Below are 55240 nucleotides of genomic sequence, written 5' to 3' on the forward strand. Positions count from 1 at the left end.
CACCATGGTGAACACCAGCTTCGGTTCGAACACGATCAGGCCCACGCCGCGCAGCGGCTTGAACTTGATCAGGTTGAGGTTGGTCGGCACGTACAGCGAATGCAGGTAGTCGCCGAACTTGATGGTCTCGATGCCGCGCACCGACAGTTCCGCCGAGCGGCGCAGCAGGTTGAACAGGCCGATGCGCCACGTGCGGACGAAACGCTCGTTGATCATCTCCAGCGTCGGCAACCGGCCGCGCACGATGCGGTCCTGGCTGGCGAAATCGTAGGTGCGCGCGACCGTGGGGTCGTGCAGCGGTTCCTCGGTCTCGATCGCGCCGGAGTCGACGCCGTTGAGCAGGGCGTCGATCTCGTCTTGCGACAGCAGGTCACTGGTCATGGCGGCGGGTTCCGGTCACTGCATCACGAAGCTGGTGAACAACAGCGATTCGGCGGAGGGCTTGCCGGTCTCGGCGACCAGCAGCGCCTTCACCTCACCGAGTGCGGCGTTCTGCAGGCGTTCCTTGCCCTCGCGCGACATCAGCCCGGCGGCGTCCTGCTGGGCGAACAGCATCAGCAGGCGCGCGCGGATGGCGGGGGCGTGCAGCTCGATGGCCTTCAGCGACTCGGGGTCGCGCGTCATCAGCTGGACTTCGACCTGCAGGTAGCGCGCGCCGCCGCTCTCGCCGACAAGGTTGACCACGAACGGCGGTTCCAGCGCGAAGTACTGCGCGGGCGCGGGCACGGTGCCGGGGCTGGCGGCCTTCGGGCCTTCCGGCTTCTCTTCCTTCGCACCGTGGCTGGTGAAGTACCAGGCACCGCCGCCGGCCGCACCGGCCGCAATGAGCGCGACCAGGCCGATGGTCAGCAACGACTTGCCGCCCTTCGGCTTGTCGGCCTTGTCGGTCTTGGATTTGCTGGCGTTCTTGTCTGCGGCTGCCACGGCGGTGGATCTCCTGAGGGGTCAGCCCAGGTGATGCAAGCGGCGTGCCGTGGCGTGGAGGCGGGTCCGACGGGGTTTTGACGGGACGGCTTTCTGTAGGAGCGACGTCAGTCGCGACCGCTGAAATCCGGCGCACGCATCCTTTGACGGTCAAGCGCCCCTTGCTTGAACGGTCGTCCCGGGTCGGTACGGCGTGCGGTCGCGACTGACGTCGCTCCTACATACGCGCGAGATCATCAAGCGTACGCGTCGACCAGGCCGCGGGCGGTCATACGGACGGCGCGGGGCGTCTCGACGGTGGGTTCGGCGCTGTCTCCACGGTCTTCGCCGGTACGGGCGCTGCCGTCTTGCGACGGCGGTGCATGCTGGTGGCCCACGTCGGCATGCGCGAGCTGGAAGCCCTGTTGCCCCAGCATGTCGCGCAGACGCGGCAGGCTGCTCTCGAGCGCCTGGCGGACTTCTGCCTGGGCGCTGGAGAAATCGGCGTGCACGCGGTCGCCGTCCAGGCGCAGGCGGATCTCGACCGTGCCCAGGTCGTTCGGGGTGACCTTGATGTGGGCGTGGCCGATCTTCTGGTCCGCCATCCAGCGGACGGCATCGCCGATGTCCTCGTCGAAATGGCCGCCATGCAGATCGGCGCTCGGCGCCGACATCGCGTTGACCGTTTCGGTGCGGGACAGGCCGAGCGACGCGTTGGAGGCGCCAACGCCCGCCAGTACGTTGCCGGTCGGCAGGGTGCCGTCGGTGTCGTCGCTGCGGAACGCCTCGACGACGTCGCGCCCCAGCGCTACCACCTCGGGCAGGGCGGCCGCGACCTGGCCGGTCGCCAGGTGGGTGGCGAAGGAGAGCAGGTTCTGCAGCGGGGCCTTTGCCGACGCATCGGTGTTGGGTGTGACGGAGGCGGCCGTGGTCGTGGTCGTGGCGACGTCGGGGGCAGGGGCCTCGGACGCGGACGTGGCGAGCATCGCCTCGACCGGCAGACCGACGCGCGGCGCGCCCTGGCCCAGCACCGCATCGGTGACGGGTACGAATGCCGGCGGCGTCGTGGCGGCGGGCGGCGGCGTGAGCGGTGCATCCACGAGCACGGCCGTGCCTGCCGCCGGCGTCGCGGTGGTTACGGCGGTCGGTGCCGCATCGAGCAGGGCCAGCAGCGCGATCGGCGCGGCGTCGTCCTGCTTGATCTCGTCTTCGGCGACGGCAGTGTCCGTTGCGCCGTCCGTGCGGCCGAGCACGCGCGTATCGCCTTTGGCGACCTCGCGCGGTTCCCCGTCGCGCGCCACCGGCTTGCGCACGGGTGCGTCATCGCGCGGGGCGGGTCGGCGGACCATGTCGTCGAACGCAGGCTTGGCGCCGTCTTTCGCGCCGTCCTGCGCCGCAGGCTTGTTGGCGCCCGGCGATGCGGACGCGCTGGCGGCGGCGGGTGAGAACGTGGCCATCGGCGAGGGCATCAGGCGTCGCCCTCGGACGCGGTCGCGGCGAGGCGTGCGCGACGCGCGCCGAGGTCGTCCATCTCGCGCTGGTCGCGGCGGTCGACGATCTGCTTTTCCTGCACGCGGTAGCTGGCCGCCAGTTGCTCGAGCACCTGCTTGTCGCGGCTGGCCAGCAGCAGGCGGTCGCGTTCGATGTCCACGTTGGCGCGGCTGCGGTCGACGGTCTGCAACTGCTGCTTCAGCGCCTGGTCGATGCGGTCCAGGAACGCGCGGCGGTTGGCCAGCTGCGCCGGGCTGGTCGCGGCCATCTGGCTGTTCGCGTATTCCTCGGCGTACTGCCGCAGTTCCTCCAGCCGCGATTCCTGCATCGCCAGCGCATGCTGGCGGTCGGCCAGCTCGCGGGCGACGGAATCCTCGTGCTCCTGGGCGCGGCGCAGCAGGGGATCGATTCGGCGGGACTGCATCATGACGGGGGGTCCTTGGCGTTACTGCAGACCGTCGGGCATCGGGATGCCGACGGGGGCGTTGCGTTGGATCAGGGCTTCCAGGGCGGCGCGGCTGCTCGGCAGGTCGGCGGCGCGCGCCACGTCCTGGCCGAGGAACTCGACGATCTCCGGCCAGCGTTCCAGGGCTTCGTCCACGGTCGGATCGTTGCCGCGCTGGTAGGCGCCGATGGCGATCAGGTCGCGGTTGCTGTTGTAGGCCGACAGCAGTCGCTTGAGCTTGCGGATGCGGTCGCGCCAGGTCTCGTCGGCGATCTCGGTGACCACGCGGCTGACCGACGACTCCACGTCGATCGCCGGGTACAGCCCGCTGTCGGCCACGCGGCGCGAGAGCAGGATGTGGCCGTCCAGGATCGCGCGCGCGGCGTCGGCGATCGGATCCTGCGGATCGTCGCCTTCGGTCAGCACGGTGTAGAACGCGGTGATCGAACCGCGCCCCTTGGCGCCGTTGCCGGCGCGCTCGACGAGTGCGGGCAGGCGCGCGAACACGGACGGCGGATAGCCGCGCGTGGTGGGCGGCTCGCCGACCGACAGGCCGATCTCGCGCTGCGCCTGGGCGAAGCGGGTCAGCGAGTCCATCAGCAACAGGACATTCAGGCCCTGGTCGCGGAACCATTCGGCGATGGCGGTGGCGCGATACGCGCCCTGCAGGCGCGCCAGCGGCGGCCGGTCGGCGGGGCTGGCGACGACGACGGCGCGCGCCAGGCCGGCGGGGCCGAGCGTGCTTTCGACGAAATCGCGTACTTCGCGGCCACGTTCGCCGATCAGGCCGACCACGATCACGTCGGCGGCGGTGTACTTGGTCATCATGCCCAGCAGCGTGGACTTGCCGACGCCGGAACCGGCGAACAGGCCGACACGCTGGCCGCGGCCGATCGGCAGCAGTGCGTTGATCGCGCGCACGCCGACATCCAGCGGCTGGGTGATCGGTTCGCGCGACAGCGGGTTGATCGCCACGCCGGCCAGGCCGACGCTGCCTTCGGCGCGGATCGGGCCACGGCCGTCGAGCGGCACGCCGTCGCTGTCGATCACGCGGCCCAGCAGACCTTCGCCGACTTCGACGCCGCCGCGGCGCCGTGAAGGCACCACGCGCGCATTCGGGAGCAGGCCGTGCAGTTCGGCGCTGGGCATCAGGTAGGTGCGTTCGCCGGCGAACCCGACGACTTCGGCGTCGACCCAACCGCCGTCGACGACTTCCACCTTGCAGGTGGCGCCCATCGGCGCTTCGCAGCCGATGGCTTCCAGGGTCAGGCCCACGGCGCGGCGCAGGATGCCTTCGCGGATGAGGCCTCGGCCGCCGAGTTCGGGATTGATCTGCGACAGCCGCGCCGAGAGGCGCAGGTCGCGCGCGGTCAGCCATTCCAGCGGCTGGGCGCTCATGCGCGCACCCCGCGGTTGAGGACCGTCTCGAGCGCGCCGCGTAGCCGCGCTTCCAGCGTGCCGTCGATGCGCACGCTCTCGGCGTGCACGCGCAGGTCGCCGCGGCTGAGGCTGGTGTCTGCGGTCAGGCGGGCATTGGGCGTCAACGCCAGTACCGGCGTGAGTGCCGCGATGTCGTCCGGGTGCAGGCGCAGTTCGACTTCGCGCTGCGCGCCGCCGACGGCATCCAGCGCGGTGGTCGCCAGTTCCTGCAGCAGCACCGGATCGGTCTGGTAGGCGCGGCCGACGAGGGCGCCGGCGACGCGCACGGCGAGTTCGGACAACGCGGCGACGACTTCGTTCTCGAGGCGGTCCAGCGGCCGCGAGAAATTGTCGAGGATGCCTTCCATCTGCGCGGCGAGCCGACGCACATCGGCCTGGCCATGCGAAAAGCCTTCGGCATGCCCTTCGGCCAGTCCGCGCTCCAGGCCTTCGCGGTAGGCCGCGTCCTGGATGGCCTGGATTTCCTCCAGCGTCGGCGGCACCGGCGGCGGCACGTCCTGGGCGGCCGTGGCGGCCGCGACCACCATGTCGAGCGGTGCGGGCATCCAGCGGATCGGCGAGGGCGCGCTCATACCATTTCCTCGGCGCCGGCCATCAGCGAGATGACGCCCTGGTCAGCCAGGCGGCGCACGATCGCGAGGATTTCCTTCTGCGCGCCTTCCACGTCGGACAGGCGCACGGGGCCGCGGGCTTCCATGTCCTCCAGCAGGATCTGCGCCGCGCGCTGGGACATGTTGCGGGTGATCTTTTCCTTGACCTTGGCGTCTGCGCCGCGCAGGGCCAGGCCCAGGCGGTCGTTCGGGACTTCGCGCAGCAGCGCCTGCAGTTCGCGGTCGCCGAGGTCGGCCAGGTTGTCGAACACGAACATCAGGTCCTGGATGCGCGCACCGAGGTCGGCGTCGACCTGGGTGATGTTGCCCAGGATGGCCTGGTCCTGGCCCGAATCCATGAAGTTGAGGATGTTCGCCGCGACCTTCACGCCGCCGATGCTGGAGGCCTTGAGGTTCTGGTTGCCGGCGAACTGGCGCTCCATGATCTCGTTGAGTTCGTTCAGCGCGTTCGGCGGGATGCCGTCCAGCGTGGCGATGCGCAGCAGCACGTCGGTGCGGGTGCGTTCGGGCAGCAGCTTGAGCGTGTCGGCGGCCTGGTCGCTGTCCAGGTGGGCGAGGACGATGGCGATGATCTGCGGATGCTCGTTGCGCACCAGGTCGGAGATCGCGCGCGGGTCCATCCACTTCAGCGTGTCCAGGCCGGTGGTGTTGCGGCCCAGTAGGATGCGGTCGATCAGGCCACCCGCCTTGTCGGCGCCGAGTGCCTGCACCAGCACGTTGCGCACGTAGTCATCGGCGCCCATGCCGAGCGAGGTCTGCTTGTCGAGGGCTTCGCCGAAGTTCGCCATCACCTGCATGACCTGCTCGCGGCTGACGCCGGAGATGGTGGCCATGGCGATGCCGAGCTTCTGTACTTCCTTGGCGTTCATGTGCTTGAGCACTTCGGCGGCATCCTGCTCGCCGAGCGAGAGCAGCAGCACGGCCGCGCGCTGCACGCCGCTGAGGGCATTGTCCTGTGCGTTATTCATCGTTGGCCACCCAGTCCTTGACCACTTGCGCGACCTGCTTGGAGTCGGTCTTCACCGCTTCGCGCGCCTGGCGCAGGCGATCTTCGTAGGCATCCGAGGGCAGGGCGCGCATCGGCGGCAGTTCGTCGTGCGAGAGGGCGGTGGCGGCACGCGCATGGTGTTCGTCGTCGTCGACCACGGTCACGTCGATGCCGTTGTCGTCCTCGCGCTGGGCCTTCTTCGCTTTCGGATCGATGATCTGGCGCATGGCCGGGCGCAGCACGCCGAACAGCAGCAGGATCACCACCAGTGCGCCGATGCCATAGCGGGCGATGTCGCGGACCATCGGGTTGTGCAGCCAGGGGCTTTCCCAGAACGGGACGTCTTCGACCTTGTCCGTCTCGCGCACGAACGGCGCGTTCATCACCGAGACCGAATCGCCGCGCGCGGCGTCGAAGCCCACGGCTTCTTTCACCAGCGCCTCGATGCGGGTCAGCGTGGCGGCGTCCAGCGCGGTCATGACGACCTTGCCGTTCTCGCCGGTGCGCGGCACGTGGTCGACCAGCACGGCGGCGGTGACACGGCGCACGCGGCCGGCCGGCTGGCGGGTGTGCTGCAGCGTGCGGTCCATCTCGAAGTTGCGGGTCGCGCTGCTGGACGTTTCCGTCGGCGCGGCGGGGTTCGTCGCGGCCGCGGCATTCGGGCCGGGCGGCGTGTTGCTGGTCGCGCCGGGCACGCCTTCGGGGCCGGCGGCGGCGACGGTGTTCTGGCTGACCTGCTCGCTGCGGATCTTGGCTGGGTCGTTGGCGAAGGTCTCGCGGGCTTCTTCGGTGACCGAGAAGTCCATGTCCACCGCGACCTCGGCATTGATGCGGCCCGGGCCGGTCAGCGGTTCCAGCAGCTCGCGGATGCGCTCGTTGAAGGAGGTTTCCAGCTTGCGCACGCGCTCGAACTGGGCGGCGTTGAGCGCGGCCTCGCTGTTCGGGTCGCTGATGGTCAGCATGCGGCCGCTCTGGTCGACCACGGTGACGCGCTCCGGCGCCAGGTCGGGGATCGATGAGGACACCAGGTGGACGATGGCATCCACCTGGTTGCGTTCCAGCATCGCGCCGGAGCGCAGGTCCAGCACCACCGACGCGCTGGCGACTTCGCGCTGGCGGGTGAAGGCGGACGGCTTGGGGATGGCCAGGTGCACGCGCGCGTCGCGCACGGGGCGCAACGTGGTGATCGTACGGACCAGTTCGGTTTCCAGGGCGTGCTGGTAGCGCGCGTTCTCGACGAACTGGCTGACGCCGAAGCCCGGGTCGCGCTCCATCATCTCGAAGCCCAGGCGACCGCTTTCGGCCAGGCCCGCGCCGGCCAGCTTCAGGCGGGCGTCGTGCAGGTTTTCCTCCGGGACGGAGATCGCGCCGGTGGACTGGTCGAGCTGGAACGGGATCTGCGCCGCGCGCAGCATGTCGGTGGCTTCGGCGGTGGCCTTGGGATCCAGACCGGTGTAGAGCGGGGTGTAGGCCGGTTTCTGCGACCAGAAGAAGACGAACAGGCCCAGCGCGACCGCGCCGGCGATCAGCAGCAACGTGCCCATCTGCTTGAACACGCGCGCGTCCCCGATCTTGGTCAACGCTGCGCCTGCCTTGTCGGCGGTCAGCGATTCCTTCAGGGCTTCCTTGGACAGCGTGAGGGCCATGGCGATGGGTCGGTTCGTGGAGGTGGCGGGTCAGGGGGTACGGCTTACAACGGCATGTTCATGACGTCCTGGTAGGCCTGCACCAGGCGATTGCGCACTTCGACAGTGGCGCGGAAGGCGACCTGCGACTGCTGCGCCGCCACCATGACCCGGGCCAGGTCCGCGCGCGGGTCGCCGAGTTCGAAGGCCTGGGCCAGCGCACCGGCGTTCTTCTGCGCACTGTTCACGCCTTCCAGCGCGTTCTGCAGCGTCTCGCCGAAGCTCGGTGCCTTGACGCCGGGCTGTTCGAGGCCGACCCCGTTGGGCGTGAACGCGCCCGGGTTCGGCATCGGCTCCAGGGCGCGGGTGCCCAGCTGGTGCTGGTAGCTGCGGATCTGCGAGAGGATGGAGGTGACGTCGGACATGGGCGGGTGCTTCGGTCGTCGGTGTGTCTTGCCGTATCAGCTGCAAGACCTGTGCCGGAACCGTCGTCCGCCGCCAGTCAGTTTTCCGTCGCCAGGGCGGCGTCTTCGCGTTCCACGCCGTACTTGCGCAGCTTCTCCACCAGCGTGGTGCGGCGCAGGCCCAGCAGTTGCGCGGCATGCGCCACCACGCCACCGGCGCGGTCGAGTGCATCGCGGATCAGGTTCAATTCGATCTGGGCGATGTGTTCGCGCAGGTCGATGCCGGCTTCCGGCAGGCGCTCGGCCGTCGGCGCCACAGCCGCAGCCTGGGCCATGACGGGAGCAGCGTGGACGGCGGCCGGTACCGGCATCGCGGCGACGGGCACGGCATCGGCTTCCGGCAGGTGTTCGGGCTGGTAACGCTTGGGCAGGTCGTGCGCGCGCACCAGGCCACCCGGATGCAGCACGGCCAGGCGTTCGACCAGGTTGGTCAGCTCGCGCACGTTGCCGGGCCAGCTGTACTGGCGCAGCGCCAACAGGGCGTCGTGGGCGAACTGCACCTCGCCGCGGCCGGTGCGGGCCAGCTGCGCGGCGATGGTGGCGACCAGCGACGGCAGGTCGTCGGCGCGCTCGCGCAGCGCCGGCATTTCGATCGGGAACACGTTGAGGCGGTAGAACAGGTCTTCGCGGAAGTGGCCGTCGGCGATGCGCTGTTCCAGGTTGCGGTGGGTGGCGGCGATCACGCGCACGTTGCAGCGGATGGTCTGGTTGCCGCCGACGCGCTCGAAGCTGCGCTCCTGCAGCACGCGCAGCAGCTTGACCTGCATCGGCAGGCTCATGTCGCCGATCTCGTCCAGCAGCAGGGTGCCGCCCTCGGCCATCTCGAAGCGGCCCTTGCGCGCGCTCAGCGCGCCGGTGAAAGCGCCCTTCTCGTGGCCGAACAGTTCGCTTTCCAGCAGCTCGGCGGGGATCGCGCCGCAGTTGATCGCGACGAACGGCCCATCGCGGCGCGGCGACTGGTCGTGGATGGCGCGGGCGACGACTTCCTTGCCGGTGCCGGATTCGCCCAGCACGAGCACGGTGGTGTCGAACGCGGCGACCTGGTCGATCATGCGGCGCAGGCGGGTCACGGCCGGGCTGTTGCCGGTGGGGCCGCTGGTGCTGACCTGCTGGGCCTGGTGTTCGGTATCCAGCCGCTTGAGGCTCGCGCGGCGCAGGCAGGCTTCGAGCTGTGCGTGGCGGATCGGGCTTTCGAGCGCCCAGACGCCGGCTTCGTGCAGGCCGTGGGCGCCGGCGAAGGCGGCGGTGTCGCCTTGCAGCAGCAGCACCGGCGGCGGCAGCTGCGCCTTGCCCAGCCAGCCGAAGAAGGCATCGGCGGCCTTCTGGTCGTCGATCGAGCCGACCACGACGGCCAGCCAATCGTGCGGGCGTTGCCGCTGCACATCCACGTCACCGGCACTGACGACCCAGCGCGGTGTGAGGTCCATGAACTCGAGCAGGCCGGCCAGGCGTTCAGCGCGGGCGGCGTCGGTGTCGATGACGAGGATGCGGGATTCACTCATGGCGGCGCTCTTTGAATCGTTCGAGGATGGGCAAGACTTCCTGGATGTAGGAAAGCTTGCTGACGAAGTCGTCGGCGCCGGCGCGCATCGCATGTTCGCGGTGCTCGGCGTCGTCGAAGTGGCTGGCGATCACCACGAAGGGGGGCGCGTCCTGGGTCTTGATCAGGCGCGTGGCCTGCAGGCCGCCCATCTCCGGCATGGCCAGGTCCATCAGCACCACGTCCGGACGCAGGGTCTCGGAGCGTTCGATGGCTTCCAGGCCGTTGCTGGCGCGGCCCACGACATCCAGCCACTCCACCTTGCGCAGGTGGCGCAGGGCGGCGTTGATGAATCCTTCGTGGTCGTCCACCAGCAGTACGGTGATCTTGCTCATTGCGGTCGCGCTCCGTTATCCGGCCTTGGCCAAGACGGATACGGTAGCGCGTCGGCGTTCCCGGGCGGGAGCGATATCGAGCTGTTCCCGGTACTTCGCCACAGTTCGGCGGGCAATGTGAATGCCCTGGCGGGCCAGCAGCCCGGCGATCGCCTCGTCGGCCAGCGGCTTGCCGGCCGGCTCGGAGTCGATGAGGCGGCGCACCATCGCGCGCACGGCCGGGCCGGACACGTTGGCGCCTTCCAGGCGCACGGCGAAGAAGTGCTTCAGCTCGAACGTGCCCCGCGGGGTCTGCATGTACTTGCCGGTGGTGATGCGCGAGATCGTGGATTCGTGCATGCCGATCTCGTCGGCGATTTCCTTCAGCGTCAGCGGGGCCATCGCTTCGTCGCCGTGGGCCAGGAAGCCGGCCTGGCGTTCGACGATGGCGCGCGCGGTGCGCAGCAGGGTGTCGTAGCGGATCGACAGGCCGCGGGTCAGCCAGCGCGCTTCCTGCAGCAGTTCGCGCAGCTTGCCGGCGCCGGGCGAGGCGTCGGCCTGTTCCAGGGCGCGTTCCTGCATCGCATTCACACGGATGCGCGGCGTGCTGGCCGGGTTCAGGGCCACGCGCCAGGCGCAGTCGGCGTGCCAGGCGACGACGTCGGGGATGATGTAACCGGAGGGCGCCGGCGCCAGTGAGGCGCCCGGGCGGGCGTCCAGCGACAGCACCAGGCGTACGCCTTCCATCACCTGGTCGGTATCCAGGTCCAACAGGCGGGCGAGGGCGTCGTATTCATGGGCGGCGAGCAACGCCAGGCCTTCGGCGACGATGCGCTGGGCCACGCGGCGGGCAGGCACGCGGCCGTCCAGGCAGTCCAGCTGCACCAGCAGGCACTCGCGCACGTCCGCGGCGCAGAGGCCGGGGAATTCGCCGCGCATCAGGCGATCGCGCAGGCCGAGCACGACGTCGGTGCGCAGGTCGAAGCGGGCCGAGGCCAGCAGGGCGAGGGTATCGGGCGCCTGCTCCAGGTACCCGCCTTCGTTGGTGTGTTCCAGCCAGAACGCGATCACTTCCAGCGCGCGCTCGTCCAGCTCGAGCGCCAGGCGGTCGAGCACGCGCACGTGCGGGTCGGTCGATTCGCCGGCGGCCACGCGCTGCATGCGGTCGTCATCGCCGTCCTGCCAGCCGGCACCGGGGACGTCCCACAGGTTGGATTCGGGCAGCTCGTCGAACGCGGCGGTCTCGGTGGCGGCAACGTCCTGCGCGGGCATCTCGTCCAGGTCGCCGGACGTGGCGGCGTCGTGGGTGTCCTCGATCTCCAGCAGGGGATTGAGTTCCAGTGCGCGGCGCACTTCCATCTCCAGCTGCAGACCGTCGAGCTGCAGCAGCCGGATGGACTGCAGCAGCTGCGGCGTCAGGTGGAGCTGCTGGCCCAACTGGGCGGAAAGTCCCGTCTTCATCCCCGTAGTCCCCGATTCGATGGCGTGCCAGGGCGGCTTCACATCGTGTGACTACTTTCCGCCTCGGGTGACGGAAAAAAAATCGGGGCGTTTCTGGTTGTGATACGGGCACGCCGGACCGGCCGTCAGGGTTTCCCCTACAGCGTCGGTTTAATGTCGAAGGTGGATGCCCGACGGGGCGTGGCGATCACGGAATTCCGTCACGGAAGCGCTGTCGCCCCCGATGTACTGCAAGGCTCAGGCCAGTTCGTTCTGGTGGCGCGCGGCCAGCAGCAGCAGATCATTGGCGCGGCGGCAGCCCAGCGATTCCATCATCCGCGCACGGTGCGTTTCCACCGTCTTGACGCTGATGCCGAGTTGCGCGGCGATTTCCTTGCTGCTCATGCCGCTGCCCAACTGGCGCAGGATCTCGCGCTGGCGGGGCGACAACGCGGCGATGCCGGTGGGCCGTTGCGGATTGAGCATCGGCGCCAGCATTTTCGAGGAGACCTGTGGGCTCAAAAACACCTGGCCGCTGGCGGCGGCACGCAGGGCGAGCTCGAGTTCCATCGGCGCAGCTTCCTTGACGACGAAGCCGGCGCAACCGCGGTCCAGCGCGACGCGGACCTGGGTGGGATCGTTGTGCATCGACATCATCACCACGCGCACTTGCGGCAGCGATTCGTGCAGCAGCGGTAACAGGTCCAGCCCGCTGCGATCGGGCAGCGAGAGGTCCAACAAGATCACGTCGGGACGGTGGATGGCGGCCATGTCCAGCGCCTGCTGGGCATTGCAGGCTTCGGCCACGACGTCCACGTCGGGCAATGCCTGCAGCAGCCGGCTGATGCCGGCCCGGACCAGGGTGTGGTCGTCGACGATGAGTACACGCACGGGGAGGAGCCAGTCGTTGCCGCTTTGCAGGTCATGTCACGATAGCGGTCGCGTCCTGTCACGCCAATTCACAATCGCGATGGAGACGTGAAACCACGACGTGAGTCACAGTTGGGCGGTCATCGCCCTCGTTGAAGTCGGGTGTGGCGCAATCGCGGTGTGTGATGACGGCCCTCTCTGCGCGAGGCGCAGGGGTCGCGTGCGCGAAACGCGTTTACCTGCGCGGTGCGAGTTGCGACTGGCGCGCTTCGGCGACCTGCCGGCGATGCAGCCGGAACAAGTGACGGTCCATGGCTTCGGCGAGTCCGCCGTTGAGGCCTTCGAACTGCAGCCACAGATGATGTCCGTGAGTGCCTTCCACCTGCGCCAGCACGCGCGCAGGCAGCTCGATGTGATCGCTCAGCCAGGCGGCCGGTTGCAGCGTCACCACGCCGTCGCTGCCATCAGCGGCCTCGAGCGGTGCGGCGATGTCCAGACGCAGGCCGCGATGCGACCAGCGCAGCGCGGTGACCGGCAGCAGGTCGTCGTGACGGCGTGCGAGGCGGCCGAGCAGCGACAGCACCAGGTCGAGCTTCGCTTCGATGCGCTGTTGGCTGGGTGTCGCTTCCTTGCGGTCTTCCGGATCGTCGCCGCGGACATCCTCGGCCACGGCCAGGCCCTGCAGCAGGGCTTCGGCCGGGGCCTGCATCACCGGGCGCGCGCCGAGGGTGAAGCGGGCAGGCAGCACGACATCGCAGGTCAGCGCGCCGTCGAACAGCGTGTGTTCGGCCGGATGCTCCACCAACACGACGGGCGCGGCCACGGCTTAGCCCCCGACAACCGAGAGATAGGCGCGTGCGGCGCGATCGGCGCGCTGCGTGGACTGCATGCGGATGCGTGCCTGCTCGCGTGCGGCCTGCATGTCCTGCTGCAGTTCGAGCTGCGCGCGTAGCAAGGTAGCCAGGGCGTCGTACCCGGCGCTGCGCCCGCCATCGGCATGCAGGAACGCGCGTACGTCGCGGTCATGGCGGTTGAGCAGGGCTTCCACGCCATCCAGTTCGTCGGCATGCAGCGCAGCGCGCATCGCATCCAACTGGTCGAACAGGTCGGCGAGGGCCGGTGTGTCGTTCATCGCGCGGCCGCCATGGCCGGTACCTGCCGTTGTTCGGTGGGAATCGCGTTCCACGCCGATTCGATCTCGCCCAGCAGCTCCAGCGATTCGCGCAACGCGGAGGCGTCGTTATGCAGGTTGGCTTCGATCAGGCGGGTTTGCACGTAGTCGTACAGCGACGACAGGCTGCCGGCGATCTCGCCGCCGGCCTCATGGTCCAGGGAGCCGTTGAGGTGGCCGATGATCGCGCTGACTTCGCCGATCGCCTTGCCCTTGCGCGCCAGGTCGCCGCGCTCCACGCAGGCTTCCGCCAGGCGCAGGCGCTCGCAGGCGCCGCCCAGGAGCAGGGCGACGAGGCGATGCGGGTCGGCCTCCATCACGGCGCTGCTGAGGCCGGTGTTGCGGTACTGCGCGGCATACGATTGAAGTGACATTCCATTTCTCCTGGGGTCCCGGCGCCGCACGGGCGCTCCGGCGGACCCGGCGGGGGCTTATCCGGTCTGGTTGGCGAGCGAGGCCAGCTGTTGAGCGAGGGCGCTGCTGGTGGTGTTCATCTGCGAAATCATGCTGTCCAGCGCGACGAACTGCGCCTTGTAGCGGTTACCCACGGCCTCCATGCGCGCATCCAGGGCGGTGCGCTGGGTGGCGACATCCTTGATCTGCGCGTTCAGGCCGTTGCTACGCAGGGTGAAGGCGCCATCGGTACCGACATAACTGCTGACCGCCTTCTGCAGCGTGCCCGCGAACGCGGTATCGCCGGTGAACGCGGCGCGGATCTTCTCGGGATCAGCGGTCAGGGCGGCGGTGAACTTGCTGCTGTCGAAGACCAGGGTGCCGTCGGACGAGGGATAGCCCTTCGTCTGCAGGCCCAAGGTCTTCGCATCCAGGCCCTGCGCGGCGAGGTCGCCCAACAGGTTGCCCATCAGGTTGCGAAGCTGGCCCGAGGCGCTGCGCATCTGCGCGTCGCCGGTCAGGGCCGAGGGTTCGTTGTTCTCGGCGTCATACTTGGTGGTGGCGTTGATCGCGCCGATTGCCGTGTTGTACGCCGTCACGAAGTCCTGGATCAGCTTGCTGGCCGCGGCCGTGTCGGTGGACACGGTGACGGTGCTGGTGCCTTCGGTCTTCAGGTCCAGGGTGAGGCCCGGGACCGCATCGGTGATCTTGTTGGTGCTGGCGGTGACGGTCAGTCCATCGATCGTCACTTCGGCGTCCGCGGCCGGCACGCGTTCCTGCAGGCTGGTCACAAGGTTTTGCAGATCGCTGCCGCCCGAGGCAAAGGCGAGGGTGAGGCCGTTGGCCGCGCCGGTCTTGTCGGAGGACACCGACAGGTACTGGCCATCGTTGGAGGTCATGACGGCGGCCTGCACGCCCTTGCTGCGCGCGGCAGTGTTGATGGCGCTGCGCACGTCCTGCAGGGTCGCACCTTCGGCGATATCGATGGCGAGCGACTCGCCGCCGACGGTCAGCGTCAATTGGCCGGCGCCGAAGGTGGTGCCGGCGGCGACCGGGGTATTGGTGATCCACTTGTTGGCGGTAGCGAGCGAGCCCACTTCCACGTTGTAGATGCCGTTGGGCGTGCCGCTGGCGACACTGGCGCCCACCACGGTGTCCGTGCCGGACTTGACCGTGCGGACGTCGAAGGCGGTGGCCGACTTCAATGCCTTGAGCGCGGTGTCCAAGCTGCTGAATGCGGAACTGACGGTGCCGATCGCCGACAGCTTGAACTTGGCCTGGGTCTCGATACGGTTCAGGCGGTTGTCGGCGGGCTTGCGGTCGGCCGCGACCAACTGTTCGACCATGCCGGTGATATCCAGCCCCGAACCGATGCCGCCGTAACCGAGCGAGTAATCTGCCATTGCCGTTTCTCCTGTCGCGCCCTTTCCGCAAAAGGGGTGGCCGGGCGGGCCGTCATCCGTTGGCGAATGCGGCCCGCCCGTACAGTTCCAGTAACGGCCTGCGGACGCCGTTCTTTAGCCCACATTTCTCCGTCTCCCACCGCCGCCGTGAGTCCGGCGGCTGGTGAGAAATGCAGGCCGGCAGGCTGATGCAGGATTTGTGCCGGATCGTCGGAACGGGCATAAAAAAACCCCTCCGTTGCCGGAGGGGTTGGGGTACTGCCAAACGGAGGGAGACGAATCCGTCCGTGGACGACAGAGAACTAGGAGGACTGCGGGTCTTGCGGGCCGCGCATCAGCGCAGCAGGGACAACACGTTCTGCGGCACCTGGTTGGCCTGGGCCAGCATGGCCGTGCCGGCCTGCTGCAGGATCTGGGTGCGGGTCAGTTCGGCGGTTTCCTTGGCGAAGTCCGTGTCGCGGATGCGGCTGCGCGACGCGGCCAGGTTTTCCGAGCTGGTCTGCAGGTTGCCGACCACCGAGGTGAAGCGGTTCTGGATCGCGCCGAGGTCGGCGCGGGCCGAATTCACGGCGGTGAGCGCCTTGTCGACGATGGTCACCGCGCGGGACGCGTTGAGAAAGGTGGTCACGTCCAGGTCGGACAGGCCCTTGACCTCACCGGCGCCCGGTGCGCCGCCGGTAACGCCGACGCCCGAGGTGATGCCCGCCGCACCGCTGGTGCCGTAGACGATGGTGATGCCGGCCGCCGCGCCGCTGCCGTTCAATGCGTCGCCAACGGTGTAGTACGAGCCCGTTGTGCCGGTCGATTCGGCATAGACGCCGGTTTCGCCCATCTTGGCGTTGATCGCGCCCATGATCCGGGCCGTGACCTGTGCGCCGGTATCGCCGACCTTCACGTCGACATCGTCGATCGCGACGGTCTTGCCCATCGGGTTGGTCACCGAGATGCCCGTGATCTTGCCGTCGGCGGTGGCCGTGCCGGTCGCGACGCCGACACCGGAGGTCGAGCCGAACTGTACTTTGCCCAGGGCCGTCGAGCGCGCATCGACAGTCTTGTCGATGGCGATGGCCTGGCCGGCGTTGGCGCCGACCTGGAACAGCTGGCTGGAGAACGATCCGTCCAGCAGCTTGGTGCCGTTGAAGTCCGACTGCTTGGCCACGCGATCGATCTCGGCGGTCAGTTGCTTGACCTCGGCGTTCAGCGCGGCGCGGTCGGAGGAAGAGTTGGTCGCGTTGGACGATTGCACGGCCAGTTCGCGGATGCGTTGCAGGTTATTGCCGATTTCGGTCAGCGAGCCTTCGGCGACCTGGGCCAGCGAGATGCCGTCGTTGGCATTGCGCACGGCGACATCGAGGCCGCGGATCTGCGTGCTGAAGCGCTCGGAGATAGCCAGCCCGGCGGCGTCGTCCTTCGCGCTGTTGATGCGCAGGCCGGACGAGAGGCGCTGGATGGTGGTGGCGAGCGAGGCGCCGCTGGTGCTCAGGTTGCGCTGGGCATTCAACGAGATCGTGTTCGTGTTGATGACCTGTGCCATGGCGCTTACCTGGAAGAGAGGGTGTTGCGGTCAGAAACAGAAGGAACGCCCGGCGCCCGCCACCAAGCCGGTGGAGGGCGGATGGATGGCAAGGCCATCCATCCCGGCGCCAATCGGAGGGAGACGAATCCGTCCGGGACGCCCGCGTCGGGCAACGATTCCTGTGAAGCGGTTTAGCGGAGCAGCGACAACACGTTCTGCGGCACCTGGTTGGCCTGGGCCAGCATGGCCGTACCGGCCTGCTGCAGGATCTGGGTGCGGGTCAGTTCGGCGGTTTCCTTGGCGAAGTCCGTGTCGCGGATGCGGCTACGCGAAGCGGCCAGGTTTTCCGAACTGGTCTGCAGGTTGGCGACCACCGAGGTGAAGCGGTTCTGCACCGCACCCAGGTCGGCGCGGGCCGAGTTGACCGAGGTCAGCGCCTTGTCGACGATTTCCAGCGCCTGCTGCGCGCCCTTGAACGTGGAGATGTCCAGGTTGGAGGCGTACTGCTTGGTGGTGGCCACGGTGCTGGCGGTGACGTCGGCCGGGGCGGTGCCGCCGGTCCACGTGCCGGTTTCGATCGCGATGCCCTTGAACGCGCCGTTGGTGCCCACGCTGTCCTTGACCGAGGTCAGGCTAACCGCGCCCGCCGCGCCGAGTTCGGCGTACACGCCGCTCTCGCCGATCTTGGCGTTGATGGCCGTGACCAGTGCCTTGGCGGCGGCGTCGCGGGTGCCCGCGGCCGTGCCCTGCGCGGCGACATCGACGGTGTCGATGGTGACCGTGGCGCCGTCGGCGTTGGTCAGCTGCAGGCCTTCGATCTTCAGCGCAGTCACGCCGTCGGCCGGCGTAGCGGTGGTGAAGGTGGCGGTGGCGAACATCGCGCCGCCCAGCGAGCCGGCCTTGGCGTCGACGACCTTGTCGATCGCGATGGCCTGGCCGGCATTGGCGCCGACCTGGAACAGCTGGCTGGTGAACGAGCCGTCCAGCAGCTTGGTGCCGTTGAAGTCGGCCTGCTTGGCGACACGGTCGATTTCGGAGGCCAACTGCTTGACTTCGGCGTTCAGCGCGGCGCGGTCGGACGAAGAGTTCGTCGCGTTGGCCGACTGGACCGACAGCTCACGGATGCGCTGCAGGTTGTTGCCGATTTCCGTCAGCGAACCTTCGGCGACCTGAGCCAGCGAGATGCCGTCGTTCGCATTGCGAACGGCGACGTCCAGGCCGCGGATCTGGGTGGAGAAGCGCTCGGAGATGGCCAGACCGGCGGCGTCGTCCTTGGCGCTGTTGATGCGCAGGCCGGACGAGAGGCGCTGGATGGTGGTGGCGAGCGACGCGCCGCTGGTGCTCAGATTGCGCTGAGCATTCAGCGAGATGGTGTTGGTGTTGATGACCTGTGCCATGGGAAAGTCCTGGAGTGGAGCGAGGAAGGAATGCCTGGCCGGAGCGGGCGGGAGAGACGCCCGCCCCGGTGCCTAGCGCCGCGTTAGCGGAGCAGGCTGAGCACGTTCTGCGGCACCTGGTTGGCCTGGGCCAGCATGGCCGTACCGGCCTGCTGCAGGATCTGGGTGCGGGTCAGTTCGGCGGTTTCCTTGGCGAAGTCCGTGTCGCGGATGCGGCTGCGCGAAGCGGCCAGGTTTTCCGAGCTGGTCTGCAGGTTGGCGACCACCGAGGTGAAGCGGTTCTGCACCGCACCCAGGTCGGCGCGGGCCGAGTTGACCGAGGTCAGCGCGGCGTCGACGATTTCCAGGGCCTTCTGCGCGCCTTCGAACGTGGTGATGTCCAGGTCCTTGGCGAACGAAGCGGTGGCGGTGGCGGCCGCCGTCGTGGTGGCGGCGGTCAGGCCCGAGCCGGTCACCGTGCCACCGACGACCAGATCCTTGCCGGCCTTCACCGAGTTCAGGGTCACCTGGTCGGCGGTCACCGAGGCGTACACGCCGGTCTCGCCCATCTTCGCGTTGATCGCCGTGGCCAGACCCTTGGCGATGTCGTCGCCGGTGGTGCCGGTGGTGTAGGCGACGGTGTCGATGGCCACCGAGTTGATCGTCAGGCCGGCGATGCTGCCGTTGGCGGCGGCGTCGGCGATGGCCGTGCCGGTCACGTCGGCAGCGAACTTCACGTTGCCCAGCGACTGCGAGCGGGCATCGACGACCTTGTCGATGGCGATCGCCTGGCCGGCATTGGCGCCGACCTGGAACAGCTGGCTGGTGAACGAGCCGTCCAGCAGCTTGGTGCCGTTGAAGTCGGCCTGCTTGGCGACGCGGTCGATTTCCGAGGTCAGCTGCTTGACTTCGGCGTTCAGCGCGGCGCGGTCGGACGAAGAGTTCGTCGCGTTGGCCGACTGGACCGACAGCTCACGGATGCGCTGCAGGTTGTTGCCGATTTCCGTCAGCGAACCTTCGGCGACCTGAGCCAGCGAGATGCCGTCGTTCGCATTGCGAACGGCGACGTCCAGGCCGCGGATCTGGGTGGAGAAGCGCTCGGAGATGGCCAGACCTGCGGCGTCGTCCTTGGCGCTGTTGATGCGCAGGCCGGACGACAGCCGCTGGATCGTGGTCGCCAGCGAGGCGCCGCTGGTGCTCAGATTGCGCTGGGCATTCAGCGAGATGGTGTTGGTGTTGATGACCTGTGCCATGAGTTCGACTCCTTAGGCGTTTTCTGCACGGGGGATGATGTTGTCCAACGATTCCCCGCCGTGCCGCCGGGGACGCTAGGTTCAGCCTTGCAACAAGCTCAATACGCCCTGCGGCGCCTGGTTGGCCTGGGCCAGCATGGCCGTACCGGCCTGCTGCAGGATCTGGGTGCGGGTCAGTTCGGCGGTTTCCTTGGCGAAGTCCGTGTCGCGGATGCGGCTACGCGATGCGGCCAGGTTTTCCGAGCTGGTCTGCAGGTTGGCGACCACCGAGGTGAAGCGGTTCTGGATCGCGCCCAGGTCGGCGCGCGCGCCGTTGACCGAGGTCAGTGCCTTGTCCACCACTTCCAGGGCGCGCTGGGCGCCGGCGAAGGTGGTGATGTCCAGGCCCTGGACGAAGCTGTTCGTGGTGGCGAGGTCGCCGCCGTTGGTGCTGGTTTCGGTCAGGCCGAGGTTCGCCGCCGTCGACACCGTGGCGCCGGTGACGGCGGGGCCGCCGAAGGCCAGTGCGAATTCCTGGCCACCCTTGACCGAGGTCAGGTTGATGACACCGGCCTTGACCTCGGCGTACACGCCGGTCTCGCCCAGCTTGTTATTGATGGCAGCGGCGGCAGCCTGCGTGATCGACTGGCCGGCCTTCACGTCGAAGGCGCCGATGTTGACGGCCGTCGCGCTGCCGCCGGTCGGGGTGACCGAGATCTGCAACTGCGAGTAGGTCGTGTCGGCGGCAGCGGCGTCGACGCCCAGCGCGGTGCCGGCATAGACGTTGGCGAAGGTCACACCGCCCAGGGTCTGCGCACGGGCGTCGACGACCTTGTCGATGGCGATCGCCTGGCCGGCGTTGGCGCCGACCTGGAACAGCTGGCTGGTGAAGGTGCCGTCCAGCAGCTTGGTACCGTTGAAGTCGGCCTGCTTGGCGACGCGATCGATTTCCGAGGTCAGCTGCTTGACTTCGGCGTTCAGCGCCGCGCGGTCGGAAGCGGAGTTGCTGGCGTTGGAGGACTGCACGGCCAGTTCGCGGATGCGCTGCAGGTTGTTGCCGATCTCGGTCAGCGAGCCTTCGGCGACCTGGGCCAGCGAGATGCCGTCGTTCGCGTTGCGGACGGCGACGTCGAGGCCGCGGATCTGCGTGCTGAAGCGTTCGGAGATGGCCAGACCGGCCGCGTCGTCCTTCGCGCTGTTGATGCGCAGGCCCGACGACAAGCGCTGGATGGTGGTGGCCAGAGAGGCGCCGCTGGTGCTCAGGTTGCGCTGAGCGTTAAGCGACATCGTGTTCGTGTTGATTACCTGTGCCATGTTCGTCTCCTCTTATTTGGATTCACGGCGTTGAAGGGAAAAGACGCTGCCGGTTTGTTTTGTTGGGCTAGTCGTCTTCGTGTTGCGAAATGAATAACGGCGCTGCCAAAAAAACCTTTAGGGCAGCTGCAAAAAAATGTGTTAGGGACTCGAAACCCGTGCGGCGCAAGGGTTCGCGGGAAACGTCCGAAACGTGACATCGGCCCTAAAGATGGTCCGGGACGTGCCGTTAAGGCCGCCCCGCGGGCACGCCAAGACACACCGGGCCGGTCACGATGCGCCGTGCGAGCGGTTTGAGCAGAAGGAGGGTGGTGTCGTGCGCCCTGAGCGCAGGTATCGGGCTACGGCGTCGGCGTACGCCAGGCGTCGTCCGGATTGGCGAGCAACGAGAGTCCAGGCATGCGGTACTCGCATCCGATCAACGTGCGTTGCTGCATGCCGGGATGCTCGCCGGCGTAGACCACCAGCGCATGCAGGTCATCGAGCGCGCCGGAGAGTGGCGTGTCGCGGCTGTCCGCCAGCGACTGCTCCAGGCGCGCGCTGGCCGTGTCGATGGGTGCATCGACCAACAACAGCACACGGTTGTCGGTGACGACGATCGCATCGCCTTCGTTGCCCCAGGCGTCCACGGATTCGTCGAGCCGGTAGAGATCCATCGTCGGCGTGCCGTACTGACGCTCGGTCTGGATGAATTCGGCGGGCCGTTCGCGCCGCAGTCTGCTCAGCAAGCCGGCGATGTCGCCAGCCGACGTCCTGCAGGTCAGGGCGTCGACCAGCGTATCCGTCGCCTGCGCGGGCGACGGCGGAGCAGGAGAGGGAGGCGCGATGACCTGCGCCTCCAGCGTCGCGCTCGCGGCCAGCAGCGCCGATGCGAGCGCGAGGGCGGCGTTCCTATTCGATCTGCGCATTGGCATGCGCCGCGTCCAACGCTTCCATCGCGTCGCGGGGCTTGAGTTTGCCGGCCTTCTCGTAGGCGGCGGCAGCGGCGTCTTCCTTCTTGTCCCCGTGCAGGAGCAGCAATACGTTGGCGTGCTCGACGTGCGCGATCGGGGAGTCGGGCGTCAGTTTCAGTGCGGTCTTGATGTGGGATTCTGCTTCGCTCGCCTTGGCGCCATAGGTCAGGCCGCCGATCATCGCGCCGATCTTGCCGATGATCTCCGCGTGGTAGAGCGCCAGCGCGGTGTGCGCCTCGGCGTGCTTCGGGGCCAATTCGAGTGCGGCGTCCAGCGAGGTGCGCACCTTGCCGGCGATGCCCTGTTTGAGCGCCTTGGCGATGCTGAGTCCCTGGCTGTAGCGGCCGAGCGCGAAGGAGTGGCGGTAGTGGCTGTTGGCGTCATCGGGCAATGCCTTGATCGCGGCCTCGGCGAGCTTGGCGCCCTGTTCGAAGCGCTTGAGTTGTTCGGCTTCGTCGTCCACCAGGTACGTGGCGTGGATGCCGATGGCTTTCACCGCGACGGACGCGCCCAGGGGGCCGAGCGCCTCACCGGCCTCGTACGCCGCCTGGAAGTCGCCGCGATGGAACGCACGCCATGCGTCCTGCAGTTGCTGGGCTAGATCGTCGGCCGTGATGCCTTTGGCAGCCTTGCCGACCGCAACGATCAAGGCTTTGGCGCGCTTCTCGTCGGGGTAGGGCTCCTGGTCACCCGCATGCAGGGCAGGCCAGGCTTTCTTGAGCGCATCGCCGGCATAGGCATAGGCCTTGGCGTCGTGCGGAAACGGGGCCCACTTCGAAGACTTCGCTGCCATCTGTCGTCCCTCCCAGGATGTCGCGAGCATGGCCGCGAACGCCGTCCTCAGGCAACCCCTACGCAATCCGTGCGCAGAGCGGCCAATAGTGTGATTGCTCAAGCCGCCGACGGCAGCATCGCATCAAGGAAGCCGGCCACCGTGGTGCGGCACGTGGAACTGAACATGGCCACCAAGAAGAACGCCCGCAAACCCCTCGAGCCGACCCTGCGCCACGTGTGGCTGGCAGGTCTGGGCCTGATCGTCGTGGGCCGCCGCGAAGCCCTGGCCGCGGTCGCCGATGCGACCCAGCGCTTCGATGCCGCGCGCCAGCAGGCCGCCACGTTCGCCAGCACCACGCAGCGCGATGTGCTCGATCGCCTCGCCGATGCCCGTGAGCAAGGCGAAGCCCGCGTTGGCCAGTTCAGCGCCGACGTGGAAGCGCGCCTGGAGCCGGTGCTGGTGAAGCTGGGGCTGAAGAAGAAGCCCGCGCGGAAGGCGTCGCGCAGCCGCAAGGCGGCGCCTGTGCGCGCCAAGACGGTGCGCAAGCCCGCGCCGCGCAAACCCGCGGCCCGCCGCACGCGCCGCGCCTGAGCCTGAGCCTGAGGCCAGCACGACCCTGACGCCCCGGTTCACCGGGGCGTTTTCGTTCATCTAGAGGTGTCGTGTGACAGTGGGCTCGGAGAACCAGTCGTTGTCGCGACCGTTGAAATAACGGATCGGCACCTGGGCCAAGGTCTCGGGCGCCACGTCGTCCAGGCAGGCCAGATTTACCGAGACGTATCGGCCGCCGAGGACCTCCAGTTCGCCCCGGCCGAAGGATTTGATGCCGCAGTGCCGGCAGAACAGGTGCTCCGTGGCGTGGGTGCCAAAGCGGTACCGCCCTAGGTCATCCTCGCCCTGAAGCAGGCGGAACGCCTCGGGCCGCACGACCACGCCCCAGAACCGCGTCTTGGTGCAGATGGAGCAATTGCATCGGCCGCTGCCTGCGGCCAGGTCGAGGTCCGCTTCGTAGCGGATGGCGCCGCAATGGCAGCTCCCGCGGTAGGTCTGGATGGCCATGGACGGGTGCTCCCGGTGGATGAGTCGCCAGTGTGGCTGCCATCGAGGACAGAATCAGTCCGCAATAGGCGCCATACTGCGCCCATGCTCAGCACCTCCAACCGCCTGCTCCGCCTGTTGTCGCTGCTGCAGTCGCGCCGTCATTGGACAGGCGCGGAACTGAGCCAGCGGCTGGACATCGATCGCCGTACGTTGCGCCGCGATGTGGAGCGGCTGCGCGAACTCGGCTACCCGATCGACGCTTCCCCGGGCTTGGGCGGCGGATATCGACTGGGATCCGGAAGCGCGATGCCTCCCGTCCTGCTGGAAGACGACGAGGCGGTCGCCGTAGCCGTGGCGCTGCGGACCGCCGCCGCCAGCGTGGGGCGGATGGAAGACACCTCGTTGCGGCTGCTGTCGAAGCTGGATCAGTGGCTGCCGGCGCGCCTGCGCAAGCGCGCCAGCGCGCTCTACTCGGTGACGCTCTCGCTGGCGGGCGGTGCGCCGACCTCGGATGTGGACGCGCTGTTGCGTATCGCCGGCGCCTGTCGGGACGGCTTCAGGCTGCGCATGCAGTACCGCGACCGCAGCCAGAAGGCGAGTGAACGGCTGATCGAACCCTTGCGACTCGTGCACACCGGCAGTCGGTGGTATCTGGTGGCCTGGGACCTCAAGCGCGAGGACTGGCGGACGTTCCGGGTCGATCGTGTGCAGGCGCTGCACGACACCGGCATGCAGTTCCCGCCGCGCCCGTTCCCGGGCGATGTAGTCGACTATGTCGCCAAGTCGATCACCCAGCCGTTCACCCGCTTCCAGGTGCGGTTGCGCCTGCCGGGATCGATCGAAGAGCAGGCCACGCGCGTACCGCCCTGGTGCGGCATCCTCGAGGCCGGCGACGCGCACCACTGCGTGTTGGAGCTGGGCGCGGAGTCAGTGGAAGCCTTGCTCGCGCTGATGGCTCTGGTGGGGCCTGACTTCGAAATACTCGATGATCGCGGCCTGCTGCCGCAGCTGCGCGCGGCGTCGACCCGTCTGGGCGACGTACTGGCGGCCGCGTAGGCGCGCTTCAGTCGGTGTAGGCCTGCGTCAGCGTGTTGAGATGCACGCGCTCGGCGTCGCGCAGGAACGGCGCCACCAGCATCATCACCTGGACGATGCCCTGGCGGATCGCGGCCTGTTCGTCCTTTTCGCCACGGGTGGCTGCGTAGTTCAACCAGAACGTGGAAATGACCAGCACGTTGGTCGCCGTGGCCGCGAGCTCGGCGGCCGAGGCGCGCATCACGCCGGCATGGCCCAGCCCGCGCATCACCGCCAGCGCACTGTCGTCGGCGCGCTTGAGGATGCGAGCGAAGCGCAGGCGCAGGCGACGGTTGCGGCTCAGGATCTCGACCAGGTCGCGGTACAGGAAGCGGTAATCCCAGATGCACTCGAACACCAGGTGCAGCTGCAGCCAGATGTCTTCCAGCCCGGGCAAGCGATCAGTGGGCGGCGTCAGGGCGGCATCCATGCGCTCTTCGTAGCGGGCGAAGAGCTGCTCGATGATGTCGTCCTTGTTGCGGAAGTGGTAGTACAGGTTGCCGGGGCTGATCTCCAGCTCGTCCGCGATGTGATTGGTCGTGACGTGAGGCTCGCCCTGCGTGTTGAACATCGCCAGGGCGGCTTCGAGGATGCGCTGGCGTGTATCGCGCGCCACTTACGCGGTGAGTTTCTTCACCAGGTCCACGTACTTCTTCTGGGCGTCTTCGGGCGCGGTGCCCTTGAGTTTGGCCCAGGCTTCGTACTTGGCGGTGCCGACGAAGTCGAAGAAACCGGGCTTGTCGCCCTTGACGTCGCCTTCTGAGCCTTGCTTGTACAAGCCATAAAGTCGAAGCAGGGTGTCGTTGTCCGGGCGCTCGGACAGCGTCTGGATGTCCTTGGATGCCTGGTCGAACGCGGTCTTCAGATCTGCCATGGATGATCCCTCCCAGTGATCGCGGCCATCACACCACGGGTAGTGCAGGCGGTCAATCGGCGGCGGGATTGTCGAACCGCAACGGCTCTGGCAACGTAGGCTGCAGGGCGGTCGGAGGGGCTTGCCCACACAATCGAGGGTTGGGTCGTCATGAGCTATTTCGTCACGGGCGCCACGGGATTCATTGGCCGTTATCTGGTCGGCAACCTCCTCAAGCGCAGCGGGACGGTCTACGTGCTGGTCCGGAAGGACTCGCAGAAGAAGTTCGACGCCATCGCCAAGAAGGCCGGCTGGGACATGAAGCGCGTGTCCGTGGTGCACGGCGACATGACCAAGCCGCGATGCGGGCTGACCCCCGCCCAGCTACGCACGCTGACCGGCAAGGTGAAACATTTCTTTCATCTCGCGGCCATCTACGACCTGACGGCCACCCGCGAATCGCAGCAGGCGGCCAACATCGACGGCACCCAGCACGCGCTGGACCTTGCCGCCGCGCTGAAAGCGGGCTGCTTCCACCACACCAGTTCCATCGCGGCCGCAGGCTTGTACCCCGGCATCTTCCGCGAGGACATGTTCGAGGAAGCCGAGGGCCTGGACGATCCCTACCTGCGAACCAAGCATGAGTCCGAAGGCCTCGTGCGCAACGAGAAGCGCATCAAGTGGCGCATCTACCGTCCCGGCATGGTGGTCGGCCACTCCAAGACGGGCGAGATCGATAAGATCGATGGCCCGTACTACTTCTTCACCTTGATCAAGAAGCTGCGCGAGCTGCTGCCGCAATGGGTGCCGGTGCTCGGCATCGAAGGGGGGCGCATCAACATCGTGCCGGTGGATTTCGTCGCCGACGCGATGGACCACATTGCGCACAAGCCGAAGCTGGATGGCCATACCTTCCATCTGACCGACCCGGAGCCGATGCGCGTCGGCGAAGTGCTCAACACGTTCTGCCGTGCCGGCCATGCGCCGGAGATGACCATGCGCATCGACGCACGCATGTTCGCCTTCGTGCCCGGCAGCATCCGCATGGCGGTGGGCAACCTGCCACCGGTGCGACGTTTCATCGGCATGCTCCTGCGCGACTTCAAGATCCCCAAGGAAGTGCTGAAGTTCATCACCTATCCGACGCGCTTCGACAGCCGCGAAACGGAGCGGGCGCTGAAAGGTAGCGGCATCGCCGTGCCGCGCCTGGACGACTACGCATGGCGCCTGTGGGACTACTGGGAGCGCCATCTGGATCCGGACCTGTTCGTCGACCGATCGTTGAAGGGCAAGGTGCGCAACAAGGTGGTCGTCATCACCGGCGGTTCGTCCGGCATCGGCCTGTCCACTGCGCAGCGCGTCGCGGAAGCGGGCGCCACCACGATCATCGTGGCGCGCGGCGAGGAAGAGCTTTTCAAGGCTCGCGACGACATGAAGAAGGCGGGCGGCAAGGTGTTCGCCTATACCGCCGACCTTTCCGATATGGCGGACTGCGATCGGTTGGTGAAGACCGTGCTGGACGAACACGGACACGTGGACATCCTGATCAACAATGCGGGCCGCTCGATCCGTCGCTCCATCGAGGCCAGCTACGATCGCTTCCACGATTTCGAGCGCACGATGCAGCTGAATTACTTCGGCAGTATCCGCCTGATCATGGGCTTCCTGCCGAAGATGACCGAACGCCGGAAGGGCCACATCATCAACATCAGCTCGATCGGCGTGCTGGCCAATTCGCCGCGCTTCTCTGCGTATGTGGCATCGAAGGCGGCCCTGGATGCCTTCAGTCGCTGCGCGCAGGGCGAGCTGTCGGGCAAGGGGATCAGCTTCACCACGATCAACATGCCGCTGGTGAAGACGCCGATGATCGCGCCCACCAAGATGTACGACAGCGTGCCCACGCTGTCCCCGGACGAGGCGGCCGACCTGCTGGTCAAGGCCATCATCGAGAAGCCCAGCCGCATCGCCACGCGCTTGGGTATTTTCGCCGCGCTGGTGAATGCCGTCGCACCGAAGGCTTACGAAGTGGTGATGAACACCGCCTTCGAACTGTTTCCCGATTCGGCCGCCGCCAAGGGCGACCGCAAGGCGCTCAAGGAATCGGCGCCGAGCCAGGAGCAGATCGCATTCGCCGCACTCATGCGGGGCGTGCACTGGTAGCAGCCCTGCTGGCGGAGTCGCTGGGGATGCGGCGTCAGGTGTCCTGTGGCTCAGACCACCGCAACGGCACCGCCTGCAGGTTGCGCATATGCATCGCGAGCGGTTCGATCCGCGACCAGATGAAGTCGCGCAAGTCTGCGTCTTCCACCGTCTCGGTCATGGCGCCATGGAAACACGCCAGCCAGCCGCTGGCCTCGGCCATGCCGATCCGGAAAGGCAAATGGCGGGCGCGCAGCATCGGCGCACCGTGCTTCTGGGTGAACAACGGCGGACCGCCTAGCCAGCCGCTGAGGAACTCGAACAGTTTCTGCTCGCTGCCATCGAGCGAGTCCGGATGTTGCGCGCGTACCGCGGCGGCTTCCGGCAAGGTATCCATCAGCGCGTACATGCGCTGCGTCATCCGGCGCAGGCCGACTTCGCCGCCGATGCGATCGTAGGGAGTTGGGGCGTCAGTCATCGAGGGGGCACGCGGAAATAAGACCGCGGAATCATCCGGTGACGAGGGCCAAGTGCACAGCGACCCAGTGTCGCAGTGCCCCGTCCTACATGGTCTTGCACTGGCGCCAGCGCACGGGCTCGCTGCTGCCGGGCGGTGGATTGAGCTGCACGCGGGTGGTGCGCAGGGCGGGGTAGCGCTCCAGTTCCAGGCAGATCCACGGCCAGACTTCCTTCTCGCTGGCGATGCGGTCCACGCTCAGGGTCAGCTTGGTCTGCCATACGCCACGGGTGATGCCGGGCGTCTTGGCGAGCGCCTTAAGCACCTCGCGCATCTGGGCTTCCAGTTCTTCGTCGGTGGGTTCCTTGAAGCTGCCCACTGTGGCCGGAGGCAGCGGGGTCGCTACAGGCGCGGGCGCTGCCGGCGTCGCGGCGGGGAGAGGGCGTTCGACGGAGGCAGAGCCGCTTTGCTGGCCGGACCATGTCGCCATGGCGGCCGCACCAAATGCGATGGCACCGAACCAGGCGATGCCGATATGGCGCTTGGCGCGAGCGGCCGCATAGGTCATCACTTGCTCGCGCAGGCTCGGTTCGATCAGATCGACGACCTCGGGCCACAGGCGGGGGCCGTCCAAGACTTCGATGTTGTTGCCCTGGGCCGCGTCGCGACCTTCCTTCTCCACGTTGCCTTCGGTGGCGAGAATGCCGCCGTGGGCCGTGCCCAAGCGGATGCTCGCGGCCAATTCCAGTACGGGAGCAGCAGCGATCCGATACGCCGAGCCGTGCTTGCAGGAGAGCAACCAGCGTTCATCGCCTCGGGATAGTAGGAAAGTCGATTGAGGTTCGCGGGATTCGTGCGGTTCCGGGCTGGCCTCCGCCAGGCCACGACGCTCCATCGCCGACAGCACCAGTTTGGAGAACTCGCGCCAGCGCAGCCCCGACAGGGCATGCAGGCCGTAGGACATTTCATCGCGGGGACGGCGGACCAACCAGAGGTAGGCGGTTGCCGCCATGCCGGTCACCAGGGTGACGGCCAGGCCAAGGAGCCAGATGGACATGCGTCGCGGAGGCGCTTTTTGTTATTCGAAGCCGCGATTCTACCCGGCGCGCCGCGGAGTGTCTGTTGTCGCGTCGTTCCTGATGGACGATGCGATGTCGGCGGGCATGGAAAAGCCCGCCAGTCCGAAGCCGTAAGGGGAGGGGAGCAAACGAACTTCAGTGGACTGGCGGGCTGGAATGATTGTTACGCCATTCGATGGTGCTTCGCAACAAAATTTTGTTCAGGAAAGCACACGAAAAAGCATATGCAACCTTATGGTGCAGCCTTCTTGCGCGATGCACGCTTGGCGGGCGTTTTCTTCGCTGCCGGTGCCGGTTTTTTGGCGGCCGCGGCCTTGCGGGCCTTCGTCGGCTTCGCGACCGGAGCGCCGCCCAGCTTGCGCAGTTCGGCATTGAGCGCGTCGACGCGATCGATCAGGGCGGAGAGGTCTTCGCGGCTCGGCACTTCGAGACGGCGCAGTGCGCGATGCACGCGTTCTTCGAAAACCTTCTCAAGACGATCCCACGTGTCCGAAGCGCGCTCGCGAGCCTGGCCCACGGTGGTCTCTACCGCATCGCGCATCGCTTGCGCCTTGCCGCCGGCGGTCTTGCGCGTGATCTGCTCCAGCGAGAGGCCTTCTTTCACGAGGGTCTCGAACAGCTTGGTGCCTTCGGCCTGCGCGCGCCCGAAAGCCCCCACGCCGGCGAGCCAGACCTGTTGCGCGGATTCGCCGAGGCGCTTGGAGAGCTGTTCGGCCTGGGCCTGCAGCTGTTCGTTGTTGGAGGAAGGAGCGGAAGCGGTCTTCTTGCGTGCGGATTTCTTCAACGTGGCCATGGCGTTCCGTCGGCGATGTGGTGGCAGGGATTGCGCGCCAGAATCGGAGCGCTGTCTAGAGTTTTCACACCAGCCGGTGATGCACCCGTGATCGGATCACGGGCGACGGGCGGCCCGGCGGCTGGAAACCAGTTGGTCCACGTCGTCCAGGGCGCGACGCAGGCGGGCCGTGGTTTCGGTCATGCGTGGGGTGACGTCTAGGCCGTCGAGGATCGAGCGGTGGCGGTCGTTGACGATGTCGTCGTTGTACCGGATGCCATGCGCCGCCAACATCGGCTTGAGCACGGCGGCGCGCTTGCGCAGGTCGGCCAGGGTGTTGCGGTAGGCGAGTTGGCAGACGCGGTGGCGCGAAGAGAAGCTGAAGAGATTGGTGAAGAAGAGCTCGCTGTCGTCCGAGTTGGGCTCGAACACCAACTGGTCGATGTCCGGATACCGGTGCGGGTACTTCTCCATGCCGATCTGCATGCGCGACTGCAGCAGGGTGCGCAGGGTCTGCGACAGGACGGCGGGCAATCCGCCGCTCGCCAGTCCGACCTGTTCGGCTTCGTCCGCCTGCGGGGCTGCCTGGTTGGCATCGAACGGCACCAGCGGATTGATGCCGATCATCAGGTCGATATCGCGGTCCAGTACGGTGCTGGCGTGCATCGTGCGGCGCAGCGCGCCGTCGAGGAAATGCCGCCCACCGATTTCCACCGGCGGGTACAGACCGGGCAGGGCGGAACTGGCCTGCACGGCGCGCGAGATCGGGATGTCGTCCCAGCCTTGCTCGCCGAAGCGCACCGCTTCGCCGCTGTCCAGGTCCACCGCCACCACGAACAGGTCCGCGTCCAGCGTGCGGAAATCGTTGCTGCGGCCACGCCGGCTGAAGATGTCGCGCAGGAAACGCTCGACTTCCTCGTTGTCGAAGATGCCCGTCGGCACCAGGCCGCCGAAACGCAGGAACAGGTCGGACCAGCGCGTGGCCCGGCGCGGGTTTCGGACCAGGCGCGACAGCCAATCGGCGTACAGCCCGGGCAGGCTCGCGGCGCGCCGCAGGTATTCGCTGACGTTGGGGCGCAGGAAGGTCTCGGGCCGGAATTCGGCGTCGTCGCTGGTGCCGGTGATGAAGATGCGGCACATCTCGGCCGTACCCATCCGGTTGGCCAGGCCGGCAGCGAGGAAGGCGCCGGAGCTGACGCCCACGTAGCAGTCCATCCGGGTCAGGTCCAGGCCGTCGAGCGCTTCGTCGAGGGCACGCAGCGCGCCGAGTTCGTACATGCCGCCAATGGGGCCGCCGCCGGCGATGGCCAGCCCGATCTTGCCGTTGTGGCCCCGTTTCCGCGCGCTGTGGATCGAAAGCATGTACTACCCGTGATGACCTTGCCGCCCGAGTGTAGCCGACCGGCCTGCGGGTTGCGGGGCGCCCGGCCGGCCCGGATCATGTCACCCATGGCCCGAGGAAATCCGCTGATCGAACGTGTGGGCAGGCGGCTAGCCTGGCATCAAGCGCTGCATGACCCGGACGTCGAGCCGCGGAACCGCCTGCGGTGGCTGCCCGAGCTGCGGCGCTGGCAGGCCGCACGGCTGGAAACTAGCTTCACCCATTTCCTGAACGATCCGAAGCGCCGCGCGGCGGCGATGTTCTTCCTGACCGATGTCTACGGCGACCATGACTTCAGCCGGCGCGATGCTAACGTCGCCAAAGTCATGCCGATGATGCAGCGGCTGTTGCCGGGGGCCGTGCTGGGGACCGTCGCCCATGGCATCGAGCTGGGGGCGCTGACCCATGCCCTCGACATGCGGATGGCCGAGGCGTTGCATCGCTTGGCGCCCAGTCGCCGCAAGCTGGATGCGGACCTCTACGGCCGCGCATACCGCGAGGTCGGCCTGCCGCGCCTGCGTGGGCACCAGATCGACCTGATCGCGGAAGTCGGTGTGGGCCTGGCGCAGGCCGTGAAGACGCCGGGCGTGGCCACCCTGCTCAAACTGTCGCGGGGACCGGCCAAGGCCACGGGCCTGGGCGAGCTGCAGGGATTCCTGGAGCGGGGGTTCGCGGCCTTCGCCGCGCTGGGCGACGGCAAGGCGTTCGTGCGCGACATCGAGAAGGCGGAGCGGACCATCTCGCGCCGCCTGTTCGCGGCCGATCCCGATCCGTTCCGCGATTGATCCTCAGTCGAACTTGTCGCTCAGCACCCGGCGGATCTCCGCTTCGATCGGCCCCTTCATGGCCGACAGCAGGAACCCCAGATTTGCGGTGACCCGCAGTTTGTCAGCCAGCAGCGCGATCTTGCCTTCCACGCCGGAGCGGCTGAAGTTCAGCGTATCGCCGTCCCACCCGTAATCCATGTCGAAGCGTTCGGCCAGCTTCTTGGCGACGTCCTCGACGGCCTTGCGGGCCTGCTTCGGGGACTTGGAATGCGCGTGCTGGATATCGATGCTGGCCATGCGTGTGCTCCCTCGGTTCGTCGGTATTGTGCGCGGCAGCCGCGCGCGATGCCAAGCCGGGGCTGCCCTGCGCACGCCAACCTGATAGGCTCACGCCGCGTGCAGAACCTCCGACTTCACTTCACCAACCGCCCTTCGCCCGACCGGCCGCTGACCACCGGCGTGCACCGCATCGTGCGCGAAGCGGCCGGCACCATCGGGGTCGGCGATGCCTTGCAAGGCGCACTGCTCGCGCAGATTTGCGTGGACCGCCGCGGCCTCTGGCTGCAGGTCGCCAATGGCATGCGCGGCGTGCACATCAACGGCCGGCCGGTGAAGCGCATGGCCGTGCTGCGTCCCGGCGATGCGGTTTACGTGGAAGGGGTTGAGTTGCTGCTGCAGTCCGGTTTCCAGTCCGCCACCGACGTGCGCGACGCCGATGCCGGTCAAGGCGACGCCCGCGTGGTCCTGCGAGGGCTGGGGGGCAAGTACCACGGCCGCAGCGTATCGCTGGAGCAACCCTGCATCGTGGGCCGTGGCCGCGATGCCGACATCCGCGTGGATGACCCGACCTTCGCCGAGCGGCACGCGCGGCTGGAGCTGCGTGGCGACCGCGTCCTGCTGCGCGACCTGGGTTCGGCCGACGGCTCCCGCGTGAACGGCATCGCCGTGCGCGATGCATTGTTGGTAGCGGGCGACCAGGTGGTGTTCGATGCGCAGCATCGCTTCGTGCTGGAGGTGCCGTGGGCACCCAGTGCGCAAGGGAACGATGCCCTCGCGGCGGACATGGACGATGAGGCGCTGGCGGACGAGGTCCGCACCCGGCCCGTGGTGCGATCGGCGCGGCGCTGGCCTTGGCTGCTCCTGGCCGCGTTGCTGATGGCGGCCGCGCTCAGCGCGCTGCTGCTGTTCGGCGCCGGCTGAACGATTTCCACACGCGCCATCCCAGCAGTGCCGCCAGGATGACCGCGTACAGCAGCGGCTCGCGGATGTCGGATTTCACCAGCCACCAGAAATGCAGCACGGCCAGCACGCCGATCGCATAGACCAACTTGTGCAGCTGGCCCCAGCGCCGGCCGAGGCGTCGCATCCAGCCCTGGGTCGAGGTGACCGCCAGCGGCACCAGCAGCAACCACGCGGTGAACCCGACGGTGATGTACGGGCGCTTGACGATTTCTTCGAAGATCTGCGTCCAGTAACCGCGCAGATCCAGCGCCAGGTACGCCGCCAGGTGCACGCTGGCATAGAAGAACGCATACAGTCCGATCATCCGGCGGAACCGCAACAACACCGGCTGGCCGGTCAGTTGGCGCAGCGGCGTGATCGCCAGCGCCACCATCAGCAGGCGTAACGCCCACAGGCCCGTGCGGTGTTCGATTTCCGCCACCGGGTCCGCACCCAGCGCATCGCTACCGGTCCGCCAGACATCGACGAACTGCCACGCCAGTATCCCGAGGGGCACCAAAGCGAGCGCATGGATGGCGGTCTTGGCGGCGATCAGGCCAACGGAGCTCTTACGCATCGGTCCGGCTCAGTACCACTTCTTCAGGTCCAGGCCGGCGTACATCGAGGCAACCTGGTCGGCGTAGCCGTTGAACAGTCGCGTCGGGATGCGTTCGGCGAACAACTTGCTCTGCGTGCCGGCGATGCGCCGCTCGGTCTTCTGGCTCCAGCGGGGATGGTCCACGTTCGGATTGACGTTGGAGAAGAAGCCGTACTCGGATGGCTGCAGGTCGTGCCAGGCTGTCTCGGGCATGCGCTCGACGAACTTGATCTCCACGATCGACTTGATGCTCTTGAAGCCGTACTTCCACGGCACCACCAACCGTAGCGGCGCACCGTTCTGCTGCGGCAGCGGTTTGCCATACAGCCCGGTGGCCAGCAGGGTGAGCGGGTGCATCGCTTCGTCGATGCGCAGGCCCTCGCGGTAAGGCCAGTTGATCGAGGAGTAGCGCACGCCCGGCATCTGCACCGGGTCGGCCAGGGTGGTGAAGGCGACGTACTTGGCCTTGGCGGTGGGCTGGAATTTCTTCAGCACCTCGCCCAGCGGCACGCCCAGCCACGGGATCACCATCGACCAGCCTTCCACGCAGCGGAGCCGGTACACGCGTTCTTCCGGCGTCAGTCCCTTCAGGAGGTCCTCGAGCGCGATACGTCCCGGCTTGGCGCATTCGCCCCCGACCACCACCGACCACGGCGAAGTCTTCAGCGTCTCGCGCGCGGTCGACGGGTCGGCCTTGCCGGTGCCGAACTCATAGAAGTTGTTGTAGCTGGCGACGTCTTCGTAGCGGGTCAGCGTTTCAGCCGTCCGGAAACCCGACCGCGCCTGCTCCGGCGTCACCGTGACCTTGGGTGGTGCGGGGGGGTCTGCCTCGGCGCAGCCGGCGAGAGCGAGGGCCGGGACGGCCGCGAGCGTCTGCAGCAGGCGCCGGCGTTCCAGATAGACGGCTTCGTCAGTGATCTGCGAAGCAGGGATCCGCAAGGCATCGCGCAACGACATGAGGGTTTCTCCTGGGGTCCACGTTCGACCTGTGGACCAGCGAATGGTTCACGGGGCAAGGCAGTTTCCATAGGGTAGTACGCAGGGCGAGGGGAAAGAGATGCTTTCCGTGCTGGTTGCCCCTGCAACTGATGCACTGCGGCATACTAGGGATTCATTCTTTCAGGTGCCCCATGACGCGCGCGTTCAATTTCAGTGCCGGCCCCGCCACCTTGCCCGAATCGGTGTTGCGGCAGGCTCAGGCCGAGATGCTCGACTGGAACGGCATCGGCGCGTCCATTGTGGAAATCAGCCACCGCAGCCAGGACTTCATCGCGGTCGCGGCAGAGGCCGAGGCAGACCTTCGCCGGCTGGTCGGCATCCCGGACGACTACGCGGTGCTGTTCCTGTCCGGTGGCGCCACTACCCACCAAGCCCTGCTGGCGCTGAACTTCGCCGGTCCCGGTCAGGTGGTGGACTACGTGGTCACCGGCCACTGGGGCAAGACCGCGATCAAGCAGGCCGCGCCCTACTGCACGGTCAACATCGCGGCCGACGGCGAGGTCGGTGGCTTCCACGACATCCCGCCACGCGACACCTGGAGGCTCACGCCCGGTGCTGCTTACGTGCACATCACCGCCAACGAGACCATCCACGGTGTCGAGTTCCGCGACACCCCGGATGTGGGCGAGGTGCCGTTGTTCGCCGATTTCAGCTCCTCGATCGCCTCTGAGCCGCTGGACGTATCGAAGTACGGCGTGATCTATGCTGGCGCGCAGAAGAACCTGGGTCCGGTCGGCGTGGCGGTAGTCATCATCCGCAAGGACCTGTTCGAGCGCAGCGGCCAGCCGCGCGCCGATATCTTCGATTACCGCTCGCATGCGGCGCGTGACTCCATGCTCAACACGCCGCCGACCTGGAACTGGTATCTCGCCGGCCTGGTGTTCAAGTGGATGCTGGCCGAAGGCGGCGTGGCCGAGTTCGCGCGGCGCAATGCGGTGAAATCGTCGCTCGTCTACGACGCCATTGACGCGTCCGGCGGATTCTACCGTAATGACGTGGCGCCAGCGGCGCGCTCGCGGATGAACATCCCGTTCTTCCTGCCGGACGACACCCTCAACGCGCGCTTCGTGGCTGAATCCAAGGCGGCCGGCCTGCTGGCGCTGAAAGGCCACAAGGCGGTCGGCGGCATCCGCGCCTCGCTGTACAACGCGCTGCCGGTGGAAGGCGCGCAGGCGCTGGTGCAGTTCATGCACGACTTCCAGCAACGCAACGGATGAATCGACCGCATCATCCCGATGTGGGAGCGACGTAAGTCGCGATGAAGCGTTACCGGTAACCTTTCGCGACTTACGTCGCTCCCACAGGGAGGCGACGGACTACGGAAAACCCTATGGCCTCCAAACCCAGCAAGCCGAAGAAGACCGCCAAGCCCGCTGCGGGCAAGAAAACCGAGGCGACGCCCGCCCCGGTGCTGTCCGACGTGCGCGCCAAGATCGACGGCATCGACCGCCAGATCCAGTCGCTGATCGCCGAACGCGCCGTCTTTGCCCACCAGGTCGGCAAGGCCAAGGGCAAGCTGGCCGCCGCCGTGGACTACTACCGCCCGGAGCGCGAAGCCCAGGTGCTGCGCATGGTGGTGGACCGCAACGAAGGCCCGCTCAGCGACGAAGTGCTGGTGCACGTCTTCCGCGAAATCATGTCCGCCTGCCTGGCACAGCAGGAGCCGCTGAAGATCGGTTATCTCGGGCCGGAAGGTACCTTCAGCCAGCAGGCCGTGCTGAAGCACTTCGGCCGCTCGGCGCATGGCCTGCCACTGGCCAGCATCGAGGAAGTGTTCCAGGAAGTGGCCAGCGGCAACGCCGATTTCGGCGTCGTGCCGGTGGAGAACTCGGGACAGGGCACCATCCAGATCACCCTGGACATGTTCCTGACCTCGGACCTGAAGATCTGCGGTGAAGTCGAGCTGCGGGTGCACCAGTTCCTGATGTCGCGCACCGGTCGCATCGACGATATCGAGCGCATCTACGCGCACCCGCAGTCGTTCGCGCAGACCGCGGGCTGGCTGCGCGCCAACCTGCCGAAGGTGGAGAAGGTGCCGGTGTCGAGCAACGCCGAGGGCGCCCGCCGCGCGCGTGGCAACGACGATGCCGCGGCCATCGGGGGCGAGAGTGCGGCGCACGTGTACGGCCTGAAGAAGGTCGTCATGAGCCCGATCCAGGACGACAAGGACAACACCACGCGCTTCCTGGTGATCGGCCGCAGCATCTTCCCGCCGTCGGGCCACGACCGCACCTCGGTGCTGGTCTTCATCCACGACAAGCCCGGCGCGCTGTTCGACGTGCTCAGCCCGTTCGCCCGCCACGGCATCAGCATGAACCGGATCGAGTCGCGGCCGTCGCACCACGCGAAGTGGGAGTACGGCTTCTTCATCGATCTGGCCGGCCACATCGACGACGAGTCGATGAAGCAGGCACTGGCGGAACTGAAACAGCATTCGGCGCAGATCAAGGTGCTGGGGTCGTACCCCGTCGCGGTGCCCTGATCCGTTGCCCGGGCCCGTACATGGGCCGATGAACCGAGAGACCTGATGAGCAGCAAGCAAGACTGGATCGCCTCCGCCGGCCGCGCGCTGGGCGGCACCCTGGATATCCCCGGCGACAAGTCGGTATCGCACCGTGCGGCGATGTTCGCCGCGCTGGCCGACGGCACGTCGACGATCGATGGCTTCCTGGAAGGCGAGGACACCCGCGCGACCGCCGCGATCTTTTCGCGCCTCGGCGTGCGGATGGAAACACCCTCGCCGTCGCGCCGCGTCGTGCACGGCGTTGGCGTCGACGGCCTGAGGGCCGCGGACGGCGCGCTGGACTGCGGCAACGCCGGCACCGGCATGCGCCTGCTCGCCGGCCTGCTGGCCGCGCAATCGTTCGACAGCGTGCTCATCGGTGACGAATCGCTGTCCAAGCGTCCCATGCGCCGCGTCACCGGCCCGCTGTCCACGATGGGTGCGCGCATCGACACCGAAGAGGGTGGCCTGCCACCGTTGCGCATCCATGGCGGACAAGCCCTTGCCGGTATCGACTACACGCTGGAAGTCGCCAGCGCACAGGTGAAATCGGCCGTGCTGCTGGCTGGCCTGTACGCAGAAGGCGAGACCGTGGTGCGCGAGCCGCATCCCACGCGCGACTACACCGAGCGCATGCTGAAGGCCTTCGGTGTCGACATCGACTTCTCGCCCGGCTTCGCACGCCTGCGCGGCGGGCAGCGCCTGAAGGCGACCGACATCGCCGTGCCGGCCGACTTCTCGTCGGCGGCGTTCTTCCTGGTCGCGGCCAGCATCATTCCCGGTTCGGAACTGCGCCTGCGCGCGGTCGGACTGAACCCGCGCCGCACCGGCCTGCTACAGGCGCTGCGGCTGATGGGCGCGGACATCACCGAAGAGAACGCCAGCGAACACGGCGGCGAGCCGGTGGCGGACCTGGTCGTCCGCTACGCGCCGCTGCAGGGCATCGAGGTGCCGGAGGCGTTGGTGCCCGACATGATCGATGAGTTCCCGGCACTGTTCGTCGCGGCGGCTGCGGCAGACGGTCCCACCGTCGTGCGCGGCGCGGCGGAATTGCGAGTGAAAGAGTCCGACCGCCTCGCCAGCATGGCCAATGGCCTGCGCGCGCTGGGCCTGCGCGTGGAAGAAACGCCTGACGGCGCCACGATCTTCCCCGGTGCCTTGCAGGGCGGCACCGTCGATTCCCACGGCGACCATCGCATCGCGATGGCCTTCTCGATCGCCGGTCAGCTCGCTGCCGGCGAGGTGCGCATCGGCGACGTGGCGAACGTGGCCACGTCGTTCCCGAATTACGACGGGTTGGCGACGGGCGCGGGCTTCGCATTGCGAAAGGCCTGAGTCCGAAAGCGGACGCATAAAAAGGGGGACGCCTGCCCGCATCCCCCTTTCCTTTCCTCGTCAGCTCCGTGTTGGAAGCACTGCGGCGCTTAGATGGGCTTGAAGTCCACCGGGACCTTCACGCTGGTCGCGATCGCCTTGCCATTGCGCATGGCCGGCTCGAAGCGCCACTGGCGCACGGCGCTCACGGCAGCGCGATCAAGATCGCGTTCACCGCTGCGCTCGACGACGCGCACGTCGATCGGATTGCCCTGGGCATCGACATCAGCAAGCACTACAACCGTGCCACCGACACCGGCGCGCAGCATCGAGGCGGGGTACTTCGGCTCGGCGTTGCCGGCCAGCGGGCGGGCATCGCGGCTGACCGACGCCGGGCGCGTGGCCGCAGTGCGTTCAGCGCGCTTGCGATCGGCGGCGGCAGCGCGTTCGTTGGCCGGCGCATTGGCAGCATCATCCGCCACCGGGGCGGGCAAGGCGGCGACCGGCGTTTCGGTGCCAGCATGGCGGGACTGCGTCCACCACATCAGGCCTGCCGCCGTGACCGCGAAGGCCAGCAGCATCAACAGCACGGGCGAGGTGGTGCGGCGCGGCTCCACCGTGGTGTCTTCGACGGTGTCCGGCGTGCGGTATTCGTTGTTGGTGGGCATCGACATATGAACCTCCGTTTCGCGTTGTGGGTTCCGCGTTGGAACGGGGCCGAGTCTTTGCGCAGCGATGTTTGCGATGCGTGATCGAGCGATGAAGCGAGCAGGTTGGAGTTCAGCTATTGGAACGCGGGTTCAGACTTGTGCGCGGGATGTCTAGTTCCGCAGCATCACGGCGATGACTGTGATGAAGTACAGGAGAGTCAGCACGCGCAGAATCGTTCTCGCGTTGAACAGATACCAGTTGAACCATCGCGTAGTTTCTTCGGGTGCGAGCTGTTTGCGATAGGCGCGCAATTGAACGGTTGGCCAGTTGCGGAGGATCGGGTCCCACTCGTGCTCGTCCGTGATGACAATGCCGTCGTCTACCAGTCGCGTGCAGACCACCACGCCATACAGTAGCCAGAATCCCCCAAGAGCGACCGCGAAAATCGCGAACCCCGCCATCAACACGGTCATGTCGCTGACAGGCCTCCGTGATGCATGCCGTGTCTACGGTTGCCGGATGCTCACCGCATCTTGAAATCGATCGGCACCGTCACTGCGCCGACCACGGCCTGGCCGTCCCGCTGGGCGGGCTGGAAGCGCCACTGGCGCACGGCGTCCACCGCGGCGCGATCGAGATCGCGCGATCCGCTGCGCTGGGCCACGTCGACCGACAGCGGCACGCCATCGGTGCCGACTTCCACGCGCACCATCACCGTGCCCTGGTCTCCGTTGCGCATCGCAGCCTGCGGATATTCGGGGGCCGGGGTCTGGCCCGGGATCGGCACCGGCACATCGCCGGGGGCTAGGGAGACGACCAGTGTGGCTGGGGTGGCTTCCGTCGGCGCGATAGGCGCGGTCGTCTCGTCGACCGGGGTCGGCATCGGCTTTTCTTCGACCAGCTGCGGGCGCTCTTCGCTGGCCGGGCGTGGGGCCGGTTCTTCCATGCCACTGGCGCCGTCGCCGGTGGACAGCGGTTCGGGCAGCGCCTCGATGGGGGCGGCCTTGCCGGGAAGCGTGGGCTCGGCGGTGTAGAACCCGTCGTCGCGGCTGGCCCACCAGACGATCACGAAGAGCAGCAGGCCGGCGCCGAAGGCGATGGCGGCGTTGCGCAGGGCGGTGCGGGGCAGGCGGAAGGTGAAGTGCGGGTCGTTCTGTTGCGGGGCCGACATGGGAGTCACCGGTAAGGTCGCGCCGATTCTTGCACAGCCGGCGTTAATCGCGCGGGTAACCGGTCGCGATTGGGCGATAATGCCGGCTTCCCTCGCCAGACCGCTGTTTCCATGCTCGATCCCGTCCTGCTCCGCACCCAGCCCGCCGAACTCGCCCAGCGCCTCAAGGAGAGCCGTGGCTTCGACTTGGACGTGTCCCGCATCGCCGACCTGGAGGCCTCGCGCAAGCAGATCCAGAAGCGCACCGAGGAACTGCAGAACCTGCGCAACACCCGCTCCAAGGCCATCGGCCAGGCCAAGGCCAAGGGCGAGGACGTGGCCGCGCTGATGGCGGAAGTGGCCGGCTTCGGCGACGAGCTGAAGGCCTCGGAAGTGAAGCTGGACGAGATTCGCGCCGAGATCGAAGCCATCGCCCTCGGTATCCCGAACCTGCCGCACGCCAGCGTGCCGGTCGGCAGCGATGAGGCCGGCAACGTCGAACAGCACCGCTGGGGCACCCCGCGCGCGTTCGACTTCGACGTGAAGGACCACGTGGAGCTCGGCGCCCGTCACGGCTGGCTCGACGCCGACACCGCCGCCAAGCTGTCGGGCGCGCGCTTCACCGTGCTGCGCGGCCAGCTGGCGCGCCTGCATCGCGCGCTCGCGCAGTTCATGCTCGACCTGCACACCAACGAACACGGCTACGAAGAGACCAGCGTGCCCGTGATCGTCAATGCCGATTCGATGCGTGGCACCGGCCAGTTGCCGAAGTTCGAGGAAGACCTGTTCTCCACCGAGTTGGGCGAGCACAAGCGCTACCTGATCCCGACCTCGGAAGTGCCGCTGACCAACATCGTCCGCGACGAGATCCTCGACGACGCCCGCCTGCCGCTGCGCATGACCGCGCATTCGATGTGCTTCCGCTCCGAAGCCGGCAGTGGTGGCCGCGACGTGCGCGGCATGATCCGCCAGCACCAGTTCGAGAAGGTGGAGCTGGTCTCCATCGCGCGCCCGTCGGAGAGCTACGACGAGCAGGAGCGCATGACCCGCGCCGCCGAAACCGTGCTGGAGAAACTGGGCCTGCCGTACCGCCGCATGCTGCTCTGCACGGGCGACATGGGCTTCGGCGCCACCAAGACCTTCGACCTGGAAGTCTGGCTGCCGTCGCAGGACACCTACCGCGAGATTTCCTCGTGCTCCAACTGCGAGGACTTCCAGGCCCGCCGCATGCAGGCGCGCTGGCGCAACCCGGCCACCGGCAAGCCCGAGCCCGTGCACACGCTCAACGGTTCCGGCACCGCCGTGGGCCGTGCGCTGATCGCGGTAATGGAGAACTACCAGAACGCCGACGGCTCGATCACCGTGCCCGAAGTGCTGCGCCCGTACATGGGTGGCGCCGAACAGATCGCCTGATCCGGGGCGCCTGCCGTTCGCGGGCGCTAAGCCTTCTTCGTGCGTCCCTTGGTGGCCTTCGCCACCTTCGTGCGTACGGCCGCACGTCCGAGATCGCGTAGCGCGTCCTTGCCGATCCAGCGCCGCGTTGCATCGTCGGACGCCGCCAGTTGTGTGGCCATCGCGATTGCCCGTGCATGCAGCGCCGCATTGCGATGGCCGATCGCGCGCAGTGCCCAGCTCACGCCTTTGCTGACGAAATTGCGGTCGTCGCTGGCCGCGGCATCCACCAAGGCGAGGCCGTCGAGGAAGGGAGCGTCGGGCGTATGGCGGTCATGCACCGCCATACCGGCGAGCAGTGCGAACGCCGCGCGTTTCTCGAACTCGCCGCGCTTGCGCGCCCATGCATCGATCCTGCCCCAGGCATGCGGACTGCGATCGAACAGGTGCAGGCACAGCGTGTCGCAGACCGCCCAGTTGTCGAACTGGCGGCACCAACGGTCCATCTGGGCGGGAGTGACTTGCGCGGGATCGGCGATGAAGGCGACCAGCAGGCGTGCTTCGTAGATGCCGCTGTCCCACAGCGATTGCGCCAGCGCGGGCTGGCGGCCGATGCGCTTGCCCAGCGCCTGGATGTCGCGCATCGGCACCCCGAGCGCATGCGTATCCGGAATCCCGTAACGCGCCAACCCCGTGCGGTGCACCGGGCTGGCAGCGGCCTTCAGCAAGGCGATGGCCTGGGCGGCGTCGATCTGTTCCGGGGGGGCTTTCCGGGCGGGCATCGGCAGGTAGGCAGGACGGATGCCGGCAGCATACCGGCCCCGTCCCGCCACCCGCGGTAACTCAGGCGGCCTTGCGCGCCGGGGTCGGGATGCTGGCCAGCGCCGCTTCGATCGCCTCGGCCTTGTGCTCGGGCGAGTAGGCCACGCGCTCGGCGCGGATGAATTCGACGTCGGTGATGCCCAGGAAGCCGAACACCTGCTTCAGGTAAGGCGCCACGAAGTCGATCGCGGTACCGGCGTATTCGCCACCACTGGCCTCGGCCACGATCACTTTCTTGCCACCGGCCAGGCCCACGGGGCCGTTTTCGGTGTACTTGAAGGTGCGGCCGGCCACGGCGACGCGGTCGATCCAGGCCTTCAACGTGGAGGGCACGCCGAAGTTGTAGCGGGGGGCGCCCAGGACGATGACGTCGGCGGCCAGGAATTCCTGCATGGCTGCTTCGCCGGCTTGTGCGGCGGCGGTGTCGCCCCCACCCAGTACGGCATTGGTCAGGTGGACCAGCGGGTCGGTGTCGAGGTCGCGATAGGTGACCTCCAGGCCGGGCACGCTGTCCTGCCAACGGGCTACGATGGCGGCGGTGAGCTGGCGGCTGACCGAATTGGCGGCCAAGGCGCTGCTGTCGATATGCAATAGTTTCATGGGGTGTCTCCGGTCGGGATGCGGCCTCAACCGCGTTGGAGCACACTCTAGGTCGTTGCATAAGTGGGATAAACGTGGTTCAACGTCACTGATTGTTCTATAGGCGGAACTCTAGATGCAGCACGACCTCAACGATCTCTATTACTTCGCCATGGTGGTGGACCACGGCGGGTTCGCCGCCGCCGAACGCGCGCTGGGCATTCCCAAGTCCCGTCTCAGCCGGCGCATCAGCCAGTTGGAGACGGATCTGGGCGTGCGCCTGCTGCAGCGTTCGACGCGTCGTTTCGCGGTGACCGACGTGGGTATGAGCGTGCACCGGCATGCGCAGACGATGCTGGCCGAGGCGCAGGCCGCACGCGAAGTGGTGGACCGCCTCAGCGCCGAGCCGCGCGGCGTGGTTCGCGTCAGCGTGCCGGTGGCGGTGGCGCAGATGCAGTTGCCGAAGATCCTGCCGGCCTTCCTCGACAAGTACCCGAAGGTGCGCCTGCAGCTGCACGTCAACAACCGCCGCGTCGACATCATCAACGAGGGCTACGACGTGGCCCTGCGCGTACGCGCCAAGCTCGACGACGACGGCAGCCTGGTGATGCGCAGCTTCGGCCAGATCCAGGAGCTGCTGGTCGCCAGCCCCAAGTACCTCAACCGCGCCGGCCGTCCCAAGGTGCCGGAAGACCTGGCCGACCACGTCACCCTGAGCATCAGCGAGGACGAGGCGCGGCAGCGCTGGGAACTTCATGGTCCGGACGGCGAAGTGCGCCGGATCGAACTCAACCCGCGCCTGGCCGGGTTCGATTTCCCGCTGCTGCAGTCGATGGCGAAGGACGGCTACGGCATCACGCTGCTGCCGGAAACCGTCTGCGCCGAGGCCGTGCGCAAGGGCGAGCTCGAAGTCGTGCTGCCGGAATGGAGCCTGCCGCAGGGCATCTGCCACGCGGTGTTCGCCTCGCGCCGAGGCATGTTGCCGGCGGTGCGGGTGTTCATCGATTTCCTGGCCGAACACCTGCCGCAGCAGATCGAATCCTCGCGCCTGGATTGCGGCGGCAAATGCGCCGAGGAAAAGGAAAAGGCGATCGCGGTGGCCATCGACAACGCCAAGGCCGCCAAAGTGAAGAAAGCCTCGTAGGCCACGGCCGCGGGGTTCGTGCGAAAATGCGCACCGGCCTGCAAGGGGCCGGACGCGCCGCAGGGGTAGGGCGGTGATCCGCCGCGACACGGTCGCACGCAGTTCCAGAAAACGGAGAGATGGCCGAGTGGTTTAAGGCAGCAGTCTTGAAAACTGCCGTAGGTGTAAGCCTACCGTGGGTTCGAATCCCACTCTCTCCGCCAACACGCTGTCCAAGCCAACGATCTTGCCAACGTCCGCGCCATCGTCGAGTGTCGGGCGCGGATCGGTGGGGCCGCTCTTTTTTTTCCGTGCATCGGAGCGCGGCATCGCAAGCGGCCCTCGGCAGGAGCCGGGTCTGGTGAAGCAGGTAAGTGCGCCGCACTTACTTGAGTAAGGGGCTGGAGATGACGTCGGAGGCTGGTCCGGGTAACGCCCCGGATCGCAGAGTGGCGATCCCCTCCGATCTACACCTTCATCATGAGTGTCCTTCCCCCGCGTGCATCCCATGACAACCCCGTAAGCGTCACTTTTGGCCCCGCCAGCCGTCAGCCGTTGGCGTTATCGCGCACTTCTCTGCGAGGGCCGCTTGTCGGCCTCCTCTCGATGGCCCTGGCGATCGCTCCTGTAACGCAGGCGGCCGCCGTCGAGCGCCTACCGATCCCCGATCAGGCGGCGCGGGCACCGTTGGCCGCCGACACCGGAATGAGCACCGCAGGCGGCACCCGCTACATGGCGCCGGCGGGCTGGGCGGTCGAGCGGGGTGCCGACGTGACGTGGCTGATGCCGCCCGAAGACGATGCCTGGGTCGCGGTCGTCGATGCCCGCGGCGCCACCGCCGAGGCTGCGCTCGACGACGCATGGTCCAGGCTCGGGCGGTCCCCGGGTGTCGCGGTGCGCCTGGCGACCACGAGCGCACCGCGCGATGGGTGGACGCATCTGGGCACCCATCTCTACGACACGCCGGCCGCGGAGAACCGCCTGCTGCGGGCGAGCGTGTTCGGCCGGGATGGCGCATGGACGGTCTTTGTGGCGCAGATGCCGCTGGAGGTCGCCGACCGCCGGCGCAGTCAGCTGGCCCTGATCGGTGGCCGCATCCTGCCGGCCGGACAGGTGCGGGAGTCGTTCGAGGGCCGCACGCCGCGGGCGATCGGCGCCCGCGAGATCGCGCAGCTCAACGCCTTCATCGCGGACGCGCGCGCGCGGCTCGGCATTCCGGGTGTCGCCATGGGGCTGCTGCAGGACGGCCGCGTGGTGTACGCCGGCGGCCAGGGCGTGCGCGAGCAGGGCCAGCCGGATCCGGTGGACGAGAAGACGTTGTTCCTGGTCGCATCGAACACCAAGGCGATGACCACGATGATGCTGGCCAGGCTGGTCGATGCGGGGCGGCTGCAATGGGAGCGTCCGGTGAAGGACGTATGGCCCGCGTTCCGCCTCGGCAGCGAGGACGCCAGCAAGCGGGTGGAGATCCGGCATCTGGTGTGCGCGTGCACGGGCCTGCCGCGGCAGGACTATCCGTGGCTGATGGAATTCGCGGAGACGACGCCGGAGGATGTCGTCGCGCGCTTGCGCGACGTGGTGCCCACCACCGCCTTCGGCGAGCTCTACCAGTACTCCAACGCGCTCGCCGCGGCGGGCGGCTACGTCGGCGCGCATCTCGCTCATCCGGGGCAGCCGCTCGGCACTGCCTACGACAGGCTGATGCAGGACGAAGTATTCGATCCGCTCGGCATGCGCAGCACCACCTTCGACTTCGATCGTGCGCTCTCCGTCGCTCACGCCAGCCCGCATGCGCAGGATGCGCAGGGGCGCGTGTCCGTCGTGGACATGGGCCTGAACCGCTCGATCGTGCCGTTGCGTCCCGCGGGTGGCGCGTGGAGCAATGTCGACGACATGCTGCGCTTCGTCGGCACCGAACTCGCGCGGGGTCAGCTGCAGGACGGGCGCCGCTATCTGTCGGCGGATGCGCTGACCGCACGCTGGAAGGCTCAGGTGGCCTTGGGCGCAGATGCGGCCTACGGCATGGGCTTGATGACCGACCGCAGCGGTGGCGTCACCAGCCTCCAGCATGGCGGCTCCATGCTGGGCTACCAGACGGGCATGCTCTGGCTGCCCGATCACGGGGTGGGGATCGTGCTGCTGACCAATGCGGACAATGGCGCGGCGCTGATGGGCCTGATGCGCAGGCGCCTGCTCGAAGTCCTGTTCGACGGCGAACCGCTGGCGGCACAGGAACTCGTCGCGACCGCCGCCCGCCTGGATGCCGCGGCGGCGGCCGCGCATCGCGGACTGCGCCTGCCGGCGGATGGCATCGCGCGCGACCTCGTCGGCGACTACCGCAACCCCGAACTCGGCCCGATGCAGGTGCGGCGCGAGGGCGAGCGGACCTTCATCGACTTCGGCGAATGGCGCAGTGAAGTAGGCACCCGCCAGGAGGCGGGAGGCGCGGCATCGCTCGTCACCGTCGCGCCGGGTGCCGAGGGTTACGAGTTCATCGTCGAAGCCTCACCGACAGGCCCGCGGCTGGTCCTGCTCGAAGCGCAGCATCGCTATGTGTTCGAACAGGATCGCCGCGCTGCGGCAGCGGTCGCGTCGGCCGGAGCACGGCCTTGAACCGCGTCATCGAGCGCGCCGCGCACGGCGTGATGCTCCTGCTCGGCGCGGCTGTCGCCACCCCGGCCCGCAGTGCCGACAGTACGCCGGCAGGCGCGCCGCGGCGGCATGCGGCACCGTTGGATATCCCGGGATTCCAGCGCATCCAGCGACCGCAGCCCGATGCGGTGATCCCGTACGGGAGTGCCGCCACCCAGCAAGGCGACCTGTTCGTGCCGCGCGGACGCGGCCCGTTCCCGGTCGTCGCGATGATCCATGGCGGCTGCTGGAGCAGCAGGACCGCCGGACGCGAGCAACTGCGTCACCTCGGGGCCGATATGGCGGCGCGCGGCATCGCCGTGTGGAGTCTCGGGTACCGGCGCGCGGACGAGGAGGGCGGCGGTTATCCGGGCACCTACCAGGACGTGGCCACCGGGCTCGACCATCTGCGCGAGCTGGCGAAGCACCATCCGCTGGATCTCGACCGCCTCGTGGTGATGGGCCACTCGGCCGGCGGACATCTGGCGCTGTGGGCGTCGGGCCGCGACCGCCTGGACCGTGCCAGCCCGCTGCGCACGGCCGACCCGCTCGTGCCACGACGCGTTGTCGTGCTCGGTGGCATCGGCGATCTCGAAACCTTCGCGCCGCTGATCCCCGGCCTGTGCGGTGAAGGGCTGGACGTGCGGCTTGTCGGCCAGGCGGATGCGGCGCGCCCGGATGTCTATCGCGACACCTCGCCCGCGCGGATCGGCACGAGTGCGGCGCGCGTGGTGATGGTGAGCGGCACGCTGGACCGCCTCGTGCCGCCCTACGTGGCGCACGACTACGCGAAGACCGTCGCGGACGGCGTGGAGATCAAGCGCGTGGACATCCACGATGCAGGCCACTTCGATCTTGTCGCGCAAGGTGCAGCGTGGCGGCTGGCGCGCGCCCACATCGAAGCGCTGCTGGCCCGGTGAACGGGTCCCCGGCGCGCCTCAGCGCGCCGGGGGCAGCAGGCCTTCGCGTTGCGCCAGCAATGCGGCCTGTGTGCGGTCGGCCACGCCGAGTTTGTCGAGCACCTGGCTGACGTAGCCTTTCACCGTGCCCTCGGTCAGGGCGAGTCGGCGCGCGATGTGCTTGTTGCTGTGGCCCTCCGCGATCAGCACGAGCACGGAGCGTTCGCGTTCGGTCAGGCTTTCGAGGACGGACGGCGGGCGCCGCATCCATTCCAGCATCTGCCGCTGGGCCTGCGGGTCGAGCCAGGCGCGTCCCGCATGCACTTCGCGCACCGCGCGCAGCAGGTCTTCGCGCATCGCATCCTTGAGCAGGTAACCGCTGGCGCCGGCGGTCAGCGCATCGCGCACCTGCGCATCCTCGGCATAACTCGTGAACACCAGGACCTGTGCCTGCGGTGCGGCCGCACGCAGGCCCGCGATGGTGTCGGCCGGTGCCGCACCGGGCATCTTCATGTCGAGGATGACCAGGTCCGGACGTTCCGCGGTCGCGATGCGCACGGCGGCTGCGCCGTCGCCGGCTTCGCCCACGACCACCATGCCGGGCTCCTGTTCGAGCAACCCCTTCAGGCCCTCTCTGACCACCGCGTGGTCGTCGACCAGCAGGATCCGGATCGTCGCGGTCGTCATGGCGTCTTCCTGTCGGCGCGGGGCAGCACGGCGCGTATCCGGGTGCCGCGCGGCAGGCGCGGCGAGATGCGCAGGCGGCCACCGAGTTCGGCCAGCCGCCTGCGCATGTTGTCCAGGCCCCTGCCGCGACCGGGCGGGGCGGGCATGCCGCTGCCATCGTCGATGATGGTGAGCTCGAGGCGCTCCTCCGTCAGCCGCACGCGGATCCCGACCGCGGAGGGCGCGCCGTGCCGTATCGCGTTCGACACGGCTTCCTGGCACACCCGGACCAGCGCGTCCTCGTGCGCTTCGTCCTGCGCCACCAGGTTGCTGGCGCGGATCACCAGGCGGATATGGTCCGGCACCATCGCCGACAGCAGCGGCGTCAACCGTTGCTCGAAGGGTGCGCGCGGCCGGGCCCGCAGCGCGGTGTCCGGCGACAGCTCGTGCAGCAGGCCGCGCATCTCGCCGAAGGCGAGGCGGCAGAGTTCACCAAGGCGCTCGACCCGTCGGGCGCCTTCGTCGGGGTCCTGCCGCCAGGCATGCGCGAGCGATTGGGTGATCAGGCTCATCGAGGAGAGGATCTGGGTGACGTTGTCGTGCAGCTCGCGCGCCAGGCGCTGGCGTTCCTCCAGGATGGCGGCCCGCGTCGAGCGCTCGTACAGGCGCGCGTTGACGATCGCCACGGCCAGATGCTCGGCGACGATCTCGAGACTCGCGCCGTCGAGCTCGTCGAAGTGCAGGTCGCCTTCGACATTGAGCACGCCCAGCACCTCGCCGCCATGCAGGATGGGTACCGCCAGTTCCGCGGCCGGTGGCACGACCCCCGGCGGCGTCACGTAGCGAGGGTCGCGCGCGACATCGTTGACGCGTTGGGTCCGGCGCTCGCGCACCGCGGCGCCCATGATGCCCTGGCTGATCGGCAGGCGGTCTTCGTGCTGGATGAGGTGCTTGTACGACCCGCCCCGGATGCGGATCACCAACTCGTCCGGCATGGCCGGATCGATCAGCGGGATGTCGACGTTGGGATACGCGAGTGTGTCGTGGATGGCATCCGCGGCCTGCTGCAGCAGCGAGTCCAGGTCGGGGCCGGACGCGCCGATGGCGGCCACGCGGGCGATCAGCGCGAAACGCGCGGCGCGCCGCTTCTCTTCTTCGTAGCGGCGGGCGTTCTCGATGGCGACACCGGCGTGGCGCGCGAACAGGGCGAGCATCGCTTCGGCCTCCGAATCCAGGGTGCGTCCGCCATGCACGCCCACGCCGAACACACCGACGAGCATGCCCCTCGCCAGCACCGGCATGCCGATGACATACATGCCGGGCGGCGCATCGTCCGGCACCCTGGGCAGTGCGTCGTACCGGCCGCGGTAGGCGCGCCCGTGTTCGAGTACATAGCCGGTGAGGCCGTGGCCGCGCGGAACCGCCGAGGCCAGTTCGCCGGCAGGAATGTTGTGGCTGCTCACCGTGCGGATGACATCCGCCTCCGCGTCGTACAGCCCGATCAGGCCGTCGTCCGCGCCGATGAGGTGGCAGGCGCGTTCCACCAGGCGATCCAGCAGGGGTTCGAGCGCGAGTTCGCCTGAAATGTCCTCGATCATCTGCGCGAGCAGCGCAAACGACGGGTGGGTGGAAGCGGCGTCGGCGTCAGGCATGTGCGCGTCCGGCCTGGGTTCGGGGCCATGGTACTCCGGGCGCGGATGGCCGCCGTCCCGCCGGAAGTGAGGGGTGGCCACTGACCTTCGGCAGGCCGCGCCGGACACCGTTGGCCGTGGTGCGTGCGGACGCCCGCTGCGAGCATCCGGGGCGACCCCTGGCTCTGGAAACGCCCATGCCCCTCCTCCCCAACCGGCGCGTGCTCGTGCGTGTCGCCGCAGCGGCGAGCGCCGCCGTCTGCGTGCTCGTCCTTCTCGTCTACGCGCTCAGCGAAGTCCGGCTGCACCGCACCTATCCCGCGCCGCAGTCCTTGCCGGCGCCTTCGCCGGCGCTGGCATCGCGTGGCGCCGAACTGGCGCGGTCCCGTGGCTGCGCCGACTGTCACGGCGAGCGGCTGGACGGGAAGACGGTGATCGACGAAATGCCGTTCGCGCGCATCGTCGGCACGGCGCTGGGGCCGCGGCAGGGCGAAAGCCCGCAGGCCTTGCACGCGCGCATCTACCGGGCCTTGCACCACGGCGTGGACACGCAGGGCCGCTCGTTGCTGATGATGCCCTCCGCGCAGTTCGCGAGCCTGAGCCGGAACGAGATCGAGGCGATCGCGGCGCACGTGGCCGGCCTGCCGCGCGTCGGCGATCAGCGCGCATCGAGCACGCTGGGGCCGCTGGGCCGGGCGCTGCTCGTCGCAGGAAAGCTCGAGGGCTTCCTGCCCGCCGAGGTGATCGATCACGACGTCGCGCCGATCGCGATCGAGCCGGCTCCGGGTTCGATCGCGCATGGACAGCGGCTGGCACAGCTCTGCACCGGATGCCACCAGCCGAACCTCGCCGGTGGTCGGATGTCGCACGGGGGGCCCTCGGCGCCACCCGCCTCCAACCTCACGCCTGGGAACGTGCAGCTGGCCGCCTGGTCGCGCGAGGATTTCATCCACGCCATGCGGACCGGCGACAGACCGGACGGCACTCCGATCAATGGCCGCTACATGCCCTGGCGCGCCATCGGACAATCGACCGACGAAGAGCTGGATGCGCTGTGGCGCTACCTGAAGACGGTACCGCCCGCGACGCCGGCACCGCAGAACTAAGTCCGGTCCGTATCCCAACAGGGCAACACGCACGCGCGTTTCATGCAGGCGTTTGGGTAGATAGCGCGGCCGGTTCCGGTGTCTGGTTGTGGGCGCTGAATGCGGGTGACATCATCTTGAGCCTCGAGGGGATGCACCCTTCGCCACGTTCGCAATGGCCCGAAGGTCGGGTAGGAGGAGAACCTCATGCGTCGTTTCCTCATGCTTGCGTTGCTGCTGCTGCACGGCGCCGCCTGGGCCGCCGAACCGCCGGCGCGCGTGATCGTCATCGGCACCTACCACTTCAGCAATCCGGGGCAGGACAAGGCCAACGTGGACGCGGTGGACGTCACCGTGCCCCAGCGGCAGGCGGAACTGCAGGCGGTGACCGATGCCCTTGCGACCTTCCAACCGACGTTCGTCGGCGTCGAGTGGCCCGCCGATGCCGCGCGCGAGCAATACGCGCGCCATCTTGCCGGCACGCTGCCGCCGTCCAGCAACGAAGTCGTGCAGCTGGGATTCCGGCTGGCCAAACAGGTGGGGCTCACGCAGGTCCACGGGTTGGACGTGCCGGGCGATTTTCCCTTCGAACCGTTGAGTGCATGGGCGCAGGCGAACGGGAAGGCGGGCGATCTGGACGCGTTGATGGCGCAGGCCCAGGGCATCACCGCGCGCATCACCGCGTTGCAGGCCACGCACAGCATCGGCGGCGTGTTGCGCGAGATGAACACCGCGCGTGCCACCGAAGAGGCCGCGAGCTTCTACGCAGAGTTCCTGCGCTACGGCAGCGGCGACCAGCAACCCGGTGTCGAGCTCAACGCCGCTTGGGCGAAACGCAACTACGCCATCTGCGCCCGCCTGCTGCAGGCGCTGAAGCCCGGCGATCGCGCGGTGGTCTTCTACGGGCAGGGCCACGTGCCGCAGCTGGCCGCCTGCCTGCGGTCGGCGCCGGGTGTCGAGCTTGTCGAGGCGGGGGCGTTTCTTCCGGCCTCTTGAATGCAGGAAATGTAGGATGGGTTGAGCGCAGCGATACCCATCGCTCGGGAGCATCTGACGATGGGTATCGCTGTGCTCAACCCATCCTACGGGGCTGTCGTGGCGTTCGTTGGTTCGTAATGGTGGCGTGGAATTTGAAGGGGGAGCTTCCTTGAAGACTGTTCGACTCCGTTGGATGCGCATCGTGTTCATGGCGATGGCAATCGGACTTCCTGTTTCATTGGCGGCGCTCGCACCCCTGGCTCAGCAAGCTCTGGAAGAGCGTCGACGGTCGGCATTGGAAGCCCGTTACGAAGATGGCTTGTCGCCGTGTCATCCATTTCAGCTCGACGATTACGAGCTCTTGCGTGACGAGCTTCCTCGTGCCGGGGTGTCCGCGATGATGGTGTTTCCGTCTTTCTCGGACCCCTATGCGATAAGCGTGTCGGGCGACGCGGCGTATTACCTGCAGATGGATCTGGTCCGGAACGTCAACGTTCCCGCAGAGGGATTCGTGTGCGGTAACGCACCGCCGCCACCGACCGTTCTTGTTGCGGGGCGGCCGGCGCACGTTGCGTCGGTGCCGACGCCCACTTTGGAGCGCGTGCGGTTGGTCGTGGATGGCGACGTGCGGAATGCGCGAACCGAACTTCCATTGGGGTTGGACGGAACGACTTACGTCTTCAGAACGCCGGACGGACAATGTGCGCAAACCTCGTCCCCCAGCGCTGGCACGCGTGCAGAAGCGCTCGTCAGCATGTTCCATGCGTTGGGAGCCCGAGCTACCGGCAAGCATGAGTCAACACAGGCCGATGATGACAAACTGGAGGCATTGCTCGAGCGTTTAGAGTAGGACGCTCCTTGCCCCCTACGACCATCCGCTATCCCCATCCCAGCACACCCACCGGCTAGACTGCGGTTTCCACCCGCCGGACACCGCCCCGCATGAAGCTCACCCCCACGCCCGTCACTGCCGCCATCGCCGGTCTCTTTGCCGGGATCGTGATGCCGCTGGTCTGGCCGCGGCTGGGGGACGAGACCTTGAACTGGGTGTTCGCGTTCCTGCTGGTGATCGCGCTGCCGATGCATGTGCTGGTGGTCGGGTTCAACCAGCCACGCGAAGCGGGGCAATACGGATTGAACAGCGTGCTGATCAAGCGTGTCGCGGTGTGGTTGGCGGCGGCTGTGGCTGCCGTGGCCCTGATGCGGATCCTGTCGTTGTAGCGCCTGTATTCGGGTCTATACTCGACTCACCCAAACGGATAGGGGAATTCCATGCGCAAGATCGCCATCTTCCTTGCCCTGATGCTCGCCGCCGGTACCGCACTGGCGGATACCTACGCTTTTGGTAACCGCGTGGTCAGTAGCGGGGACAGCATCGGCAGGCTCGTCGAGATCGCTGGCAAGCCCGACTTGGTGACCCCGTTGGAGAACCAGTATGGGGCCCGTGAAGGCGAGAACTGGACTTACTTCCGCGACGGCAAGACCATCGTCTTCGCCATCAACACCAGCGGCAAGATCCTCCGCATCACCGAAGCCCGCTGATCGGCGCCACGTCTCGCGTGGGAGGCCACGACTACCGTTCCGGTATCCGTGGCCTTACGGCTGCATAAGCTTCGAGTTGCTGCCGCATGACCCGGCTGACGTCCAGCCCGGATAGTCCATGACTTCCGGCGCTTAAGTCGTGATGCCAGGCCCGTATGATTCACCTCATATAGGAGGGGTCATGCGTGCCTTGATCGGAGTCTGTCTGCTCGCGCTGTTGCCGTTCGCCGCGATGGCGGCAGGGACGGTGCCTTCCATTCCCACCCGAGAGGCGCTCGACGCCGAAGTCGCGACCGCCATGAAGGCCGCGCAGGCCAACGGCTTGGCGATCGCCGTGATCGATCAAGGCAAGGTGGTGCATGTGGCCGCTTATGGCCAGCGCAACGCCCAAGGTGACCCCTTGCAGACAGCGACCGTCATGTATGGCGCGTCGCTGACCAAGACCGTGTTCGCTTATACCGTGCTGCAGCTGGTGGATGAAGGAGCGCTCGACCTCGACCGACCCATCGGCGAGTACTTCGACAAGCCGCTTACCGACTATCCCGCCGAAGACGGCTACGGCCCCTGGCCCGACCTGGCTGGCGACCTGCGCTGGAAAACCATCACCGCGCGTATGCTGCTGACCCACAGCAGCGGCTTCGCCAACTTCGCCTTCCTGGAGCCTGACGGGAAGCTGCGCATCCACTTCACCCCGGGCACGCGGTACGCCTATTCGGGCGAAGGATTGATCCTGCTCCAGTATGTACTCGAGCGCGGGTTGGGGCTGGACCTCGGCGCGGAGATGCAGCGCCGCGTGTTCGACCGTTTCGGCATGCCGAACACCAGCATGATCTGGCGTCCGGACTTCGCCACCAATCTCGCCGATGGCTGGATGGAGGACGGCACGGTCGAGCCGCACGACGAACGCGGCCGCGTGCGTGCAGCAGGTTCGATGGATACCACCGTCGCCGACCTGGCGAACTTCGCTGCAGCGCTGATCCGGGGCGAAGGCTTGTCGCCGGCCAGCGCCGCGGCGATGACGGCCGCGCAGTTGCCGATCACCACGCCCTCGCAGTTCCCCACGTTGCAGGATGAACTGCCATCCGCACAACGCCGCAAGGACCTCGCTGCCGGCTTGGGCGTGGTGGTATTCGACGGCCCGCAGGGGCGCGGGTTCTACAAGGGCGGGCACAACGATTCCACTGGCAATACCTGGGTGTGCGTACGCCAACGCCAACGCTGCGTGGTGATCCTGGGCAACGACGTGCGCGCGGAGCGCGCCTTCCCGCGGCTGGTGAAGTTCGTGCTGGGCGAGACCGGCGTGCCGTGGACGTGGGAGTACGGCGACAAGGTGTTCGTGCCCTGAAACGTGTGCGCACCACGATGGCGACGCGGAACACCCCGTCGCTCAGGTAAAGTGCGCACCTGATCGCCATGCTGTTCCCTGTCAGGGAATGGCACCCTGGGGGAGGGCAGGCGAGGCGTTCTTCCATCGTGTCGGCGGTGTCGAAGGGGGCAGGTTGGCCAGCGTGGCAAACAGACAGATCGGGCGAGCCGGAGCGCCGCGCCGCACGCGCGTGCGTGCGTGGTGCGCCGCGCTGGCGTGCGCATGGCTGTTGGTGTGCTCGCAGGTGGCGCACGCGCTGGACC

The 55240-nt window shown here is 67.7% G+C and carries 59 protein-coding genes and 1 tRNA gene (2 of these 60 cut by a window edge); 20 read left to right on the forward strand and 40 right to left on the reverse strand.

Annotated features, from left to right (window positions below; translation table 11 throughout):
* The 23 genes from fliM to BM365_RS00845 form a co-directional block, all read right to left on the reverse strand.
* Positions 1-381: the 5' portion of a flagellar motor switch protein FliM gene (gene fliM, locus BM365_RS00735; RefSeq protein ID WP_093485701.1), read on the reverse strand. 657 nt of this gene lie to the left of the window's left edge; the window shows 381 of its 1038 coding nt (coding positions 1-381); its start codon is at positions 379-381; its stop codon lies beyond the left edge, outside the window.
* Positions 382-396: 15 nt separating this feature from the next.
* A complete protein-coding gene (locus BM365_RS00740; RefSeq protein ID WP_093485703.1) occupies positions 397-924 on the reverse strand; it encodes a flagellar basal body-associated FliL family protein in 528 nt (175 codons plus the stop codon).
* Between the two features lie 236 nt (positions 925-1160).
* Positions 1161-2372 (reverse strand): flagellar hook-length control protein FliK, encoded by a 1212-nt coding sequence (locus tag BM365_RS17925; protein ID WP_233210891.1) that lies wholly within the window; start codon positions 2370-2372, stop codon positions 1161-1163.
* Positions 2372-2821, reverse strand: a complete 450-nt coding sequence (gene fliJ, locus BM365_RS00750) for a flagellar export protein FliJ (protein ID WP_093485705.1) — start codon at positions 2819-2821, stop codon at positions 2372-2374. The genes BM365_RS17925 and fliJ overlap by 1 nt, the downstream gene beginning before the upstream one ends.
* Positions 2822-2839: 18 nt before the next feature.
* On the reverse strand, positions 2840-4237 hold the full coding sequence (locus BM365_RS00755) for a FliI/YscN family ATPase (RefSeq protein ID WP_093485707.1): 1398 nt from the start codon (positions 4235-4237) through the stop codon (positions 2840-2842).
* Entirely contained in the window at positions 4234-4806 is a 573-nt protein-coding gene (locus BM365_RS00760) for a FliH/SctL family protein (protein ID WP_233210937.1), read from the reverse strand. The genes BM365_RS00755 and BM365_RS00760 overlap by 4 nt, the downstream gene beginning before the upstream one ends.
* 41 nt (positions 4807-4847) lie before the next feature.
* Positions 4848-5858 (reverse strand): flagellar motor switch protein FliG, encoded by a 1011-nt coding sequence (gene fliG / locus BM365_RS00765; protein ID WP_093302841.1) that lies wholly within the window; start codon positions 5856-5858, stop codon positions 4848-4850.
* On the reverse strand, positions 5851-7524 hold the full coding sequence (gene fliF, locus BM365_RS00770) for a flagellar basal-body MS-ring/collar protein FliF (RefSeq protein ID WP_093485711.1): 1674 nt from the start codon (positions 7522-7524) through the stop codon (positions 5851-5853). The genes fliG and fliF overlap by 8 nt, the downstream gene beginning before the upstream one ends.
* Before the next feature lie 44 nt (positions 7525-7568).
* Positions 7569-7928, reverse strand: a complete 360-nt coding sequence (gene fliE, locus BM365_RS00775) for a flagellar hook-basal body complex protein FliE (protein ID WP_093485713.1) — start codon at positions 7926-7928, stop codon at positions 7569-7571.
* A 77-nt stretch (positions 7929-8005) separates the two neighbouring features.
* Positions 8006-9469, reverse strand: coding sequence for a sigma-54 dependent transcriptional regulator (locus BM365_RS00780; protein WP_093485715.1), 1464 nt, complete (start codon positions 9467-9469; stop codon positions 8006-8008).
* Positions 9462-9842 (reverse strand): response regulator, encoded by a 381-nt coding sequence (locus tag BM365_RS00785; RefSeq protein WP_056878992.1) that lies wholly within the window; start codon positions 9840-9842, stop codon positions 9462-9464. Before BM365_RS00785 ends, BM365_RS00780 begins: the two co-directional genes overlap by 8 nt.
* 15 nt (positions 9843-9857) lie before the next feature.
* On the reverse strand, positions 9858-11282 hold the full coding sequence (gene rpoN / locus BM365_RS00790; protein ID WP_093485717.1) for an RNA polymerase factor sigma-54: 1425 nt from the start codon (positions 11280-11282) through the stop codon (positions 9858-9860).
* Between the two features lie 237 nt (positions 11283-11519).
* Positions 11520-12152, reverse strand: coding sequence for a response regulator (locus tag BM365_RS00795; protein ID WP_056878994.1), 633 nt, complete (start codon positions 12150-12152; stop codon positions 11520-11522).
* 214 nt (positions 12153-12366) lie between these two features.
* The gene (locus tag BM365_RS00800) at positions 12367-12954 is read right to left on the reverse strand and encodes a PilZ domain-containing protein (RefSeq protein WP_093485719.1); all 588 of its coding nucleotides are present in this window, start codon (positions 12952-12954) and stop codon (positions 12367-12369) included.
* A 3-nt stretch (positions 12955-12957) separates the two neighbouring features.
* Positions 12958-13263 carry a hypothetical protein gene (locus BM365_RS00805; RefSeq protein WP_093485721.1) on the reverse strand — a complete coding sequence of 102 codons (306 nt, stop codon included), beginning with the start codon at positions 13261-13263 and terminating at the stop codon, positions 12958-12960.
* The gene (fliS, locus tag BM365_RS00810) at positions 13260-13676 is read right to left on the reverse strand and encodes a flagellar export chaperone FliS (RefSeq protein ID WP_093485723.1); all 417 of its coding nucleotides are present in this window, start codon (positions 13674-13676) and stop codon (positions 13260-13262) included. The genes BM365_RS00805 and fliS overlap by 4 nt, the downstream gene beginning before the upstream one ends.
* A 57-nt stretch (positions 13677-13733) precedes the next feature.
* On the reverse strand, positions 13734-15098 hold the full coding sequence (gene fliD / locus BM365_RS00815; protein ID WP_093485725.1) for a flagellar filament capping protein FliD: 1365 nt from the start codon (positions 15096-15098) through the stop codon (positions 13734-13736).
* 334 nt (positions 15099-15432) lie between these two features.
* Positions 15433-16632, reverse strand: coding sequence for a flagellin (locus BM365_RS00820; protein ID WP_093485727.1), 1200 nt, complete (start codon positions 16630-16632; stop codon positions 15433-15435).
* Between the two features lie 173 nt (positions 16633-16805).
* A complete protein-coding gene (locus BM365_RS00825; RefSeq protein ID WP_093485729.1) occupies positions 16806-18011 on the reverse strand; it encodes a flagellin in 1206 nt (401 codons plus the stop codon).
* 83 nt (positions 18012-18094) lie between these two features.
* A complete protein-coding gene (locus BM365_RS00830; RefSeq protein ID WP_093485731.1) occupies positions 18095-19243 on the reverse strand; it encodes a flagellin in 1149 nt (382 codons plus the stop codon).
* 81 nt (positions 19244-19324) lie between these two features.
* On the reverse strand, positions 19325-20536 hold the full coding sequence (locus BM365_RS00835; RefSeq protein ID WP_093485733.1) for a flagellin: 1212 nt from the start codon (positions 20534-20536) through the stop codon (positions 19325-19327).
* A gap of 341 nt (positions 20537-20877) precedes the next feature.
* Positions 20878-21450 carry a hypothetical protein gene (locus BM365_RS00840; protein WP_139227249.1) on the reverse strand — a complete coding sequence of 191 codons (573 nt, stop codon included), beginning with the start codon at positions 21448-21450 and terminating at the stop codon, positions 20878-20880.
* Positions 21428-22282 carry a tetratricopeptide repeat protein gene (locus BM365_RS00845; RefSeq protein WP_093485737.1) on the reverse strand — a complete coding sequence of 285 codons (855 nt, stop codon included), beginning with the start codon at positions 22280-22282 and terminating at the stop codon, positions 21428-21430. Before BM365_RS00845 ends, BM365_RS00840 begins: the two co-directional genes overlap by 23 nt.
* A gap of 165 nt (positions 22283-22447) precedes the next feature.
* Here BM365_RS00845 and BM365_RS00850 point away from each other — a divergent pair, with 165 nt between their 5' ends.
* Positions 22448-22855 carry a hypothetical protein gene (locus BM365_RS00850; protein ID WP_139227251.1) on the forward strand — a complete coding sequence of 136 codons (408 nt, stop codon included), beginning with the start codon at positions 22448-22450 and terminating at the stop codon, positions 22853-22855.
* A gap of 60 nt (positions 22856-22915) precedes the next feature.
* On the opposite strand, the gene BM365_RS00855 is transcribed toward BM365_RS00850, so the two are convergent.
* Positions 22916-23323, reverse strand: coding sequence for a GFA family protein (locus BM365_RS00855; RefSeq protein ID WP_093485741.1), 408 nt, complete (start codon positions 23321-23323; stop codon positions 22916-22918).
* 84 nt (positions 23324-23407) lie between these two features.
* Here BM365_RS00855 and BM365_RS00860 point away from each other — a divergent pair, with 84 nt between their 5' ends.
* The gene (locus BM365_RS00860; protein WP_093485743.1) at positions 23408-24361 is read left to right on the forward strand and encodes a helix-turn-helix transcriptional regulator; all 954 of its coding nucleotides are present in this window, start codon (positions 23408-23410) and stop codon (positions 24359-24361) included.
* A 7-nt stretch (positions 24362-24368) separates the two neighbouring features.
* On the opposite strand, the gene BM365_RS00865 is transcribed toward BM365_RS00860, so the two are convergent.
* Together BM365_RS00865 and BM365_RS00870 are read right to left on the reverse strand one after the other, a co-directional pair.
* Positions 24369-24995 carry a TetR/AcrR family transcriptional regulator gene (locus tag BM365_RS00865; protein WP_093485745.1) on the reverse strand — a complete coding sequence of 209 codons (627 nt, stop codon included), beginning with the start codon at positions 24993-24995 and terminating at the stop codon, positions 24369-24371.
* Positions 24996-25253: an acyl-CoA-binding protein gene (locus BM365_RS00870; RefSeq protein ID WP_056879007.1), complete on the reverse strand. Its 258-nt coding sequence runs from the start codon at positions 25251-25253 to the stop codon at positions 24996-24998.
* Positions 25254-25403: 150 nt separating this feature from the next.
* On the opposite strand from BM365_RS00870, the gene BM365_RS00875 reads away from it, so the two are divergent.
* Positions 25404-27392 carry an SDR family oxidoreductase gene (locus BM365_RS00875; RefSeq protein WP_093485747.1) on the forward strand — a complete coding sequence of 663 codons (1989 nt, stop codon included), beginning with the start codon at positions 25404-25406 and terminating at the stop codon, positions 27390-27392.
* Positions 27393-27426: 34 nt separating this feature from the next.
* On the opposite strand, the gene BM365_RS00880 is transcribed toward BM365_RS00875, so the two are convergent.
* The 4 genes from BM365_RS00880 to BM365_RS00895 all read right to left on the reverse strand — a co-directional run bounded on the left by BM365_RS00880 (position 27427) and on the right by BM365_RS00895 (position 31041).
* Positions 27427-27849, reverse strand: a complete 423-nt coding sequence (locus BM365_RS00880; protein ID WP_093485749.1) for a group II truncated hemoglobin — start codon at positions 27847-27849, stop codon at positions 27427-27429.
* Between the two features lie 85 nt (positions 27850-27934).
* Complete coding sequence (locus BM365_RS00885; protein WP_233210792.1) at positions 27935-28885, reverse strand: restriction endonuclease; 951 nt, start codon at positions 28883-28885, stop codon at positions 27935-27937.
* Between the two features lie 254 nt (positions 28886-29139).
* Positions 29140-29700 carry a phasin family protein gene (locus BM365_RS00890; protein ID WP_093485751.1) on the reverse strand — a complete coding sequence of 187 codons (561 nt, stop codon included), beginning with the start codon at positions 29698-29700 and terminating at the stop codon, positions 29140-29142.
* 96 nt (positions 29701-29796) lie between these two features.
* Positions 29797-31041 carry a patatin-like phospholipase family protein gene (locus BM365_RS00895; RefSeq protein WP_093485753.1) on the reverse strand — a complete coding sequence of 415 codons (1245 nt, stop codon included), beginning with the start codon at positions 31039-31041 and terminating at the stop codon, positions 29797-29799.
* A gap of 87 nt (positions 31042-31128) precedes the next feature.
* Here BM365_RS00895 and BM365_RS00900 point away from each other — a divergent pair, with 87 nt between their 5' ends.
* Entirely contained in the window at positions 31129-31845 is a 717-nt protein-coding gene (locus tag BM365_RS00900) for a DUF8198 family protein (RefSeq protein WP_093485755.1), read from the forward strand.
* Between the two features lie 3 nt (positions 31846-31848).
* Here the strand turns inward: BM365_RS00900 and BM365_RS00905 are convergent, their stop codons facing one another.
* Positions 31849-32124 carry a polyhydroxyalkanoic acid system family protein gene (locus BM365_RS00905; protein WP_093485757.1) on the reverse strand — a complete coding sequence of 92 codons (276 nt, stop codon included), beginning with the start codon at positions 32122-32124 and terminating at the stop codon, positions 31849-31851.
* A 99-nt stretch (positions 32125-32223) separates the two neighbouring features.
* On the opposite strand from BM365_RS00905, the gene BM365_RS00910 reads away from it, so the two are divergent.
* A complete protein-coding gene (locus BM365_RS00910) occupies positions 32224-33027 on the forward strand; it encodes an FHA domain-containing protein (protein WP_093485759.1) in 804 nt (267 codons plus the stop codon).
* Here BM365_RS00910 and msrQ read toward each other — a convergent pair.
* The gene (msrQ, locus tag BM365_RS00915; RefSeq protein ID WP_093485761.1) at positions 32996-33625 is read right to left on the reverse strand and encodes a protein-methionine-sulfoxide reductase heme-binding subunit MsrQ; all 630 of its coding nucleotides are present in this window, start codon (positions 33623-33625) and stop codon (positions 32996-32998) included. The genes BM365_RS00910 and msrQ overlap by 32 nt on opposite strands.
* Before the next feature lie 9 nt (positions 33626-33634).
* Positions 33635-34603, reverse strand: a complete 969-nt coding sequence (gene msrP, locus BM365_RS00920) for a protein-methionine-sulfoxide reductase catalytic subunit MsrP (RefSeq protein ID WP_093485763.1) — start codon at positions 34601-34603, stop codon at positions 33635-33637.
* A gap of 173 nt (positions 34604-34776) precedes the next feature.
* Between msrP and serC the strand changes: the two genes are divergently transcribed.
* The 3 genes from serC (at position 34777) to aroA (ending at position 38483) form a co-directional block, all read left to right on the forward strand.
* Complete coding sequence (gene serC, locus BM365_RS00925; RefSeq protein ID WP_093485765.1) at positions 34777-35862, forward strand: phosphoserine transaminase; 1086 nt, start codon at positions 34777-34779, stop codon at positions 35860-35862.
* A gap of 113 nt (positions 35863-35975) precedes the next feature.
* Positions 35976-37127, forward strand: coding sequence for a prephenate dehydratase (pheA, locus tag BM365_RS00930; protein WP_093485767.1), 1152 nt, complete (start codon positions 35976-35978; stop codon positions 37125-37127).
* Positions 37128-37172: 45 nt separating this feature from the next.
* Positions 37173-38483 (forward strand): 3-phosphoshikimate 1-carboxyvinyltransferase, encoded by a 1311-nt coding sequence (gene aroA, locus BM365_RS00935; protein WP_093485769.1) that lies wholly within the window; start codon positions 37173-37175, stop codon positions 38481-38483.
* Positions 38484-38572: 89 nt separating this feature from the next.
* Here aroA and BM365_RS00940 read toward each other — a convergent pair whose 3' ends face one another.
* The 3 genes from BM365_RS00940 to BM365_RS00950 form a co-directional block, all read right to left on the reverse strand.
* Positions 38573-39136 (reverse strand): energy transducer TonB, encoded by a 564-nt coding sequence (locus tag BM365_RS00940; RefSeq protein ID WP_093485770.1) that lies wholly within the window; start codon positions 39134-39136, stop codon positions 38573-38575.
* Positions 39137-39283: 147 nt separating this feature from the next.
* Positions 39284-39586, reverse strand: coding sequence for a hypothetical protein (locus BM365_RS00945; RefSeq protein WP_093485772.1), 303 nt, complete (start codon positions 39584-39586; stop codon positions 39284-39286).
* 50 nt (positions 39587-39636) lie between these two features.
* A complete protein-coding gene (locus tag BM365_RS00950; RefSeq protein ID WP_093485774.1) occupies positions 39637-40284 on the reverse strand; it encodes a TonB family protein in 648 nt (215 codons plus the stop codon).
* 111 nt (positions 40285-40395) lie between these two features.
* Here BM365_RS00950 and serS point away from each other — a divergent pair, with 111 nt between their 5' ends.
* A complete protein-coding gene (gene serS / locus BM365_RS00955) occupies positions 40396-41676 on the forward strand; it encodes a serine--tRNA ligase (RefSeq protein WP_093485776.1) in 1281 nt (426 codons plus the stop codon).
* A gap of 26 nt (positions 41677-41702) precedes the next feature.
* Here the strand turns inward: serS and BM365_RS00960 are convergent, their stop codons facing one another.
* Positions 41703-42437 (reverse strand): DNA alkylation repair protein, encoded by a 735-nt coding sequence (locus BM365_RS00960; RefSeq protein WP_093485778.1) that lies wholly within the window; start codon positions 42435-42437, stop codon positions 41703-41705.
* A gap of 61 nt (positions 42438-42498) precedes the next feature.
* Entirely contained in the window at positions 42499-43077 is a 579-nt protein-coding gene (locus BM365_RS00965) for an FMN-dependent NADH-azoreductase (RefSeq protein WP_093485780.1), read from the reverse strand.
* A 115-nt stretch (positions 43078-43192) separates the two neighbouring features.
* On the opposite strand from BM365_RS00965, the gene BM365_RS00970 reads away from it, so the two are divergent.
* The 4 genes from BM365_RS00970 to BM365_RS00985 all read left to right on the forward strand — a co-directional run bounded on the left by BM365_RS00970 (position 43193) and on the right by BM365_RS00985 (position 47730).
* Positions 43193-44200 (forward strand): LysR family transcriptional regulator, encoded by a 1008-nt coding sequence (locus BM365_RS00970; RefSeq protein ID WP_093485782.1) that lies wholly within the window; start codon positions 43193-43195, stop codon positions 44198-44200.
* A gap of 113 nt (positions 44201-44313) precedes the next feature.
* Positions 44314-44403, forward strand: a tRNA-Ser gene (locus BM365_RS00975).
* Positions 44404-44785: 382 nt separating this feature from the next.
* A complete protein-coding gene (locus BM365_RS00980; RefSeq protein WP_158253469.1) occupies positions 44786-46792 on the forward strand; it encodes a serine hydrolase domain-containing protein in 2007 nt (668 codons plus the stop codon).
* Positions 46789-47730: an alpha/beta hydrolase family protein gene (locus BM365_RS00985; protein ID WP_199186232.1), complete on the forward strand. Its 942-nt coding sequence runs from the start codon at positions 46789-46791 to the stop codon at positions 47728-47730. The genes BM365_RS00980 and BM365_RS00985 overlap by 4 nt, the downstream gene beginning before the upstream one ends.
* 18 nt (positions 47731-47748) lie before the next feature.
* Here the strand turns inward: BM365_RS00985 and BM365_RS00990 are convergent, their stop codons facing one another.
* Together BM365_RS00990 and BM365_RS00995 are read right to left on the reverse strand one after the other, a co-directional pair.
* Positions 47749-48396: a response regulator gene (locus BM365_RS00990; protein ID WP_093485786.1), complete on the reverse strand. Its 648-nt coding sequence runs from the start codon at positions 48394-48396 to the stop codon at positions 47749-47751.
* Complete coding sequence (locus BM365_RS00995) at positions 48393-50027, reverse strand: GAF domain-containing protein (RefSeq protein WP_093485788.1); 1635 nt, start codon at positions 50025-50027, stop codon at positions 48393-48395. Before BM365_RS00995 ends, BM365_RS00990 begins: the two co-directional genes overlap by 4 nt.
* Before the next feature lie 176 nt (positions 50028-50203).
* Here BM365_RS00995 and BM365_RS01000 point away from each other — a divergent pair, with 176 nt between their 5' ends.
* The 7 genes from BM365_RS01000 to BM365_RS01030 all read left to right on the forward strand — a co-directional run.
* Entirely contained in the window at positions 50204-51112 is a 909-nt protein-coding gene (locus BM365_RS01000; RefSeq protein WP_093485790.1) for a c-type cytochrome, read from the forward strand.
* A gap of 186 nt (positions 51113-51298) precedes the next feature.
* Entirely contained in the window at positions 51299-52087 is a 789-nt protein-coding gene (locus tag BM365_RS01005; RefSeq protein WP_139227253.1) for a DUF5694 domain-containing protein, read from the forward strand.
* 175 nt (positions 52088-52262) lie between these two features.
* Positions 52263-52919, forward strand: coding sequence for a hypothetical protein (locus BM365_RS01010; RefSeq protein ID WP_093485794.1), 657 nt, complete (start codon positions 52263-52265; stop codon positions 52917-52919).
* Positions 52920-53011: 92 nt separating this feature from the next.
* Positions 53012-53290: a hypothetical protein gene (locus BM365_RS01015; protein WP_093485796.1), complete on the forward strand. Its 279-nt coding sequence runs from the start codon at positions 53012-53014 to the stop codon at positions 53288-53290.
* Positions 53291-53341: 51 nt separating this feature from the next.
* Positions 53342-53611 (forward strand): hypothetical protein, encoded by a 270-nt coding sequence (locus BM365_RS01020; protein ID WP_093485798.1) that lies wholly within the window; start codon positions 53342-53344, stop codon positions 53609-53611.
* A gap of 181 nt (positions 53612-53792) precedes the next feature.
* Positions 53793-54956: a serine hydrolase domain-containing protein gene (locus BM365_RS01025; protein ID WP_093485800.1), complete on the forward strand. Its 1164-nt coding sequence runs from the start codon at positions 53793-53795 to the stop codon at positions 54954-54956.
* 163 nt (positions 54957-55119) lie between these two features.
* Positions 55120-55240 carry the 5' portion of a sensor histidine kinase gene (locus tag BM365_RS01030; protein WP_158253468.1) on the forward strand. It continues 2936 nt past the right edge of the window, so the window shows 121 of its 3057 coding nt (coding positions 1-121); it begins with the start codon at positions 55120-55122; its stop codon lies beyond the right edge, outside the window.

The organism is Pseudoxanthomonas sp. YR558 (assembly GCF_900116385.1).
In the GTDB taxonomy this organism is placed as follows: Bacteria; Pseudomonadota; Gammaproteobacteria; order Xanthomonadales; family Xanthomonadaceae; genus Pseudoxanthomonas_A.

Excerpts from the sequence above, each read along its gene's own strand:
- BM365_RS17925 (WP_233210891.1), bottom strand. The coding sequence starts at position 2,372 with ATGCCCTCGCCGATGGCCACGTTCTCACCCGCCGCCGCCAGCGCGTCC.
- fliJ (WP_093485705.1), bottom strand. The coding sequence starts at position 2,821 with ATGATGCAGTCCCGCCGAATCGATCCCCTGCTGCGCCGCGCCCAGGAG.
- BM365_RS00755 (WP_093485707.1), bottom strand. The coding sequence starts at position 4,237 with ATGAGCGCCCAGCCGCTGGAATGGCTGACCGCGCGCGACCTGCGCCTC.
- BM365_RS00760 (WP_233210937.1), bottom strand. The coding sequence starts at position 4,806 with ATGGTGGTCGCGGCCGCCACGGCCGCCCAGGACGTGCCGCCGCCGGTG.
- fliG (WP_093302841.1), bottom strand. The coding sequence starts at position 5,858 with ATGAATAACGCACAGGACAATGCCCTCAGCGGCGTGCAGCGCGCGGCC.
- fliF (WP_093485711.1), bottom strand. The coding sequence starts at position 7,524 with ATGGCCCTCACGCTGTCCAAGGAAGCCCTGAAGGAATCGCTGACCGCC.
- fliE (WP_093485713.1), bottom strand. The coding sequence starts at position 7,928 with ATGTCCGACGTCACCTCCATCCTCTCGCAGATCCGCAGCTACCAGCAC.
- BM365_RS00780 (WP_093485715.1), bottom strand. The coding sequence starts at position 9,469 with ATGAGTGAATCCCGCATCCTCGTCATCGACACCGACGCCGCCCGCGCT.
- BM365_RS00785 (WP_056878992.1), bottom strand. The coding sequence starts at position 9,842 with ATGAGCAAGATCACCGTACTGCTGGTGGACGACCACGAAGGATTCATC.
- rpoN (WP_093485717.1), bottom strand. The coding sequence starts at position 11,282 with ATGAAGACGGGACTTTCCGCCCAGTTGGGCCAGCAGCTCCACCTGACG.
- BM365_RS00805 (WP_093485721.1), bottom strand. The coding sequence starts at position 13,263 with ATGAACGACACACCGGCCCTCGCCGACCTGTTCGACCAGTTGGATGCG.
- fliS (WP_093485723.1), bottom strand. The coding sequence starts at position 13,676 with ATGTCACTTCAATCGTATGCCGCGCAGTACCGCAACACCGGCCTCAGC.
- fliD (WP_093485725.1), bottom strand. The coding sequence starts at position 15,098 with ATGGCAGATTACTCGCTCGGTTACGGCGGCATCGGTTCGGGGCTGGAT.
- BM365_RS00820 (WP_093485727.1), bottom strand. The coding sequence starts at position 16,632 with ATGGCACAGGTCATCAACACGAACACGATCTCGTTGAATGCCCAGCGC.
- BM365_RS00825 (WP_093485729.1), bottom strand. The coding sequence starts at position 18,011 with ATGGCACAGGTCATCAACACCAACACCATCTCGCTGAATGCTCAGCGC.
- BM365_RS00830 (WP_093485731.1), bottom strand. The coding sequence starts at position 19,243 with ATGGCACAGGTCATCAACACCAACACCATCTCGCTGAATGCCCAGCGC.
- BM365_RS00835 (WP_093485733.1), bottom strand. The coding sequence starts at position 20,536 with ATGGCACAGGTAATCAACACGAACACGATGTCGCTTAACGCTCAGCGC.
- BM365_RS00840 (WP_139227249.1), bottom strand. The coding sequence starts at position 21,450 with ATGCCAATGCGCAGATCGAATAGGAACGCCGCCCTCGCGCTCGCATCG.
- BM365_RS00845 (WP_093485737.1), bottom strand. The coding sequence starts at position 22,282 with ATGGCAGCGAAGTCTTCGAAGTGGGCCCCGTTTCCGCACGACGCCAAG.
- BM365_RS00850 (WP_139227251.1), top strand. The coding sequence starts at position 22,448 with ATGGCCACCAAGAAGAACGCCCGCAAACCCCTCGAGCCGACCCTGCGC.
- BM365_RS00855 (WP_093485741.1), bottom strand. The coding sequence starts at position 23,323 with ATGGCCATCCAGACCTACCGCGGGAGCTGCCATTGCGGCGCCATCCGC.
- BM365_RS00860 (WP_093485743.1), top strand. The coding sequence starts at position 23,408 with ATGCTCAGCACCTCCAACCGCCTGCTCCGCCTGTTGTCGCTGCTGCAG.
- BM365_RS00870 (WP_056879007.1), bottom strand. The coding sequence starts at position 25,253 with ATGGCAGATCTGAAGACCGCGTTCGACCAGGCATCCAAGGACATCCAG.
- BM365_RS00875 (WP_093485747.1), top strand. The coding sequence starts at position 25,404 with ATGAGCTATTTCGTCACGGGCGCCACGGGATTCATTGGCCGTTATCTG.
- BM365_RS00880 (WP_093485749.1), bottom strand. The coding sequence starts at position 27,849 with ATGACTGACGCCCCAACTCCCTACGATCGCATCGGCGGCGAAGTCGGC.
- BM365_RS00885 (WP_233210792.1), bottom strand. The coding sequence starts at position 28,885 with ATGTCCATCTGGCTCCTTGGCCTGGCCGTCACCCTGGTGACCGGCATG.
- BM365_RS00890 (WP_093485751.1), bottom strand. The coding sequence starts at position 29,700 with ATGGCCACGTTGAAGAAATCCGCACGCAAGAAGACCGCTTCCGCTCCT.
- BM365_RS00895 (WP_093485753.1), bottom strand. The coding sequence starts at position 31,041 with ATGCTTTCGATCCACAGCGCGCGGAAACGGGGCCACAACGGCAAGATC.
- BM365_RS00900 (WP_093485755.1), top strand. The coding sequence starts at position 31,129 with ATGGCCCGAGGAAATCCGCTGATCGAACGTGTGGGCAGGCGGCTAGCC.
- BM365_RS00905 (WP_093485757.1), bottom strand. The coding sequence starts at position 32,124 with ATGGCCAGCATCGATATCCAGCACGCGCATTCCAAGTCCCCGAAGCAG.
- msrQ (WP_093485761.1), bottom strand. The coding sequence starts at position 33,625 with ATGCGTAAGAGCTCCGTTGGCCTGATCGCCGCCAAGACCGCCATCCAT.
- msrP (WP_093485763.1), bottom strand. The coding sequence starts at position 34,603 with ATGTCGTTGCGCGATGCCTTGCGGATCCCTGCTTCGCAGATCACTGAC.
- serC (WP_093485765.1), top strand. The coding sequence starts at position 34,777 with ATGACGCGCGCGTTCAATTTCAGTGCCGGCCCCGCCACCTTGCCCGAA.
- pheA (WP_093485767.1), top strand. The coding sequence starts at position 35,976 with ATGGCCTCCAAACCCAGCAAGCCGAAGAAGACCGCCAAGCCCGCTGCG.
- aroA (WP_093485769.1), top strand. The coding sequence starts at position 37,173 with ATGAGCAGCAAGCAAGACTGGATCGCCTCCGCCGGCCGCGCGCTGGGC.
- BM365_RS00940 (WP_093485770.1), bottom strand. The coding sequence starts at position 39,136 with ATGTCGATGCCCACCAACAACGAATACCGCACGCCGGACACCGTCGAA.
- BM365_RS00945 (WP_093485772.1), bottom strand. The coding sequence starts at position 39,586 with ATGACCGTGTTGATGGCGGGGTTCGCGATTTTCGCGGTCGCTCTTGGG.
- BM365_RS00950 (WP_093485774.1), bottom strand. The coding sequence starts at position 40,284 with ATGTCGGCCCCGCAACAGAACGACCCGCACTTCACCTTCCGCCTGCCC.
- serS (WP_093485776.1), top strand. The coding sequence starts at position 40,396 with ATGCTCGATCCCGTCCTGCTCCGCACCCAGCCCGCCGAACTCGCCCAG.
- BM365_RS00960 (WP_093485778.1), bottom strand. The coding sequence starts at position 42,437 with ATGCCCGCCCGGAAAGCCCCCCCGGAACAGATCGACGCCGCCCAGGCC.
- BM365_RS00965 (WP_093485780.1), bottom strand. The coding sequence starts at position 43,077 with ATGAAACTATTGCATATCGACAGCAGCGCCTTGGCCGCCAATTCGGTC.
- BM365_RS00970 (WP_093485782.1), top strand. The coding sequence starts at position 43,193 with ATGCAGCACGACCTCAACGATCTCTATTACTTCGCCATGGTGGTGGAC.
- BM365_RS00980 (WP_158253469.1), top strand. The coding sequence starts at position 44,786 with ATGGCCCTGGCGATCGCTCCTGTAACGCAGGCGGCCGCCGTCGAGCGC.
- BM365_RS00990 (WP_093485786.1), bottom strand. The coding sequence starts at position 48,396 with ATGACGACCGCGACGATCCGGATCCTGCTGGTCGACGACCACGCGGTG.
- BM365_RS00995 (WP_093485788.1), bottom strand. The coding sequence starts at position 50,027 with ATGCCTGACGCCGACGCCGCTTCCACCCACCCGTCGTTTGCGCTGCTC.
- BM365_RS01000 (WP_093485790.1), top strand. The coding sequence starts at position 50,204 with ATGCCCCTCCTCCCCAACCGGCGCGTGCTCGTGCGTGTCGCCGCAGCG.
- BM365_RS01005 (WP_139227253.1), top strand. The coding sequence starts at position 51,299 with ATGCGTCGTTTCCTCATGCTTGCGTTGCTGCTGCTGCACGGCGCCGCC.
- BM365_RS01010 (WP_093485794.1), top strand. The coding sequence starts at position 52,263 with ATGCGCATCGTGTTCATGGCGATGGCAATCGGACTTCCTGTTTCATTG.
- BM365_RS01015 (WP_093485796.1), top strand. The coding sequence starts at position 53,012 with ATGAAGCTCACCCCCACGCCCGTCACTGCCGCCATCGCCGGTCTCTTT.
- BM365_RS01020 (WP_093485798.1), top strand. The coding sequence starts at position 53,342 with ATGCGCAAGATCGCCATCTTCCTTGCCCTGATGCTCGCCGCCGGTACC.
- BM365_RS01025 (WP_093485800.1), top strand. The coding sequence starts at position 53,793 with ATGCGTGCCTTGATCGGAGTCTGTCTGCTCGCGCTGTTGCCGTTCGCC.